This is a genomic window from Ruegeria sp. HKCCA5463 (genome assembly GCF_013034175.1).
Taxonomy (GTDB): domain Bacteria; phylum Pseudomonadota; class Alphaproteobacteria; order Rhodobacterales; family Rhodobacteraceae; genus Ruegeria.
In genome coordinates, this window is the sequence record NZ_WQFL01000006.1 from 230,687 (window position 1) to 288,357 (window position 57,671).

50 protein-coding genes and 1 pseudogene (2 of these 51 running past the window's edge) are annotated in these 57,671 nt (G+C 58.4%); 21 read left to right on the plus strand and 30 right to left on the minus strand.

The features are described 5' to 3' along the window. Together GOW09_RS14360 and GOW09_RS14365 are read left to right on the plus strand one after the other, a co-directional pair. Positions 1-271, plus strand: the 3' portion of a protein-coding gene (locus GOW09_RS14360) for a CaiB/BaiF CoA-transferase family protein (protein WP_171119403.1). 902 nt of this gene lie to the left of the window's left edge; 271 of the gene's 1,173 nt are visible here — the last part of the coding sequence; the start codon falls outside the window, past its left edge; its stop codon occupies positions 269-271. Further along, entirely contained in the window at positions 268-1,035 is a 768-nt protein-coding gene (locus tag GOW09_RS14365) for a citryl-CoA lyase (RefSeq protein WP_171119312.1), read from the plus strand. Before GOW09_RS14360 ends, GOW09_RS14365 begins: the two co-directional genes overlap by 4 nt. A 4-nt stretch (positions 1,036-1,039) precedes the next feature. On the opposite strand, the gene GOW09_RS14370 is transcribed toward GOW09_RS14365, so the two are convergent. The 7 genes from GOW09_RS14370 to GOW09_RS14400 all read right to left on the minus strand — a co-directional run bounded on the left by GOW09_RS14370 (position 1,040) and on the right by GOW09_RS14400 (position 11,465). Then, complete coding sequence (locus GOW09_RS14370; protein WP_171119313.1) at positions 1,040-2,236, minus strand: acetate/propionate family kinase; 1,197 nt, start codon at positions 2,234-2,236, stop codon at positions 1,040-1,042. Beyond that, positions 2,233-3,630 (minus strand): bifunctional enoyl-CoA hydratase/phosphate acetyltransferase, encoded by a 1,398-nt coding sequence (locus GOW09_RS14375; protein WP_171119404.1) that lies wholly within the window; start codon positions 3,628-3,630, stop codon positions 2,233-2,235. Before GOW09_RS14375 ends, GOW09_RS14370 begins: the two co-directional genes overlap by 4 nt. Positions 3,631-3,802: 172 nt before the next feature. After that, entirely contained in the window at positions 3,803-5,980 is a 2,178-nt protein-coding gene (locus GOW09_RS14380; RefSeq protein ID WP_171119314.1) for a Tex family protein, read from the minus strand. 163 nt (positions 5,981-6,143) lie between these two features. Further along, positions 6,144-6,884 (minus strand): aspartate/glutamate racemase family protein, encoded by a 741-nt coding sequence (locus GOW09_RS14385; RefSeq protein ID WP_171119315.1) that lies wholly within the window; start codon positions 6,882-6,884, stop codon positions 6,144-6,146. Between the two features lie 39 nt (positions 6,885-6,923). Further along, positions 6,924-8,162: an FAD-binding oxidoreductase gene (locus GOW09_RS14390; protein WP_171119316.1), complete on the minus strand. Its 1,239-nt coding sequence runs from the start codon at positions 8,160-8,162 to the stop codon at positions 6,924-6,926. 1 nt (position 8,163) lies between these two features. Next, positions 8,164-10,377: a TRAP transporter fused permease subunit gene (locus GOW09_RS14395; RefSeq protein ID WP_171119317.1), complete on the minus strand. Its 2,214-nt coding sequence runs from the start codon at positions 10,375-10,377 to the stop codon at positions 8,164-8,166. Positions 10,378-10,457: 80 nt separating this feature from the next. Beyond that, a complete protein-coding gene (locus GOW09_RS14400) occupies positions 10,458-11,465 on the minus strand; it encodes a TAXI family TRAP transporter solute-binding subunit (protein ID WP_171119318.1) in 1,008 nt (335 codons plus the stop codon). Between the two features lie 129 nt (positions 11,466-11,594). On the opposite strand from GOW09_RS14400, the gene GOW09_RS14405 reads away from it, so the two are divergent. Next, on the plus strand, positions 11,595-12,539 hold the full coding sequence (locus tag GOW09_RS14405; protein ID WP_171119319.1) for a LysR family transcriptional regulator: 945 nt from the start codon (positions 11,595-11,597) through the stop codon (positions 12,537-12,539). 44 nt (positions 12,540-12,583) lie between these two features. On the opposite strand, the gene GOW09_RS14410 is transcribed toward GOW09_RS14405, so the two are convergent. Genes GOW09_RS14410 through GOW09_RS14420 form a run of 3 tightly spaced genes read right to left on the minus strand, consistent with a single transcriptional unit; the run spans position 12,584 to position 16,700 of the window. Continuing rightward, positions 12,584-14,797 carry a PAS-domain containing protein gene (locus GOW09_RS14410; RefSeq protein WP_171119320.1) on the minus strand — a complete coding sequence of 738 codons (2,214 nt, stop codon included), beginning with the start codon at positions 14,795-14,797 and terminating at the stop codon, positions 12,584-12,586. Positions 14,798-14,800: 3 nt separating this feature from the next. Further along, a complete protein-coding gene (locus tag GOW09_RS14415; protein WP_171119321.1) occupies positions 14,801-15,970 on the minus strand; it encodes an FIST N-terminal domain-containing protein in 1,170 nt (389 codons plus the stop codon). Positions 15,971-16,016: 46 nt separating this feature from the next. Then, positions 16,017-16,700: a response regulator transcription factor gene (locus GOW09_RS14420; RefSeq protein WP_171119322.1), complete on the minus strand. Its 684-nt coding sequence runs from the start codon at positions 16,698-16,700 to the stop codon at positions 16,017-16,019. Between the two features lie 200 nt (positions 16,701-16,900). On the opposite strand from GOW09_RS14420, the gene GOW09_RS14425 reads away from it, so the two are divergent. The 5 genes from GOW09_RS14425 (at position 16,901) to GOW09_RS14445 (ending at position 21,610) form a co-directional block, all read left to right on the plus strand. Beyond that, positions 16,901-17,137, plus strand: coding sequence for a hypothetical protein (locus GOW09_RS14425; protein WP_171119323.1), 237 nt, complete (start codon positions 16,901-16,903; stop codon positions 17,135-17,137). Positions 17,138-17,209: 72 nt separating this feature from the next. Further along, positions 17,210-17,734, plus strand: coding sequence for a CoxG family protein (locus GOW09_RS14430; RefSeq protein ID WP_171119324.1), 525 nt, complete (start codon positions 17,210-17,212; stop codon positions 17,732-17,734). Positions 17,735-17,762: 28 nt separating this feature from the next. Then, positions 17,763-18,245 carry a (2Fe-2S)-binding protein gene (locus GOW09_RS14435; RefSeq protein ID WP_171119325.1) on the plus strand — a complete coding sequence of 161 codons (483 nt, stop codon included), beginning with the start codon at positions 17,763-17,765 and terminating at the stop codon, positions 18,243-18,245. An 80-nt stretch (positions 18,246-18,325) separates the two neighbouring features. Continuing rightward, positions 18,326-20,686 (plus strand): xanthine dehydrogenase family protein molybdopterin-binding subunit, encoded by a 2,361-nt coding sequence (locus GOW09_RS14440; protein ID WP_171119326.1) that lies wholly within the window; start codon positions 18,326-18,328, stop codon positions 20,684-20,686. A 132-nt stretch (positions 20,687-20,818) separates the two neighbouring features. Beyond that, the gene (locus GOW09_RS14445; protein WP_171119327.1) at positions 20,819-21,610 is read left to right on the plus strand and encodes a xanthine dehydrogenase family protein subunit M; all 792 of its coding nucleotides are present in this window, start codon (positions 20,819-20,821) and stop codon (positions 21,608-21,610) included. Between the two features lie 258 nt (positions 21,611-21,868). Here the strand turns inward: GOW09_RS14445 and GOW09_RS22870 are convergent. The 3 genes and pseudogenes from GOW09_RS22870 to GOW09_RS14460 all read right to left on the minus strand — a co-directional run. Beyond that, positions 21,869-22,006, minus strand: a pseudogene (locus tag GOW09_RS22870) (FAD:protein FMN transferase); the annotation flags it as partial. Between the two features lie 310 nt (positions 22,007-22,316). Continuing rightward, positions 22,317-24,143, minus strand: coding sequence for a BCCT family transporter (locus tag GOW09_RS14455; RefSeq protein WP_152460331.1), 1,827 nt, complete (start codon positions 24,141-24,143; stop codon positions 22,317-22,319). A 423-nt stretch (positions 24,144-24,566) separates the two neighbouring features. Next, a complete protein-coding gene (locus GOW09_RS14460; protein WP_171119328.1) occupies positions 24,567-25,511 on the minus strand; it encodes a PDR/VanB family oxidoreductase in 945 nt (314 codons plus the stop codon). Between the two features lie 140 nt (positions 25,512-25,651). On the opposite strand from GOW09_RS14460, the gene GOW09_RS14465 reads away from it, so the two are divergent. The 4 genes from GOW09_RS14465 to GOW09_RS14480 all read left to right on the plus strand — a co-directional run bounded on the left by GOW09_RS14465 (position 25,652) and on the right by GOW09_RS14480 (position 29,394). Continuing rightward, positions 25,652-26,557, plus strand: a complete 906-nt coding sequence (locus GOW09_RS14465) for a LysR substrate-binding domain-containing protein (RefSeq protein WP_171119329.1) — start codon at positions 25,652-25,654, stop codon at positions 26,555-26,557. A 103-nt stretch (positions 26,558-26,660) separates the two neighbouring features. Next, entirely contained in the window at positions 26,661-27,818 is a 1,158-nt protein-coding gene (locus GOW09_RS14470) for an aromatic ring-hydroxylating dioxygenase subunit alpha (RefSeq protein ID WP_171119330.1), read from the plus strand. A gap of 259 nt (positions 27,819-28,077) precedes the next feature. Further along, a complete protein-coding gene (locus tag GOW09_RS14475; protein WP_171119331.1) occupies positions 28,078-28,317 on the plus strand; it encodes a hypothetical protein in 240 nt (79 codons plus the stop codon). Positions 28,318-28,362: 45 nt separating this feature from the next. After that, on the plus strand, positions 28,363-29,394 hold the full coding sequence (locus GOW09_RS14480; protein ID WP_171119332.1) for a GlxA family transcriptional regulator: 1,032 nt from the start codon (positions 28,363-28,365) through the stop codon (positions 29,392-29,394). Here the strand turns inward: GOW09_RS14480 and GOW09_RS14485 are convergent. The 9 genes from GOW09_RS14485 to GOW09_RS14525 form a co-directional block, all read right to left on the minus strand. Then, positions 29,353-29,916, minus strand: a complete 564-nt coding sequence (locus GOW09_RS14485) for a sarcosine oxidase subunit gamma (RefSeq protein WP_171119333.1) — start codon at positions 29,914-29,916, stop codon at positions 29,353-29,355. The genes GOW09_RS14480 and GOW09_RS14485 overlap by 42 nt on opposite strands. After that, a complete protein-coding gene (locus tag GOW09_RS14490; protein ID WP_171119334.1) occupies positions 29,909-32,863 on the minus strand; it encodes a sarcosine oxidase subunit alpha family protein in 2,955 nt (984 codons plus the stop codon). The genes GOW09_RS14485 and GOW09_RS14490 overlap by 8 nt, the downstream gene beginning before the upstream one ends. Beyond that, positions 32,860-33,147 (minus strand): sarcosine oxidase subunit delta, encoded by a 288-nt coding sequence (locus GOW09_RS14495; protein ID WP_171119335.1) that lies wholly within the window; start codon positions 33,145-33,147, stop codon positions 32,860-32,862. The genes GOW09_RS14490 and GOW09_RS14495 overlap by 4 nt, the downstream gene beginning before the upstream one ends. Before the next feature lie 12 nt (positions 33,148-33,159). Next, a complete protein-coding gene (locus tag GOW09_RS14500; RefSeq protein ID WP_171119336.1) occupies positions 33,160-34,410 on the minus strand; it encodes a sarcosine oxidase subunit beta family protein in 1,251 nt (416 codons plus the stop codon). A 213-nt stretch (positions 34,411-34,623) separates the two neighbouring features. After that, positions 34,624-35,868 (minus strand): gephyrin-like molybdotransferase Glp, encoded by a 1,245-nt coding sequence (gene glp, locus GOW09_RS14505; RefSeq protein WP_171119337.1) that lies wholly within the window; start codon positions 35,866-35,868, stop codon positions 34,624-34,626. Next, positions 35,861-36,208, minus strand: coding sequence for a hypothetical protein (locus GOW09_RS14510; protein ID WP_171119338.1), 348 nt, complete (start codon positions 36,206-36,208; stop codon positions 35,861-35,863). The genes glp and GOW09_RS14510 overlap by 8 nt, the downstream gene beginning before the upstream one ends. Before the next feature lie 333 nt (positions 36,209-36,541). Further along, the gene (locus GOW09_RS14515; protein ID WP_171119339.1) at positions 36,542-37,972 is read right to left on the minus strand and encodes an NAD-dependent succinate-semialdehyde dehydrogenase; all 1,431 of its coding nucleotides are present in this window, start codon (positions 37,970-37,972) and stop codon (positions 36,542-36,544) included. A gap of 81 nt (positions 37,973-38,053) precedes the next feature. Next, positions 38,054-39,019, minus strand: a complete 966-nt coding sequence (locus GOW09_RS14520) for a LysR substrate-binding domain-containing protein (protein WP_171119340.1) — start codon at positions 39,017-39,019, stop codon at positions 38,054-38,056. 2 nt (positions 39,020-39,021) lie between these two features. Next, positions 39,022-39,795 (minus strand): aspartate dehydrogenase, encoded by a 774-nt coding sequence (locus GOW09_RS14525; RefSeq protein ID WP_171119341.1) that lies wholly within the window; start codon positions 39,793-39,795, stop codon positions 39,022-39,024. 146 nt (positions 39,796-39,941) lie between these two features. Here GOW09_RS14525 and GOW09_RS14530 point away from each other — a divergent pair, with 146 nt between their 5' ends. The 8 genes from GOW09_RS14530 to GOW09_RS14565 all read left to right on the plus strand — a co-directional run bounded on the left by GOW09_RS14530 (position 39,942) and on the right by GOW09_RS14565 (position 48,956). After that, positions 39,942-40,895 carry a dihydrodipicolinate synthase family protein gene (locus tag GOW09_RS14530; protein ID WP_171119342.1) on the plus strand — a complete coding sequence of 318 codons (954 nt, stop codon included), beginning with the start codon at positions 39,942-39,944 and terminating at the stop codon, positions 40,893-40,895. Between the two features lie 105 nt (positions 40,896-41,000). Next, positions 41,001-41,543: a 3-hydroxyanthranilate 3,4-dioxygenase gene (locus tag GOW09_RS14535; protein WP_152460347.1), complete on the plus strand. Its 543-nt coding sequence runs from the start codon at positions 41,001-41,003 to the stop codon at positions 41,541-41,543. A gap of 23 nt (positions 41,544-41,566) precedes the next feature. Next, positions 41,567-42,541, plus strand: a complete 975-nt coding sequence (locus GOW09_RS14540) for a TRAP transporter substrate-binding protein (RefSeq protein WP_171119343.1) — start codon at positions 41,567-41,569, stop codon at positions 42,539-42,541. Positions 42,542-42,604: 63 nt separating this feature from the next. Beyond that, a complete protein-coding gene (locus GOW09_RS14545; RefSeq protein ID WP_171119344.1) occupies positions 42,605-43,138 on the plus strand; it encodes a TRAP transporter small permease in 534 nt (177 codons plus the stop codon). Further along, positions 43,135-44,394: a TRAP transporter large permease gene (locus GOW09_RS14550; RefSeq protein WP_171119345.1), complete on the plus strand. Its 1,260-nt coding sequence runs from the start codon at positions 43,135-43,137 to the stop codon at positions 44,392-44,394. Before GOW09_RS14545 ends, GOW09_RS14550 begins: the two co-directional genes overlap by 4 nt. Before the next feature lie 120 nt (positions 44,395-44,514). Beyond that, the gene (locus tag GOW09_RS14555; protein WP_152460351.1) at positions 44,515-45,063 is read left to right on the plus strand and encodes a thioredoxin family protein; all 549 of its coding nucleotides are present in this window, start codon (positions 44,515-44,517) and stop codon (positions 45,061-45,063) included. Between the two features lie 3 nt (positions 45,064-45,066). After that, positions 45,067-45,444 (plus strand): VOC family protein, encoded by a 378-nt coding sequence (locus tag GOW09_RS14560; RefSeq protein WP_152460352.1) that lies wholly within the window; start codon positions 45,067-45,069, stop codon positions 45,442-45,444. Positions 45,445-45,587: 143 nt separating this feature from the next. Beyond that, a complete protein-coding gene (locus tag GOW09_RS14565) occupies positions 45,588-48,956 on the plus strand; it encodes an AAA family ATPase (protein WP_217360279.1) in 3,369 nt (1,122 codons plus the stop codon). An 85-nt stretch (positions 48,957-49,041) separates the two neighbouring features. On the opposite strand, the gene GOW09_RS14570 is transcribed toward GOW09_RS14565, so the two are convergent. Further along, on the minus strand, positions 49,042-50,049 hold the full coding sequence (locus GOW09_RS14570; RefSeq protein ID WP_171119347.1) for a D-cysteine desulfhydrase family protein: 1,008 nt from the start codon (positions 50,047-50,049) through the stop codon (positions 49,042-49,044). Between the two features lie 205 nt (positions 50,050-50,254). Beyond that, complete coding sequence (locus tag GOW09_RS14575; RefSeq protein ID WP_152460355.1) at positions 50,255-50,947, minus strand: Crp/Fnr family transcriptional regulator; 693 nt, start codon at positions 50,945-50,947, stop codon at positions 50,255-50,257. Between the two features lie 187 nt (positions 50,948-51,134). Here GOW09_RS14575 and hemA point away from each other — a divergent pair, with 187 nt between their 5' ends. Next, the gene (hemA, locus tag GOW09_RS14580) at positions 51,135-52,358 is read left to right on the plus strand and encodes a 5-aminolevulinate synthase (protein WP_171119348.1); all 1,224 of its coding nucleotides are present in this window, start codon (positions 51,135-51,137) and stop codon (positions 52,356-52,358) included. A gap of 54 nt (positions 52,359-52,412) precedes the next feature. Here the strand turns inward: hemA and GOW09_RS14585 are convergent, their stop codons facing one another. The 6 genes in view from GOW09_RS14585 to GOW09_RS14610 are tightly spaced (at most 16 nt apart) and all read right to left on the minus strand, a layout consistent with a single transcriptional unit that may run on beyond the window. After that, a complete protein-coding gene (locus GOW09_RS14585; protein WP_171119349.1) occupies positions 52,413-52,700 on the minus strand; it encodes a cytochrome C oxidase subunit IV family protein in 288 nt (95 codons plus the stop codon). Between the two features lie 4 nt (positions 52,701-52,704). Then, positions 52,705-53,253: a cytochrome c oxidase subunit 3 gene (locus GOW09_RS14590; RefSeq protein ID WP_171119350.1), complete on the minus strand. Its 549-nt coding sequence runs from the start codon at positions 53,251-53,253 to the stop codon at positions 52,705-52,707. Beyond that, positions 53,250-55,172: a nitric oxide reductase activation protein NorD gene (locus tag GOW09_RS14595; protein WP_171119351.1), complete on the minus strand. Its 1,923-nt coding sequence runs from the start codon at positions 55,170-55,172 to the stop codon at positions 53,250-53,252. The genes GOW09_RS14590 and GOW09_RS14595 overlap by 4 nt, the downstream gene beginning before the upstream one ends. 9 nt (positions 55,173-55,181) lie before the next feature. Beyond that, entirely contained in the window at positions 55,182-55,991 is an 810-nt protein-coding gene (locus GOW09_RS14600) for a CbbQ/NirQ/NorQ/GpvN family protein (protein ID WP_371419757.1), read from the minus strand. Between the two features lie 5 nt (positions 55,992-55,996). Then, positions 55,997-57,364, minus strand: coding sequence for a cbb3-type cytochrome c oxidase subunit I (locus GOW09_RS14605; protein WP_171119352.1), 1,368 nt, complete (start codon positions 57,362-57,364; stop codon positions 55,997-55,999). Between the two features lie 16 nt (positions 57,365-57,380). Next, a protein-coding gene (locus tag GOW09_RS14610) for a cytochrome c (RefSeq protein ID WP_152460362.1) crosses the window boundary here: on the minus strand, positions 57,381-57,671 show its 3' portion. Its footprint extends 159 nt past the window's final position; the window shows 291 of its 450 coding nt (coding positions 160-450); its start codon lies beyond the right edge, outside the window — the gene reads right to left on this strand; its stop codon occupies positions 57,381-57,383.

The following is a 57,671-nucleotide window of genomic DNA, read 5'->3' on the forward strand; positions in this document are numbered from 1 at the left end:
ACTCAACGCAATCGGAGTGCCGGCCGGGCAGGTATTGACCGTGGCCGAGGCGCTTGATGACGAACAGCTTGCCGGTCGCGGCCTGATCGGGTCTTTGCGGGTGCAGGGCGAAGACATGAAACTTGCAGGCAGCCCCATTGTCATGGACAGCGAACGGCAAATGCCCCATACCGCGCCGCCTGAACTTGGGGCAGACAATAACGCGATCTGGTCTGAAATTGGGTTGTCCGGTGCGGAAATTGACGCTTTGAGCAAGGAAGGCATCATATGAGCGATGTGTCCGATTGGTGGACGACTTCCATCATCGATATGGAACCGGGCCGGATCGACCTGCGCGGAGAGCCGATTCAGGATCTGATCGGAAGTCTCAGTTTCAGCGAGATGATCTGGTTCATGGTTCGTGGCGACCGACCATCTGGGGCGCAGGCCCGGTTGTTCGAGGCCGCGCTGGTCGCCGCCGTGGACCATGGGCCTCAGGCGCCTTCGATCGCAACGGCGCGGATGGCCGTAACCTGCGGACTGCCCCTGAACAACGCGATGGCGAGCGCAGTGAACATGTTGGGGGATATTCACGGCGGGGCTGGCGAGCAAGCGGTTATGCTGTACCATTTCGTGGCGCAACATCCTGGCCGGTTGGATCAAACGCTGGACGAGTGGATCGAGCGTGAAGGAAAGATATTGCCGGGTTTTGGCCATCGGTTCCACACGCCGACGGATCCGCGCGCACCACGTCTGATGGCGTTGGTCCGTGATGCTGTGAAGGACGGGGCTTGCGATGGTCAGTTCCTACAGATCGGACAGGCGATCGAGGCAGAGTTGGCCCGGCGCAAAGGGAAGCCCGTTCCAATGAACATAGATGGTGCCACCGCGGTGATCTATGCCGAGTTGGGTTTTGCGCCCCCACTGGCACGCGGTTTGTTTTGCCTATCCAGATCTGTTGGCATTCTGGCCCATGCGTGGGAACAGATGCAGCAAGGCGGCCGGAACAAGGGACCGACCCCGCCTGCCTATCGCTGGACCTATGTCGAGACGTAAATCGCTAGGCAGTTCTGAGCCGTGGGCGTTTTGCCAACAGGTCAGCCGCCGCACGGGCAATGACCAGTTCTTCATTGGTCGGGATTGCCATCACTACGACGCGGGACAGATCGGTTGAAATGATCCGGTCATTGTCCGCATTTGCATCAGGATTGAGCTCGATGCCCAGCCACCCCATCCCAGAGCATACCCGCTCACGCACCAGACGTGAGTTTTCTCCGATCCCACCGGTAAACACCAAGGCGTCGATACCGCCGAGAATGGCTGCCATCGCGCCAAGCTCGCGCCGGATACGGAAGGTGAAATAGCTGATCGCCTGTCGGCTTTCGCGTGTGTCCGCCTTTTCCAGGGTACGCATATCGTTGGACAGCCCGGACAGGCCCAACAGCCCAGATTTCCGGAACAACAGGTCTGAGATTTCGTCAGCGCTCAGCCCTTCCTGGTCCATCAGATAAAGGACCACGCCGGGATCAAGTTGACCACAGCGTGACCCCATCGGCAGCCCGTCAAGGGCCGAAAACCCCATGGTCGATCCGACGGAGCGCCCTCCGATCATCGCACACATCGATGCACCATTGCCCAGATGGGCCACGACCACGCGCCCTTCGTGCAAAAGCGGCGCTGTCTTTGCCATGTGATCCGAAATGAATTCATAGCTGAGCCCGTGAAAGCCATATCGCCGAACACCTTTGTCGTAATACTCGCGCGGCAAGGCAAAAACGTCATTCTCCCACGGATGATTGCGGTGAAAGGCCGTATCGAAACAGGCGATCTGAACCGCATTCGGAAAACGTTCCATCGCGGCCCGGGCTCCGGCCAAATTGTGCGGCTGATGCAAGGGTGCAAACGGGGACAGCTTATCCAGCTCTTGAATGGACGCCTTGGTCAATGGCACCGGAGCGTCGATGTCAGGTCCACCGTGGACAACACGATGCCCGACCGCAGTCACGTCGCTGTTTGGAAATGAGCGCGCAAGCAGGTTCAAAACCCAGTCCAACGCTGCGGCGTGATCGCGTATTTCTCCGGCGGTACCGCTAGCAAGGACACTTCCGTCGGAAGACTTCGCCTTGACAAACGGCTCTGGCTCTCCAATCCGCTCGACCGCGCCGGTGCACACCATGATCGGATCGTCATCGGTCAGCTCGAACAGACCAAATTTCATGGAAGACGATCCAGCGTTCAGTGTCACGACATGTGTCATGCGGGTGCTCCGGTGCGCGGTAAGGAAAAGGCTTCGTGCAGTGCCGCCACGGCACAGGACGCCAGCCGGGCTTTGTCGTCATCGGCGCGACTGGTCAAAATGATCGGAGCTTTGGCCCCCATGACCAGACCGGCCCCTTCTGCATTGGCGATATAGGTCAGCTGCTTGGCCATCATGTTCCCGGCATCCAGATTTGGCACCACCAGAATATCGGTTTTGCCCGCGACATCCGACACAATCCCTTTGGAACGTGCAGCCGCAAGGCTGACGGCATTGTCCATGGCAAGCGGGCCATCCACAAGCCCGCCCGTGATCTGACCGCGTTCCGCCATTTTCGACAGCAAAGCCGCATCAACCGAGGATCGGATCGCCGGATTGACGGTTTCGATGGCAGACAGAACACCCGCCCTGGGGTTTTCGATCCCCAGCGACAGGGCCAGGTCGATTGCGTTCTGGACAATATCAATCTTGGTTTCCAGGTCCGGCTCGATATTGATCGCCGCATCCGTCACCAACAAAGGTCTGGGTTGTCCGGGCACGTCCATGACAAAGACATGGGTAAAGCGGCGGCCGGTGCGCAGGCCGTTTTCACGCCTGAGCGCAGCCTTCAGCAATTCATCCGTATGCAGATGCCCTTTCATCAGCGCTTTCGCTCGACCTTCTGCAACCAGGTCGACCGCCGCATGGGCCGCACCGACGTGATCGCTCTGCGGTATGATTTCAATCCCATCCAACGACGCTCCGATTTCGGCGGCCGCGTTCGCTATCTTGTCCGGGTCACCGATCAGAATGGGTGTGATGATCGTCTCATGCGCGGCCAGCAGCGCCCCACCTAAGGCGTTGGGCTCTTCCGGGGCCACAACGGCAGTCGGCATGGGCGGCAGCGGGCGCACCTTTTCCAGCATGGCATCAAAGTGACGATGACGTTTCACCACCAGCCCGGGCAAATCCAACTCGGCGAACACCATCTCTTTCTCCGGCGCGATCACGACGGCCTGCCCGCTGACGATCACGGCACCGTCCGATGGGCGCGTAACGACCGTGTCAAAGACAACTTCCCGGTTTGGTCGCTTTTCCAGAACGGTGACTTTGGATACCAGCTCATCACCGGCATGCGCCCTTTCCACAAAATCAAATCGTTGCGATTTATAGAGTGTCCCTGCCCCCGGCAGAACGTTTCCCAAAACGGCCGAGATCAGGGCCCCCACGAACATAGCAGGGGCAACCGCTTCGTTGATGTGGTCGCCGTCGCCGTCTTCGCTGGCCAGATGAAGCGGATTGTGGTTGCCGGAATTGTTGGCGAACACATAGAAATCATCGACCGAGCACGTGCGGGCCAGCTCGGCAGTATCACCGACCTGAAGCTTGTCGTAAGGCGTGTTGTAGTACTGCATGAACTGTCGTTTCCATTTCGATCCGATTGGCGACACTGCGAACTCTCTTGCTGATACCCAGTTCAGCGCGCAATGAAAACAACGCATGCCGGCTGCCCGTATCGGTCTGCACGCTATTTCCGGCGGGTAACGTCTTCATGTCGTTCCGCCCGGATAATGTGCAGATTGCAGATCAGGCGCGCCGCTTTGCGCCGCCGCCCTGTTTGCGCATCGAAAGCCCGATCCGTTTTCTGGGTACATCCACCTCGACAACGCGCACTTTCACGACTTGCCCGGCCTTGACGACCTCGTGCGGGTCCTTGACGAAGCGGTCGGCCAACTGGCTGACGTGAACCAGACCGTCCTGATGAACGCCCACATCCACAAAGGCCCCAAAGGCCGCCACGTTTGTCACGGTGCCCTCAAGAACCATTCCGGGTTTCAGATCGGTTATCTCTTCAATGCCATCCGCGAAAGTGGCCGTGACAAAGCTGGGCCGGGGGTCTCGTCCGGGTTTCTCAAGCTCGGCAAAGATATCCAGAACCGTGGGCAGGCCGAAATCTTCGGTTACGAATTGTTGTGCCCGCAACCCTTTCAAGGCCCCCTCATGGCCCATGATGTGCCTGATATCCCGCCCGCAGGCCGACACGACGCGGCGGGCGACTTCATAGGCTTCGGGGTGCACCGACGACGCATCAAGCGGTTCGGCGCCGTCCCTTACGCGAAGAAACCCGGCGCATTGTTCAAAGGCACGCGGCCCCAGCCCGGCAACGGACAACAGGTCCTTGCGCGATTGGAACGGCCCGTTCAGATCACGATGAGCGACGATGGCTTCGGCTTGCGCGGGGCCCAGCCCCGAAACACGCGCAAGCAAAGGTGCAGAGGCCGTGTTCAGGTCAACCCCGACCGCGTTCACGACATCCTCGATCGCGGAATCCAGGGATTGCGACAGGCGGTGCTGGTCAACGTCATGCTGATATTGCCCGACGCCGATGGATTTCGGTTCGATTTTGACCAGTTCTGCTAAAGGGTCCTGCAATCGCCGGGCGATGGACACCGCCCCACGCAGCGAAACGTCAAGATCGGGAAACTCTCGTGCTGCCAGTTCCGACGCGGAATAGACCGAAGCCCCCGCTTCGGACACTACCACCTTGGTCGGTGCTTTTACCGCCTTGGGGAGCAGAGCCAGCGTATCTGAAACCAACCGTTCGGTTTCGCGGCTCGCTGTTCCGTTTCCGATGGCGATCAGTTCGATCTGATGGGCCGAGATCAGGTTCAGGATGGCAGCCTGCGCTCCGCGCAAATCGTTTTTGGGTTGAAAGGGATATAACGTGTCAGTGGCCACGACCTTGCCCGTTGCGTCAACCACCGCCGCTTTCACGCCGGTGCGGATGCCGGGATCAAGGCCCAAAGTGGCCTTGGCACCCGCCGGAGCAGCAAACAGCAAGTCCTTGAGGTTGCGTGAAAAGACCTGAATTGCCTCGTCCTGTGCCCGACTGCGCAGTTCAGCCATCAGTTCGACCATCATCGACAGCGAAAGCTTGACCCGCCATGTCCACCCGGCAACCTTGCGCAACCAGGCATCACCCGGTCCTTGGCCACGGGTCTGCAAATGCGCGGCCACGATGGATTCGGCCCGGGCTGCCCCGAACTCTGGTTCCGGCGCGATATCAAGTGAAACAATGCCCTCTTTTGACGCCCGCAGCATCGCCAATGCCCTATGCGATGGAACATCCGCCCATCGTTCGGAATGGTCAAAATAATCACTGAACTTGGCGCCTTCCTTTTCTTTCCCGTCGAAAACCCTTGCACTGAGCAGCGCCTCGCGCTGCATGAAGGCCCGCAACTCACCCAGCAGAGTCGCATTTTCCGTCAATCGTTCAGTCAGAATGTCCCGCGCGCCGTTCAGCGCGTCACGAGGGGTGGCAACGGCCTCGCTCAGGTATGCCCCGGCCAGTGTTTCCGGGTCCGCATCGCGATCGGCCAGAATGGCTTCGACCAGGGGTTCCAGCCCGTTTTCACGCGCGATCATCGCCTTGGTGCGCCGCTTGGGCTTGTAAGGCAGATAGATGTCTTCCAGCTGTGCCTTGGTTTCTGCCCGAGCTATCGATTTACTCAGATCTTCGGTCAGCTTCCCCTGTTCTTTTATCGACTTCAGGATGGTTTCCCGCCGTGCCTCAAGCTCACGCAGATAGGTCAAACGCTCGGACAGAAGGCGCAATTGGGTGTCGTCCAACCCACCGGTTGCTTCTTTCCGATAGCGGGCGACAAAGGGAACCGTCGCTCCGTCGTCCAATAGATTGATCGCAGCACCGACCTGATCGGGACGTGCATTGATCTCGGTGGCTATGGTGCGGGCGATACGGTCCAAGGGGGCCTCCTGAAACGGCAGTGGAAGGGCTTCTTAACCAGCCGTTTCAGCAAGGGAAAGTCCCTTGTATCGGTCCGTCGAAAGGCATCGGCAAGCAGCGTCTGTTTTCGCGGCTATTCGACATGTCTGAGCCATTGGATGAAAACACCAACCTGCAAAGGCATCAGCCCCACGGCATCAGCCCGCAATACCCGGTGCGCGCGCTTGCATTGTGCGCCATTTGCGCCAGCGTCGTCAGGTCAAAGACCGGCAGTTTCAGGTCTTCCTGAATGCGTTTTGCATAAGGGGGAAGATCCGTGCATTCCAACACCACAGAGCGTATTTCGGGCGTTTCGCGCTTGAGCCTGCGCGCAGCGTCCAGCACTTCGGCCTCGATCAGATCTGTGTCCATACGGGTGCGCGCGTTGCGCAGGATGACTTCGGCAAACTCACTGGTGTGTTCCAGACCCTGTACGGCCACCGGAACGCCCCCCGCTCCAACGCCTTCGAAATGGCGTTGCGTCAGCGCTGACGAATCTGCTGTAATCACCCCGACCGGTGCGGTGGCCCCGGTCATGTGAAAGGCCAACGGCACCTGTATCAGGCTCGAAGCGAAGACAGGCACCGATACGGCCGCAGCCAACTCTTTTTGGAACAGGGCGAGAAACCCGCAACTTCCGGTAATGGCGCGCACGCCTTCAGCCTCAAGCCGTTGCGCGCCTTTTATGAAGGGGTTCAGAAGATCAGGCGTCGGATTGTTCAGCAGCGTAGGCACCGTGACGCCATCTATCATCTCGTACAGCACCGGGAATGGCAGGCTGGAAGGGTTCTTGATATGACCGGGCGGTTTGGGGAAATAGCTTTCCAAACACAAAACCCCGATAGAGGCTCCGCAGATATTCTGTCCACCCTGGTAGATTGGCATGACGGGGTAATCCTTCTTCGAAACGGTGGTTGTTGCGCGTCAAAATCGCGACAAGGCGAATGAATCCAATGGGATGTTGAGGCGTTGCCCTGACACCAAGTCAGCCACCAACTCACCTGTTTTGGGGGCCATCATCAAACCGTAATGGGAATGACCAAAGGCGGTGAACAGGCCCTTGTGTCCTTCAACCGGACCAATCGCAGGCAAACTGTCGGGAAAAGACGGGCGTCGGCCCATCCAGAACTGTGTATCCGTGGTGTTCAGATCCGGCATCATTGCGCGGGCCTGTGCGGTCAGAAGCGACTGTTTGCGTGGGTCTGGCGGCGCGTCGATGCTGCCGAATTCGGCCGTGCCCGCCACACGCAGACCGTCCTGCATCGAACTGGCCACCACCTTGGCGTCCACGTCCATCACCGAGTTTTCCAGGCTGGCAGAGGGGGTCGGGAATTGGACATGGTATCCACGCTCGGCCACCAGTGGCACGGGCAAACCCAAAGGTTTCAGCAACCCGGCAGACCAAACCCCGGCGGCCAGCACGACAGTATCGGCGTGAAGCGCTCCGGCCGGTGACGTTAAGTGCCATTGTCCGTCTTCCATGCGCTTTAGTTCTTTGACTTCTGTCCGCACGAACTCGGCGCCTTGTTGACGGGCCTTGTCGGCCAAAACCGCACCGACCCGGCCAGGAGACGTGACCCGCGCCTGTCCCTTGATCAGGATCGCAGCCTTGAAATCTCGGGACAACGCAGGTTCGATCCGGCGCAATTCCGGTCCGTCGATCCGCTCTAGATGTCCGCCTTTTTCCTGCCGGATCAGATATCCCAGTTCTTTCAGGTCAGCCTGATCCGGGTTGCGAAACGCGTGGATATAGTTGGAATCAACAATAAGGTCTTCGTGCCCGGTATTTTGCAGATGTCTTCGGTACAGATCTATCGAAGGGCGGCACAGCACCTCCATTGCGTCAGAGATATTGCGTACGGATTTCACGCTTGAATTCTTCAGGAACCTCAGGCCCCAGGGTATCATCCTGGGCCAGTACGAAGGTCTGACGGTCAACGCGCTTTTCGGGTCCAACAGCATCCCGGGGATCGTTTTCCAGATACCCGGCGTGGCCTGTGGAATGACCGACCAGGGCGAGACGACACCGGCATTGCCGAACGATGTCTCCTGCCCCGGTTCTCCACGGTCGATCAGACGCACGGCAATACCGCGCTCCTGCAACGAGAGCGCACAGCACAGACCGACGATCCCGGCGCCGATGATGGTCACTTGTTCAGGCATGTCAGACCGTTGCTTGAAATCGGCTGCGGGCGATCACCTGTGTGACGATGACAGGAGACGCCACCGCCAATGCGATCAGGTCAGCCGTCAGCGTGGGCGCCACGAAGATAATCCCGGCAATGGCCATCAGGATGCGCGACACGAGGTTGAGTGGCTGCAACCAATACCCCACGACCGCTGCCGAAAGGGCGATGACGCCGGCAATACAGCTGGCGGCGGTATAGGTGAATTCCCAAAGATCGAACCCGGTGGAAGACACGAACAGCAAAACCGGCGCATAGACGAACGCCATTGGCGCGATGACCTTGCCCAGTCCCAGCGTAAAGGCGGACAGCCCGGTGCGGAACGGGTTGGAATTCGCAATCGCCGCCGCCGCATAGGCCGACGTACAGACCGGAGGTGTGATCTCGGAGACCACGCCGTAATACAACACGAACAGATGGCTGGCGATGGGTGGAACCCCCAACTGCGCCAGCGCCGGCTGCGCCACCGAGACGAGCATGATGTACAGCGCCGTGGTCGGGATGCCGGCACCCATCAGGATGCAAACGATGGCAATGAAAACCAGCGAGATAAACAATTGCAGGTCTTCCATCGCAAACAATTGCCAGCTGCCGAACGAAATCATGTTGTAAAGGTCCGCGGCGAGGTTTCCTGCGCCCTGAGTAACCATGAACCCGATGCGGAAACCGATACCGGTTGTGTTGATCACACCAACGACGATACCTACCGCAGCGGCTGCAGCGCCCACGGCCAGAGAGTATTTCACACCCAACTCAACCGCTTGCAGCATCTCGGGCACTTCGATCCGCTTCTGCGGGTTCAGCGTGGCGATTACCGACAATCCGCACAGAATCGCGGTCATTGACAGGTCGAACCCACCGTCGGAGAACTTCCAAAGCACGAAGGCCAAGAACGCCGCTGCGTAGATCAGTGTTGGCGGTTGCTTGATCCGCGACATGCCCGCGATCACCGCCAGAGATATGCCGCAGAAGGCCGACATGAAGGGCGTGTATCCAGTGAACAGAACCACCAGCAGACCGATCAGCGGCACGATATTGGCCCAACCCTCGGCCCAGACGGCCTTGAGCTGCGGCAATTGCTCTTTCGCCAGACCTTGCAGGTTCAGCTTGCGTGCCATCAGATGCACCACGGCAAAGACGCCGACATAGTGCAGGATCGCCGGAAAGATCGCTGCGATCACGATTGTGGTATAGGGCACCTCCAGGAACTCGGCCATGATGAAGGCCGCAGCGCCCATGATGGGCGGAGTGATCTGACCACCGGCCGAAGACGCGGCCTCGACCCCGCCTGCAAAGTGACCGGGATATCCAAGGCGCTTCATGTTGGGAATTGTCAGCGCGCCGGTCGAAACGGTGTTGGCCACCGAAGAGCCCGAGATCGTGCCGAAAAAGGCCGAGGATACCACCGACACTTTGGCCGGACCGCCTGTATAGCGACCCGCCAAAATGGTTGCGTTGTCAATGAACAGTTGTCCAAGCCCCGTTCGCTGAGCGATCACGCCGAACAGGACAAAGTGGAACACGATGGTCGAAACGACCCAAAGCGTCACGCCATAGATTCCTTCCTGCGGGAAGTACATTGACGATACGAAGGTTTTGAAGTTCACGCCCGGATGTTGCAGCAATCCGGGAAAATAGGGGCCCATCAGCGCGTATGAGATGAATACGCAGATGATCAGCGGCAATACCCAACCCAGCGTGCGGCGCGCAATGTCCAATACCAGAAGGATGATGATGACGCCGAGGATCACATCATAGATGTTTGGGTTGCCCATGCGGAAGGTTTGTTCCTCGATCCCCAGGAACGGGATGCCGCGCCAGGCGAAACCAACGTAAAGTGCGGCGATGATGCCAAGCGCCATGAACACCAGATCATAAAGAGGGACGTTGCCGATGCGGAAGCGACTGACTTTGAGAGCATAGAGGCTTTTGGCCCCGACAATCGGGATCGTGGCGTAGACCAGAATGAACAGCAGAGCCAGATAGATGCCCATATGCCAGTGGTCGGCAGGCAGACCGAACCCAGCCGTGAAGAATTCGTAGAATGCAAAGATCAGGGCGACGACACGCAACACCTTGCCTGCCGTGGGCGTGACCTGCCGGACAGCGGCGCCTTCGTCGAACTGTTCTTCGATGGCCGCCAGTTCCTCGGCCGTCAGTTCGTGGTCATCAAATTTCTGGGTCTCGGACATGATGGCCCCCCGATTTCGCATAATTCCAGAGTGCGGTGCCCCAAGAAGGGGCACCGACGACAGGTTTCAGTCAGGTGTGGTTATTGAAGAAGACCGGCTTCTTTATAAAATTTTTCGGCACCCGGATGCAGCGGAACACCCAGCGCTTCGACGCCGTCGAGCGCAGTATCAGGCGTGATCTGCTTGCCTTTTGCGTGGCCGTTGTCCAGCAGCTTGCGCGTGTTGTCGTTCCACAGGGCCTTGGTCAGCTGATAGACCAGATCTTCGGACAGATCCGATGAAACAACCAGCATCGCGCTTACCGCGGGGGTCTTGGTTTCGGAATCGATGCCCTCATATACACCGCCCGGGATAGCGGACGGGATATAGGCAGGAATGATCTCGTTGATCTTTGCCAAATCTTCATCGCTGAAGGAATGCAGGTTCATGCCCTTGGTCGAAGACAACTGCACCATTGCGGCAACTGGCCATCCTGCTGCGTAGAAATAGGCGTCCAGTTGGCCATCGGCCAGACGTTCGGCACTCTGACTGTTGTTCAACTCGGCCTCATCCATGTTGTCACGGTTGACGCCCCATGCTTCCAGCATTTGCAACACAGCGACCTGCGTTCCCGAACCAGCTTGCGCGATACCAACCCGCTTGCCTTTGAGATCACTCAGATCGTTGATGGTCTGACCCGCGGGAAGAACCAGGTGCAGGTCTTCGGGGAACAGGTTTGCGACGATGCGCAGTTTCGGGTGGGGTTTGCCTTCAAATTTGCCCTCACCCAGATACATCGAACGGGTTACATCTGCCGCAGCCAGACCAGCCTCAAGCTCGCCGTTTTGCACGGCGGCATTGTTGAAGACCGACGCAGTTGTCGACTGCGCGATCGCGATCAGCCCAGGCACACCGCATTGGCCGCCCTCTTCGCAGGGGCGCGAGCCCGGAGGGGCCGAAATTCCGTTGGCGATGGTCCCGCCGATCGGGAAATAAGTGCCGCCCGCACCGCCGGTGCCGATGCGGAAAAAGGTTGGGTCCTGTGCAAGCGCCGGTGCAGCCAATGCACCAGCCAAAGCCAAACCCGTCAGGCATTTCATCAATCTCATCGTAAGCTCCCAGTTGTGGATCATTGGATTCGGTTTGTCCGAATTCTGATCCGTTCAGCCTATGGAGTTTTATCATAAATACAAATTTGTTATATTTAACAAAACGAAAGTTTTGCTTATATATTAAACATGAACCTTGCTCAATTGACCGTTTTTCGTGAGGTGATGGAAACCGGGTCCATCTCTCAAACCGCAAAGAAGCTGAACAGGACACAACCTGCTATCAGCCTGGCAATCAAGAACCTGGAAAGAAGTCTTGGACTGACCCTGTTCGAACGAAAAGGCCGGCGTCTGATCCCAGTGCCAGAGGCGCATTACCTGCTGGCCGAGACCACCGGAATACTGGACAGATTATCTACGGTTTCCAGCACGATGCACGGGCTTCTTAAAGGAAGTTCGGGCAACTTGAACATTGCGGCAATGCCGGGGCCGTCCATTTTTGCCTTCCCAAATTTCATCAGCCGTTCAGTTGGCGGGAACCCGGACATCCGGGTTACGCTGTCAACCCGCAGTTCGCCACAGATAATGGAACTTGCAGGCACTCAGAACATTGATTTCGGGTTTGCTGATTTCGAACACCCGGTCGGAAAGAAGCCGCAATTCACGGCAGAGATCATCAGCGGAGATTGCTTTTGCGCAATGGATCGGGACAACCCGTTGGCGAAAGAAAAGGCTGTGACGATTTCGGATCTCGATGATGTGCCAATGGGTGGACTATACGACACCCACCCTTTTCAGAAGAAAGTGCAACGCGCTTTTCAGATGGTTGCCGCCACTTACAAACCAAGTGTGACGTGCCAGTATTTTCTTCCGCTCATTCCGTTTGTTGGATCGGGGCAGTGCTGCTCGATTGTCGATCCGTTGACCGTTGCAACCGAACGGAAGCTGAACATCTCGCATGGCCGTGTGGTATTCCTGCCTTTCAAGGCCCCCCTCAGATATGAATACGCCATCCTGTCGCCGGATCACCGTCCCCCGTCGCAATTGGCGCTGAAAATAAAAGCGGGATGGAAGGCGGAAGTTGTGTCGATGCTGGATCAGACCAACGCCAACCCGCGGACGGAAGACTTCTGAAAGACACCCGACCGCACTGCGAAATGGGCGACAACCGGAAGAACTCAGATGCCGCGCGCAACAGAGGCCTCCAGCGTCGATTTGAGCAGTTGCGGATCTATCGGTTTGTAAAACAGCGGCAGCTTTGCTTGTTTGCATTGCTGGACAAGCTCTTGTGATCGATTGGCTGAGATAATACAGCCGGGCAAATGCCCGAATTCATCCGTCAGGGCGCGCATGGCGTCTGTGCCTGTTTTTCCGTTGTTCAATTGATAGTCGGCAACGACAAAGTCTGGCAGGATGCCTATTTCGCGCAGAAGGCCAATCGCTTCGCTTTCGCTTTCGCATTCCAGAACCTCGACGCCCCAGGATTCGATGGTCATGGTCAACGCGCCGCGCAGGTTTTCATCGTTTTCGATCAACAGGGCGACGGTGTTGCCCAGCACATTCGAGTTTGGTTTTTGTACCACTGAAGAGCAGAGAGAAACCTCTGGTTTCGCCCGGGATAAAGGTATTTCGACCGAAAACCCCGTGCCCTTTCCAACTTCGGAAAACAGGTGGATGGGGTGTTGTAGCAACCCGCAGGCCCGCTCGACAATCGCAAGACCCAATCCCATGCCTTCGGCGGCGCTGGCATCTGAATGCAAACGCTGAAATTCCTGAAACACGATATCTCTTTGATCTGATGCTATGCCGATGCCCGTGTCCCAGACTTCCAAAGCAATTGCGTTCTTGCGATGCCTGACACCAACAAGAACTTTCCCGGTCTCGGTATACCGGATCGCGTTTGAAAGCAGGTTCTGCAATATCCGCCGAAGGTAACTGGCATCGCTTGTGACCCGAGCCTTTGTGTCAACAAAACGCAAACTCAAACCCTTGGCCTGGGCGACGGGCTTGAATGCGTCTTCCATCTGCAAGAAAAGCTCGCCCACTGACACCGTGGACAGATGCGCCTTGGCCCGCCCGGAATCCAGCTTTGAGATGTCCAGCAGGGCTTCGAGAATGTGTTCGACACTGTTCAGGGCGCTTTCTGCTTTTGCTGCGACAGTTCGGGCGGTGTCAGTGTCCAAACCGCTGCCCAGTGACGCAACATAGAGCTTTGCAGCAGACAGAGGTTGCAACAGGTCATGGCTGGCGGCGGCCACAAAACGCGATTTTGACGCGTTCGCCCGTTCAGCCTCGTTCAGCGCGTCCGCAAGTTCCATTGTGCGTGACGCCACACGTTGTTCCAGGAGCTCCTTGGCTTCATACAAGGCCTGCGCAGACCTCCGTTCCGCAGTTACATCGGTAAAGGAAATCACAAAGCCCCGATCGGGCATTTCCTGGGCAAAGACCGACAGGATTTTCGATCGCCCCCGATGCATCTGGAACTGAAGAGGGCGGCGATAGGTTGGTCGGCTGACCCAATCCAGCAGATCCGCCTCGGTTATGCCTTTCTGAAAGCTGATGTTGTCGCCCAGGCGATTGGACAGGGTTTCAAACCGCGTGCCCATCTGAAACTGCGTGATCGGAATGGCCAAAAGTTCGCTTGCGCGGGTGTTCCACCCGATCATGCGGTGCTTGTTGTCAAAGATGCAGACGCCCTGATCGATATGTTCAAGCGTGGCGCGGATCAACCGCGCCTTGTCGTCAAGAATGCGATCCCTTTCTTGCCGTTCGATCCGCATGATGTCTGTCACGTCGGTTTGCAGAATCACGGTGCCCCCGTCTGGGGTGCGGTGTTCTGACACTTGCGTCCACCGATTGCCCGAAAGACGAACATTGAACACCACGTGATCATCTGCGTGACGATCCAGGCGGCTTCTGGCCCAATCCTCTGGGGTCATTGTCTCCGGCAAGGACAGGAACCCGGATTGGCTGACCAGTTCCACGTAGTCGGCAAAGCGCAAGCCGGGGTTCAGCTGTTCCTGAATGTCGGGCATATGCATCCCGAACCGGCTGTTGCACAGCACCAGTTCTTCGTCACGATTGAACAGGGCAAAGCCCTCCTGCACAGTTTCGATCGCATTCGCCAAATCTGCGCGCGCCGCTTCGGTTTCCTTGTTGGCCTGCGCCAACCTGGCGTTGGAGTCATTCAGAAGCTCAAGCGCGCGCTCAAGGTCATCCGTTCGGGCGCGGACCTCTTGTTCAAGCACCGCCGCCCGTTGGAACTGAGCATAAGCCGCGCCAGAGGCATTGGTGGATTCTTCGACCCGCCGCATCAGGGCTTCGGCGATTTTCCTAAGCTTCTCGTTCTGACGATCAAGTGAGTCCGAGGGGTCTGTGAGATGCTCGATCATACCTTACTCTTTCTCGGGCGGGTATATCGCCACACCGGTCAGGGTCTGATTCACATGGATCGAATTGAATTGCTCTCCATAGGTCGAGAAACCGACCACGTGATTGCGAGACAGGATGTCCGAGATCGCGTGCGTCTTCTGCTTTTGCTGGGCCTCCAGCCGACGAAGGATGCAGTCACAACCCAAAATGGTGTCGGGTTGCTGCTTCTCGGTCAATTGGCTGATTTCTTCCTGTAGATGTTCAACCATGTCCCGAGGTTCTGCCAGCGTCAGGACCAAGCCTTCGTCAATCGCCGAAAAAAAGACGAGATCGCCATTTCCCGCCACCTGCTGGATCGCGCGGACATGGTGTTGCCCGCCTATTTGCACAACGACTGGATGGGCCGCGAATGTGAATGTGGTGAGCTGTTCCGGGTCTTTGCCGAGAATACGGGCGTATTCGCGGGCAGCGGGTTCGGCATTGATTTCCTGAACGATGCGTTTTGCCGGGTCTGCCTTGGTCACGACCATGCGATGGGCGGTGGGCAGAAGGTGATCGGTTTTGAACACCTTGATCGGACACGGCGTGCGAACCTGCGTGAGTACGGCTGCGTTGCTTCTTGCCTGCCCCTGATACAGAACATATGTGCGCCCGAATTTGGTTCCATCCCCCGCCGAACCGCCGAACAATGGCACCGGTCCCAGCCCCACAGCCAATTCCGACGTCAGTTCATCTTCTTTTGTCGACAGCCCGTCAATCATCAGGAACGTGAATTCATGGCTCCAGTCGGGCGCGTTTACCATCATCGCATTTCTGTTGTGGATCATCTCTTTGATGATGCTGTCGGAATCGAATTCGTTCAGATCCGGAACAAGAACCGTGCGTATGTCAAAATGGGATTGCGGCAGGCCGATCGCGACGATCTGATCTTCGCAATACCCATTATCCGCCAGCTCTCCGGCGGTGGTGCAACCAACAATCGGGGTCGGCGCAAAGGCGCGTTCGGCATCCGCGATCACCACGGATGCATCGGCGTTCGGGCTGACAAAAAGAATGACAAGCGCAAGTGCGTCATCACCCAACTGGCGTTTGAGTGTCTCGATCGACTGCCCGGTGTCGTGGCGTGCAAAAGCCGTTTTGACGATGCCTGGCGTACGGGCCCGGGCTGTTGCCCACCCGACTGCTTGGTCCATCGTGCCTCCTCCCTAAAAGCGCGACGATGACGTGAGAGTATGACGCTTAGCCTTGGTCTTGCAAGACACTGGCAAAGGACGCTTTCTTGACGATCAGAACCGCCTGCGTGCGGCTTTGAACACCCAGTTTTCGCATTATTGCTGTCACGTGCGCTTTGACCGTCGTTTCCGCAATCGACAAGTCATAGGCGATTTGCTTGTTCAGTTTGCCTTCGCAGATCAGTTGCAGGATGCGCGCCTGCTGATTTGTCAGTGTCGCCAGTCGTTTTACGGCTTCGCCGTGTTCGTCCTCTTCCTCTGTGTCAATCAAAATACAGCCCTCCGGCACGAAAACGTCACCGGCGTGCACTGTCTCGAATGCAGTGCGGAACACGTCGCGCTGACTGTGCTTGGGGACATAGCCTGATGCGCCGGCCTGTATCACCTGGCTGACAACGCGGTTATCCGTCAGCGACGACACCACGATCACCGGTGCGTCCGTGGAAGCCTTCAAGCGGATCAGACCTTCCAGACCGTCCACATCCGGCAAATTGAGATCCAGCATGACCGCATCGGGTTTCAGCCCACTTGCCAGCAGATCCAAGGCGCCCTCCAGCCGGTCTGCCGTATGGACTTCCCGGATCTGAGCCACACTTTGCAAGGTCATCGACAAGGCGTCGCAAAACAATGGATGGTCATCAACGATCAGCACTTTTTCGAAATCATTGCGCGCGGCGGATTCAGCAAGCATCTGGTATAGCCTTTTGCATTCAAATGGTCTCCAGCCTAACCAATCCTAGCAACGAATGAAAACCACGCATACTGGCGGAAGGTCGTATAACAACGCGCACCCCGGATCAGGATCAGAAGCGTGTCACATGTTCTGTAACTGAACTGGATCAGCTCGCCGTTCTCTTGTCCGGGTTGCAGGCTGCCCGGCGATGCCCGAGCATGTCAGGAACGACCAAGTTTTCTACTCCGTCTTGGTCGCCCACCGCAGTGAATGCACTATCCGACGTCCAGGATATCAGAACTGCTGGCGACCTGAGCCAATATCAGTCGCGTTTCAATTTTCGGTTACACAGCTATGATGCTGGTGTTTCCAAATCAGCGATGTCGCAGGAAGGGCGCATCGCCGAAATCTTCAAACGTCACGGCCAAACACATTCGCCGCCCGCGCTGCGGTGACTACACCCAAGGTCTTATAGGCAAGGCTGCGAACAGCGCGTAGCGTAACAAAAATATACTTGGAGAAGTGAAATGGAACTCAATGACAGCCGCGTCATCGCCGCGCCGCGATCCAAAGTCTGGGCCTCGCTCTTGTCGGCAGAAGTTCTTAAGGAATGCGTGCCGGGATGTCAGGAGATGACAGGCTCGATCGAAGACGGGTTCGAGGCCACCGTCGTGCAAAAAGTAGGCCCGGTCAAAGCGACGTTCAAAGGCTCTGTAACCCTTTCTGATCTCGTGGAGCTTGAAAGCGTGAAGTTATCGGGTGAAGGTAAGGGAGGAGCCGCCGGATTTGCCAAAGGCGCGGCCGACGTCACCTTGTCGGATGCCCCCGAAGGCACACTGCTGACCTACGCGGTCGATGCACGCGTCGGTGGCAAACTGGCACAGTTGGGGGGGCGCGTGATCGATGGGGTTGCCAGAAAAATGGCCGACCAGTTCTTTGAGAACTTTCAGAATGCGGTCGAACCTCAGGATGCGCCCGAGCCCGAAACCTCGGAAGAAGGCGAGTCCGGGGAAGAAAAGAAAGGTTGGATCAAGCGCGTGTTAGGCGGTTAATCCTTTGGAATTCAGGGAGGAGAAAGTCATGAAAATTTCCATGACCGTGAACGGCAAAGCCGTAAGCGGAGACGTCGAGGGCCGGACATTGCTGTCCGGTTTTCTGCGCGATCATCTGTCTTTGACGGGCACGCATGTGGGGTGTGACACTGCGCAATGCGGCGCTTGCGTGGTGCATGTGAATGGCGAAGCGGTGAAATCGTGCAACATGCTGGCTGCGGAAGCAGATGGGGCTGATGTCGGCACGATCGAAGGTCAGGCCAATTCGGATGGGTCGTTGAACGTGATCCAGCAGGCGTTTCGGGATCACCACGGTCTGCAATGCGGATTCTGCACTCCGGGCATGGTGATGAGCGCCGCCGCGCTGCTGAAAGAGAACCCGCGCCCGACCGAGGCCGAAATCCGGAAGTATCTGGAGGGCAACCTGTGCCGCTGTACCGGGTATCACAACATCGTCAAGGCGATCATGGCCGCATCCGGCCAGGACGTGGGCAGCATCGCTGCGGAATGATGCCGCTGCGGGCGTCAGAAGCACGCCCGTGGGATGAGTGAAGGATGCAGCAGCATCCGTTTATGGGAGGAGAACAAGCAATGCCCAAAGACAGTGGCATCGGAGCCAGTTCCAAGCGGCGCGAGGACGTGCGCTTTCTGATCGGAGCAGGCAATTATACCGACGACATCAACGTACATGGCCAGGCCTATGTGCATTTTCTGCGGTCCGACATCGCGCATGGTCGGATCAAATCCGTGGACACTTCGGCGGCCGAAGGCATGCCGGGTGTGGTCAAGGTGTTTACCGGCAAGGATTTCGAAGGCGTGGGCGGCATGCCGTGCGGCTGGGAAGTCACCGACAAGCACGGCGCGCCGATGCAAGAGCCGCCGCACCCCATTCTGGCGCAAGGCAAAGTGCGTCATGTGGGCGACCCGATCGCGGCCGTTGTGGCCGACAGTCTTGAGCAGGCCCGCGACGCGGCTGAGGCCATCGAAGTGGATATCGAGGAACTGCCCGCGGTGATCGAAATGAAGGCAGCCGCGCAGGATGGCGCGACGCTGGTCCATGACGATCTGAAGAACAACATCTGCTATGACTGGCAGCTGGGTGAGGCGGACGATGCCAAGGTGAACGAGGTGTTTGCCAACGCCGCGCATGTCACCACGCTGGAGCTTGTGAACAACCGTCTGGTCGCCAACCCGATGGAACCGCGCGTGGCCGTGGCGGAATACAGCCGGGGCACGGATGAGTATACGCTTTATACCACTTCGCAGAACCCGCATGTGATCCGGCTGCTGATGTGCGCCTTCGTGCTCGGCCTGCCCGAGCACAAGGTCCGCGTCGTGGCGCCGGATGTGGGCGGCGGTTTCGGCACCAAGATTTTCCACTATGCGGAAGAGGCATTCTGCACCTTCGCCGCCAAGGCCTGCAACCGCCCGGTCAAGTGGACGGCCAGCCGGTCCGAGGCGTTCATGTCGGATGCACAGGGCCGCGACCATGTCAGCAAGATCGAGCTGGCGCTGGATGCCGACAACAATTTCGTCGGCCTGCGTACCAACACTTACGCCAATCTGGGCGCGTATCTATCCACCTTCTCCAGCTCGGTCCCGACCTGGCTGCACGGCACGCTGATGGCGGGCAACTACAAGACGCCGGTCATTCAGGTGAACGTGAAGGCAATGTTCACCAATACGGTGCCGGTGGACGCCTATCGCGGCGCAGGCCGCCCCGAGGCGACGTACCAGCTGGAACGTGTGATCGACAAAGCCGCGCGCGAACTGGGTGCCGATCCGATCGCCCTGCGTCGACAGAACTTCATCACGCAGTTCCCCTACGACACGCCGGTGGCGCTGACCTATGACACCGGGGACTACAACGGAACGATGGACAAGCTTGAGGCCGCCGCCGATCTGGCAGGTTTTGCAGCGCGGCGCGCGCAAAGTGAAGCCAACGGCAAGCTTCGGGGTTTGGGCATTAACTGCTATATCGAGGCCTGCGGCATCGCGCCTTCCAACATTGTCGGCATGCTCGGGGCCCGAGCGGGCCTCTATGATGCAGCAACTGTTCGGGTTAATGCGACAGGCTCCATCAGCGTCATGGTCGGCGCGCACAGCCATGGACAGGGACACGAGACGGCCTTTCCGCAGGTGGTGGCCGACATGATCGGTATCGACGAGTCGATGGTCGAGATCGTACATGGCGATACCTCGAAAATCCCGTTCGGTATGGGCACATACGGTTCGCGTTCGCTGGCGGTCTGTGGCTCGGCCATGGTCAAGGCGACCGAAAAGGTGATCGACAAGGCCAAGAAGATCGCCGCCCACCTGCTGGAGGCATCCGAGGCCGATATCGAGCTCAAGGACGGTCAGTTCAGCGTTGCGGGTACTGATAAGTCAGTGGCCTGGGGCGATGTGACCCTGACGGCCTATGTCCCGCACAACTATCCGCTGGAAGTGGAGCCCGGATTGGAGGAAACCGCTTTCTATGATCCGGCCAACTTTACCTTCCCGGCAGGCGCCTATGCCTGCGAGGTCGAGGTCGATCCGGAAACCGGTCAGGTCAGCATCGAGAAATTCACTGCGGCGGATGATTTCGGCAACATCATCAATCCAATGATCGTGGATGGTCAGGTCCATGGCGGTATCGGTCAGGGCATCGGGCAGGCGCTGCTTGAGAACTGTGCCTATGACGAAAACGGCCAGCTGCTGAGTGCGTCCTTCATGGACTATGCGATGCCGCGTGCGGATGACGTGCCATTCTACGGCGTAGATCATTCCAGCCAGACACCATGTACGCACAATCCCTTGGGCGTAAAGGGCTGTGGCGAAGCCGGTGCGATCGGGTCGCCACCTGCGGTCGTCAACGCGGTTCTTGACGCGCTGAATTCGGGCGGCAAGGCGGTGGACCATATCGACATGCCGGTCAGCCCCTCGCGCGTTTGGGCGGCGATGAACGGTTGAGTGGAGAGAGCGGACCGGGGGCCGGCCCGTCGCCATTGGTTTCTCGGACCAATGACGCAACCAATAACGACCCCCGGGATATTTACAGCCAGATGAAGGGCGGATCCGCGCCTTTCGGAAAGGAAAGACGAAATGTACAGTTTCGAGTTTGAGAAACCCTCGACCATTGCTGATGCGGTTGCTGCACTGGCCGCCGAGGATGCGCAGGCGTTGGGGGGCGGACAGACGCTGATCCCAACATTGAAGCAACGGTTGGCGGCCCCGTCCAAGTTGGTGTCGGTCAGCGGAATTCCCGAGATGCAAGGCGTTTGCATCGAGGATGACGGATCGGTGTCGATCGGTGGCGCGACGCCCCACGCTGTCGTCGCCCGCGAGGCCGCAGGGTCGTATCCAGCGCTTGCAGCGCTGGCCGGTCAGATTGGCGATCCGGCAGTCCGCAACCGCGGGACGATTGGCGGCTCGGTTGCCAACAATGACCCTGCGGCCTGCTATCCGGCAGGCGTATTGGGATCAGGGGCGACTATCGTGACCAATACGCGCCAGATTGCCGCCGATGACTTTTTCCAGGGAATGTTCACGACAGCTCTGGATGAGGGTGAAATCATCACATCAATCCGTTTCCCGGTACCGCAAGCCGCGAGCTACCGGAAATTCCTTCAGCCAGCGTCGCGTTTTGCGCTTGTTGGGGTCTACCTGGCTCGCTTTGCGGACGGCGTACGCGTCGCGGTTACCGGCGCGAGCGAGGACGGCGTTTTCCGGTGGTCCGAGGCTGAACAGGCGCTGAACAAGGAATTTCGCCCTGATGCCCTTATGGACCTGCGTGTAAATCCGGCGAACATGATTGCGGATCTGCATGGGAGCAAGGCGTATCGAGCCCATCTTGTTTCCGTCATGACCAAACGCGCAGTTGAAGACTGCTTGTAAAGAATTGGTCGGTAAAATCGAAAAGTCCCGGTGTGATCCGGGGCTTTTTATCCTTGCAGTGTCACCACTTTTCCATTGGGGCGGACACAGATCGCGATGCACTCGCCGGCTGCCCGCGCAAGGGTCGCGGCTATTTCTGCCTCGGAAGCATGACAGAATGCCGTTGAAAGCGCGTCTGGCGTCGTAGCGTCCGGTGCCGGGACTGGACGTAGCAATGGCGCTGTCTTTCAAATGCGTGACTTCGACAAGTCCGTGCACTGGATCCGAGACGCCCAGCAGCCTCTGATGGCCGCTTGCATAACACTTTCCGATATTGACCAGAACCTTGTCCCACCCGGCTTTGCGCAAGGCGCAAACAACCAGATCGGTGGCGAAACCTTGAGCGATGCCGTTCAGGGTAAGCGCTAGTCCCTGCCCATACCACTAAGGCGGCCCTGCAACCAAAGTTGCAACCGCAAGGACATCGACCTTGGCGGGTGATGCGGCCCTCGCCGGTCCGGTGTGCAAACTGTCACCACGTCAGCCAAGGGCGGCGGACGTACGGGGTATTCGGCCGGTCGACAAGGGGCAGGTTGGTTCGCCGATCAGTGCGGCTTTGGCCTCGGGGTGATATTGGGGTTTTTCACGTCAAAGGCGACACTTTGCCCAATAAGAACAGGCCGCCCAGATGGGGGCGGCCTGACCAGGTTTTTCTTGTGCCTACGCCTTACTCGGCTGCCTGCGTGCTGCTGGCAGAGTGCTTGTCACGCTGACTGTCGCGGAACAGCGCCTTGGCCAGCGATACGCACATCAAGCCCATCACCATGGTGAACGGAAGCGCGCCGATGATCATGGCATTGCGCAGCGCGTCCATAGGGTTGTTTTCACCCGCCGCCAGGATCAGCGCACCGATCACTGCCGTCAGGATCACACCCCAGATGATGCGGTGCTTGATACCGGTTTCCTGGCTACCACCTGACATGATGGTGTTCATCACGAGAATGCCCGAGTCCGCCGAGGTCACCAGGAAGGTCATGATCAGGATCACGCACATGACGTTCAGCATGGACAATAGCCCACCGTCGATCATGTAGGACAGTGTGGTGAACAGCTTGTTGGTGTTCGATGCACCGATGATCGCGCCTTCTGCCGCGCCTGCCAGTTCCAGATCGATCGCTGTGCCGCCGAGAACGGTCATCCAGGCAAAACACACCAGTGCAGGTGCGAACACGCAGCCCAAGATGAACTCGCGGACGGTGCGACCTTTGGAGATGCGCGCCAGGAACAGACCCACGAAGGGCGAGAACGCGATCCACCATGCCCAGTAGAAGGTGGTCCAGCCTGCCTGCCAGCCGAATTGACGACCTTGCTCACCCGCAGCATAAGCCGCGGCCAAGGTTGCTTCGTCCAACTCGGCTGCTGCACCTTCCAGACCGCTTTTGAAGCCGTCGAAGCTGCCCCAGGCGTTGGTCGCCCCACCCATCAGGTCTGCGGCATGTGCTTGCGCCTCGGCCGGCAGGGCCGCTGCGAATGCTTCGGCCGACAGCGGACCATAGGCGTTAAAGCTGAGTGACAGGAAGTGCAGGATGTAATCGACCATGGCAGTACCATAAGTGGTCATGGCAAAGACAAACGAGCCGAAGACCACGAAAGTGCCCAGCAAGATGATCGACAGCACCAGATTCAGGTTGGACAGGTACTTAACACCCCGGCCAACACCGGATACCGCCGAAATGATCGACAGGCCCATGATGACGACCAAGCCTGAAATCAGACCAACCTTGCTGGGGGTCGGCACCTCGCCGCCCAAATCCATGATCCACTGCATGCCGGTGATCGCATAAAGTCCGTCGATGAACTGGCTGACGCCATAACCGATGGTTACGGACACACCGAGGATCGTCGCGACAACGCCCAGAACGTCGACCACGTGGCCGAAAAAGCCGTTGACGAAACGGCCAAACAGCGGAGTCAGCGCCGAGCGGATCGTCAAAGGCATGTCGCGTGTGTAAGCGTAGTAAGCCAACGACAGGCCGGTCACCACGTAGATCGCCCAGGCGTGGAAGCCATAGTGTAGAAAAGTGAAGCGGTACGCCGATTGCAATGCCTCAGGTGTGTTACCTTCGACCGCGCCGGAAACGACAACCGGGTTAGATCCCCAAAGGCCCAGCGGTTCTGCTGTGGCGAAAACCATGAGCCCCACACCAAGACCGGCACCGAACATCATGGAAAACCATGAGAAGTTCGAAAACTCGGGCTTTTCCCCCGGCGTTCCCATGATCCGACGACCCGTGGACGGAATGATCGCAACAACGGCCAGGAAGAAGAAGAAAAAACCGACAATGACGATGTAGAAGCTGTTGAAGACCTCCAGCAACTGGCTGTTCAGGCTGCCCAATGTGCTGTTTGCATTCGCTGGGAAAACCAGGGCCCACAGGACCAGCCCGACCATGATGGCCTTGCTGATCAGGGCAATTGGGACGCTGTAGTTTTCATAGAATCCGGAATCAGCCGTTTCTATTTCAACGTCCGTGAAAGGTTCGGGTATCGACATATCGCGCGTTCCTCCTCGAGTGTGTCGTTTTTGTTCTTCTGAAAAAGTGCTGGAAAACATCGCGTTGCACGACGTGGACAATCATGCACGTTGCACAAACCGATGCTGAGTTGTGTTCAGCCCAAACTTGGGCTTGCAGTAATAACGCGTGCTCCCATTACGTCTCTTACTGCAAATTTCCTCCGATTACTTGCTGCCTGCTGTCATCACCGGTCCTGGTGGTAAGTCAGCCTGAGGTTGAAGATCGTCGCAGCATCCAAAGTGGTTGTTGGGTTTCCAGTTTCGAAAAACCTATAGCAAGGGTGAGATGTTCTAACTTGAGAATCCGACACTTCGATCACATGAAGCGACCACCGAATTCACTCGATTGCGATGTTAGCGAGAACACTACGGCGACATGATTTGTTGTGACCACTGCGTCCTTCACAGCTTCAGGACCAGTTTATCGGACTTGGCCCGCGAAACGCAGGTGCACAGGAATTCGTGGCTTTCCTGCTCTTGCGGTGTGAGTATTCCGTCGCGGTGATCGACCTGCCCTGACACTACGTCAACAATGCATGACCCGCACAACCCTTCAGAGCAGCCGAAATCGACATGCACGCCGTTGCTTTGCAATACTTCGAGAATGGTTTCCTCCTTTCCAACCGGGTAGACCGCGCCGGTTGACTGGATTTCGATCTGAAATTCCGCGTTTGGGTCGTGGTCGATGTCAGAGGCGGGTGCAAATCGTTCAAAATGGATTGCCCCGCCACGCAAGGATGCACCTGCTTCCAGAACAGCATTCAGCATCGGTTCAGGTCCGCAGGTATACACATCCGCACCGACGGGCATCGATTGCATGACCGATGCCAGATCAAACCTGCCGTCTGTGTCATCGCAATGCAAATGATACCATTCATCAAGCCCAAGGGCCCTGAACTGCGCGTCCATCGCTGCAAATTCTTTCGATCTTACAAGGTAGTAGACCCGAAAATCCTGCCCGCGGTTCATCAGTTCCCGCGCCATTGCAACCAGCGGAGTCGCCCCGATGCCGCCTGCGATCAACGTGACATGCCGATCGTGGTTTTCGAGTTTGAAGTGATTCCGCGGCCCGCCGATTTCGACCATCGCCCCTTCTTGAAGCGCGTGCATGGCCACCGAGCCGCCACGCCCTTCATCTTCGCGTTTGACGGCGACATTGATTACACGGCCGTCCTGACTCCAACTCCACAGTGAATACTGCCGCACCAGATCGTCGGCCAGATGGATATCGACATGTGCGCCGGGTTGAAGGCTTGTGAAGCGGCCGTTTTCGATTTCAAAGCAAAAATCGGACGTGTCCGGGCTCAGCCGTGTTTTGCGCACGAGGCGGGCAACTTGTGTATCCATCACACATCCTGTTCGTTCTCGGTCGACTTTGGTTCTGTACCCGATCGCAAACAACAGGAAAAAACATAGATTTCAATTGCAAAATTTCTCACATTCGGATGAATGTAACTCACCTCTACCTTTTGAGCAACGCAGCACCCATGTCACGACGCCACTATAATCTTCCACCACTCACGACTTTGTCGGCCTTCGAGGCCGCCGCGCGGCATCTCAGCTTCAAAGAAGCGGCCGGCGAACTGTCGGTTACGCCAGGCGCTGTCAGCCACCAGATAAAAGCGCTGGAAAGTGAACTGGGTTCGGCACTGTTCGTCAGAAAGCACAGGGGCGTAGAGCTGACCGAGGATGGCCAGGACCTGTTTGAAGTGCTCGGTACGTCGTTCCGGCAGATATCGAAGGTGCTTGAAAAGATTCGAAGCGGCGATTCAGAAAATCCGGTGACGGTCGGGTCCACTACCGCTGTGGCGGCGTTGTGGCTTTCTCCGTCGGTCATCCGGTTCTGGCAGGACTACCCGCACGTAAAAGTGAACCAGATGGCGCAAGACAAGCCATTCTCGGACAGACCGGATATCGACTTTTTCATCCGTTACGGTCGTGACGTGAACTCGCAGCTGAACCATACTAAACTGTACCGTGATACTCTGACGCCGGTCTGTAGCCCCGAGATGGCCATGGAACTGAAGGGGGCAAGCCTTGAAGACCTGGTCGAACGTCGCCTGATCCACCTTGAAACGCAGGACAACACCTGGACCACTTGGCCGTCTTGGTTTCACGACCTCGGATATACCGGAGTTGTACCGGTGCAGTCGCGCGTAAACAGCTATGCGTTGGCGTTGCAGTTGGCCCGGAAAGGGGCCGGGCTTGCATTGGGGTGGAAACGCTTGATCCAGCCCATGCTGACATCAGGAAAACTTGTTGCGCTGGAAGAATTCAGCCTCCCTGCCCCGAACAATTTTTACCTCGTCGGTCGCCCGGACGACCAACTGACAGAAGGTGCCCTGGCGCTGAAAAACTGGTTGCTGGATGAATTGTCCGGGGGTTCGGTTTAGTCTGCCTCAATCGGCCATGAGGTTTTTTGATATTGAATGAAGCCGGCTCGACCGGCCAATGGGAGTAACGTTCAACACATTCCGAATTACTCAGGAGCAACCGATGAACAAGCATTCAGCGCTTTCGTCTGTTCTGACCCCGGTAAACACCGCCAAGGGCCTGCCGAACGAGCATTATATCGATCCCGATGTCTTCGCCGAGGAACGGGAGGCGGTCCTGTTCGCGAACTGGTCGGGCATCGGTTTTGGCAAGGACATTCCCGAAGCGGGAGATGCCTTTCCGATCGACTTCCTCGGTGTGCCGCTTCTGATGGTGCGCGACCGTGACGGGCAGATCGGCGTTTTCCAGAACACCTGCCGCCATCGCGGAATGATTTTGGTCGACAAGCCGCAGAAAATCCGCGGCGCGATCCGATGCCCCTATCACAGCTGGTGTTACGGCCTGAATGGCGAACTGCGCACTGCGCCGCATGTCGGTGGCCCCGGACAGAACACACATGAAGATCTGGACTTTGCTGAACTGGGCCTGATCCGCATTCGTTCCTATGTCTGGCGCGACGTTGTCTTCGTAAATGTGGATGGCAACGCCCCGGAGTTCCAAGAGGTCCATCGCGAATTGATGGAACGCTGGAAAGATTTTGAACAGCCCATGTATCATGGCGGTGCCGGCGCGTCTGTCCGGCTCGAGCTGGAGTCGAACTGGAAACTGGCGGTCGAAAATTTCTGCGAAAGCTATCACCTGCCCTGGGTTCACCCGGGTCTCAACAGCTATTCGCGTCTGGAAGACCACTACGACATCAATGAACTGGGCAAGTATTCGGGTCAGGGCACCTACGTCTATCGCCAGTTTGAAGGTCAGAACGGCGAAAAACTGGATGACTTCCAGAATCTGAGCGAAAAGTGGAACGAAGGGGCGGAATACATCGTCGTGTACCCGAACACCTTGCTGGGTGTTCAACGCGACCATGGATTTGCCTTCATCATCGATCCGATCACGCATGAGCGGTCGAACGAAAGGATCGAGCTGTACTACGCCAAAAAACCGGAAGACGCACCCGAGCACGAAGCGTTACGCGCAAAGAACGCGCAGCTTTGGAAAACCGTTTTCGAAGAGGATGTGTTCGTGGTCGAGGGCATGCAGAAAGGCCGTCATGGCGTCAAATTCGACGGCGGCCGTTTCTCGCCCGCGATGGATGGCCCAACGCATTGTTTCCACCACTGGGTGGCCACTCAGATCGAAAAAGCCCGTGCCGAGGCATAGGCGGCTTTCCGGCCGGATCATGGGCCGAGGGCGCCACGGATGTATCCTGCTCGGTCATTTGCAATCAGGAACATCGCAGATGCAGGCGATGTTCCGCGATCGCGCAAAGACGCATGCGGATGCGTCTGATGGGTTCATCAAGGGCCGGTCCGCATCGTTAACGGCGCTGAGAAATCAGAACTCAGGCGCAAAAAGGTAGAAAGCGTATGATGATTACGTACAGACCAACACACGTCGCGTTTCCGGTAAGAGGCTGACCTTGGATCTGCAAGAACTCGACAAGCACCTGTTGCAGGCTCATGCGGATAATGATGTGCCTGCGCTGATCCGGCTGTACCACGAGGCAGCCGACCGGGCCGAGCAAAACCAGGATCTCGACGCTGCTTGTTTTTACCTTACACATGCGTTTGTGTTCGCGCTGGAATACGGCGCGCCCGAAGCGGATGAGTTGAACCGAAAACTATACGAGCGCGGCCGCGCCCATCGTTTGGTGTTCTGACGAAATCGGTTTAGTTGGGGTATCGTGCTGGCAAAGAGACAAAGCATGACCCATTTTACCTTTCTGTGCCTCGAAGATTTCCCGCTTGCTGCCTTGTCCATGGCCATCGACCCACTGCGCGTGGCCAATGAGATCAGCCGCAGCGATGGTCTTGGCTGGACTGTCGTTTCGGAAGATGGGCAACAGATCATGTCCAGCTCACGCCTCAGCATCAACCCTGACAAGGCATTGTCCGAGGTGGAGGAAACCGACGTCGTGCTGGTCTTTGCCGGGGCCTCAGCCCGGTTGAAGGATCGCAAGGCTTCGGGCGGAGCGCTGCGGCGGCTTTTGTCCCGTGGCGCGCGGATCGGTTCGGTCAGCGGCTCACTTTTTGCGCTGGCGGAAGAAAAGTTCTTCGATGGTTACAGCTGTAGCGCGCATTTCTGCTATACTGCTGCTTTGAAGGAACAATTCGACAGGGTGAACCTGTGCGACACGCTCTATACGATAGATCGCAACCGAATGTCCTTTGCCGGGACTTCAGCGGTTTTTGAATTCATGCTGGGCGTGATTTCGGATGAGGTGTCCGATGCGGTTGCCGTCGAAACGGCCTGCTGGTTCCAATACGCGACTTTGCGTGATGCCGATACATTGCAGGTTTTGCCAGGCTACAGCAAAAATCAGACCCGCAATGCCCTGCCGCGCCCGGTTCGGCGGGCCATCGAGTTGTTTGCAAACAACATCGAAAACAAGATCTCGATCGAGCAGGTTTCGAAACGCGTTGGCATGTCCATCCGGCAATTGGAGCGGCATTTCAAGAAGGAAACCGGGATCAGCCCCGGAGGCTACTATCGCAGGCTGCGACTGGATGCGGCGCGGCAGAAACTGCTTTACACCGACCAGCCTTTGCAGGAAATCGCGCTTTCGGTCGGGTATGACAGCGCCAGCTCGTTTTCAAGCAACTATCGGCGCGAATTCGGTCTGCCGCCGACTCAGGAGCGCAAGGACCGAAGCCGCGGCGCCAGACACGCGGCTTTGTCCTTCGGGCACCGTCCTTCACAGGGCCCTGGCCACCTCGATCAGCATGTGGTGAACTGAAATCGCATAGCTGCGTGGCGCGTAGATCGAAAAATCCGTTCCCGCTTCATTGCAGCGCAGCAGGCATCCCACATGATGGATTGCGGTGCGGTTGAAGGCTCCGGCCTGCATCTGTTCGACATCCAGAACGGTCAGTCGTTGCAGCAAGCCTGTTGCACCCTGCCCGGTCATGTCGATGCGTGTAAACGCGTCCGACTGATCGGTCACCGACGCTATGCCGGCTAGCTCGGCTTCCATACACCTGGCCAGGTCCAACGGGCCTGCAAAAGCTTCTTCGCACAGGTACTGATCCGGGCCCAGCCAGTGCAGGCTGCTGGTTTCGCCCTTTTCCCACCGCCCCGCCTCAGGCGCCGGGATTCCGCAAACGGTTTGAAGTTTGGCTTTGACGGTTTCCTCCTGTCCCAACCGGGCCGAGACGGATGCCAGCGCCACATCCTCCCGTTCCTGAAAGGTCAGAGTTCCGACCACGTCCCGTTTGGGTTCACTGCCGCCAATGGCGGTCTTGGTAACAAAATCACGCACGGAGCCGTTCTCCTTCGGGGTCAACGAAATGCGCGCTGACAAGCGTCGCTTTGATGTTGGTGTCATCCACCGGGCTGACAATCTGCACGGTGTCGCCCAATCGCTGCGCCCCGCGTTTTACAAAGGCCAGGCCGATGCTGCTGGACAGGTGCGGCGAATAGGCAGCCGATGTGACATAGCCCAGATCGTTTTCCGGCAGGTGTGGCGCATCCTCGTCGAACACATGGCCGCCTGCCAGCACGGTATCGGCGTTGTTGACCGGCTGAATGCCGACCAAAGCCAGGCCATCCGGATCGGTCAGTGCTTCGCGTGCGCTGAGCGTCGCACCGATACTGTCTTTCTTGGCTGAGACCATGCGCCCCATGGCCAGATTGTGGGCGCTGGTGGTTCCGTTCAGTTCGTTTCCGGTGGCATGGCCCTTTTCAATCCGCAGAACGCCAAGCGCTTCGGTGCCATACGGCGTTACGCCAAAGGGCTCTCCAAGCGCCATCAGATGTCGGATCAGCGCGTCACCGTACCGGGTAGGCACAGCCAGCTCATAGGCCAACTCGCCCGAGAACGAGATGCGGAAAAGCCGCGCCGGGATCCCCCCGGCAATGGTCACCTCGCCACACGCCATAAAGGGAAAACCTTCGTTGCTGATGTCATGGCCGTCATCAACGACCTTTTGCAGCAACTCGCGGGATTTCGGGCCCGCTATGGCATATTGTGCCCAGGCGTCGGTGGTCGAAATCATCTGCACATCCATGTCCGGAAACAGGCATTGGCGCACGAACTCCATGTGGCGATAGACACCAACCGCGTTTGCGGTTGTGGTGGTGACCACAAAGTGATCCTCGGCCAGGCGGGCGGCGGTGCCGTCATCCATGGCAATACCGTCTTCGCGCAGCATCAGACCATAACGGGTCTTGCCCACCGGCAGTTTGGCAAAGCCGTTGCAATAGATCTTGTTGAGGAACTCTGCCGCATCCGCGCCCTGCACGTCGATTTTGCCCAGCGTGGTCACGTCGCAGACGCCGACACCGCTGCGTACGGCCAGAACCTCGCGATCCACGGACTCGCGCCAATGGGTCTCACCAGCCTTGGGGAACCATTGCGCACGCAGCCAGGGGCCCACCTCGACGAATACCGCGCCCTGTTCTTGGGCCCATTGGTGGCTGGGCGTCAGTCGCGTAGGTTTGAATTCTTTTCCGACCGAGCGCCCGGCCCAGGCCCCCATCGCCACGGGCGTGTACGGTGGCCGGAAGATGGTCGTGCCGGTTTCGGGAATGCTCTTGCCGGTGATCTCGGCCATCACGGCCAGCGCGCCGACATTCGCGGTTTTGCCCTGATCCGTCGCCATACCAAGGGTGGTATAGCGTTTCAGATGCTCGACACTGCGGAAGCCTTCCTGTTCGGCCAGTTTGACATCCTTGACGGTCACGTCATTCTGGAAATCCAGCCAGGCGCGGCCTTTGCCGGGCACATGCCACAACGGGGTGATACGGATCTCATCATCCTCGGCTTTCGGCAGGTTGACCGGACAGGCCCTGATCCCCAGGCCGTCAAGCGCCGCAAGTGCCGCATTGGTGCCCGAGGCGACCGCCCCGTGGCTGGTCAGGTTGCCAGCGGCGGCACCGGCGACAACCATACCCTTCGGCAGTTCGGCCGGCGGGATGAAGGTTGCAAGCGGTTCGAACCATTGCGGGCGACCGCGTTGGTGGCATGTCAGTTGCACATTCGGATTCCACCCACCCGAAACGCCCAGACCGCTTACTTCGATGGGGCGGGTCTGACCATCGGCCATCTGCACGGTGATCGATTTCAGCCCCAGACGGCCCTGCGTGTTCGTGACCTGCGCCCCGGCCAGCAACTCACATTCGGCGATGCGCGGTGCATCGTGGCGCGGGTCGATCACGGCAACAACCTTGATCCCGGCTTTGATCAAATCCTGTGCGGCGCGGTGTCCTTCATCGTTGTTGGTGAAGATCGCCACGCGCTGGCCCGGCGTCACAGCCCAGCGGTTTGCATAGGCCCGCATCGCGCCCGCCAGCATTATACCCGGACGGTCGTTGTTTTCGAAAGCAATCGGACGTTCGGTAGAGCCGGCACAAAGCACCGAGTGTTTCGCGTAAATGCGCCACAGAATCTGGCGTGGTTTCCCCGCTTCGGGCACTGCAAGGTGATCCGAGACCCGCTCAAGCGCGCCGTGAATGCCGTGATCATAGGCACCGAACACGGTGGTGCGCGTCAGAAGGCGCACATTGTCCATCGACGCCAGCTCTCCCAGTGTCTGCGCGACCCAATCCGCATTCGAAATGCCCTCGAACCGGTCACAGTCAGACAACAGACGCCCACCCATCCGGCTGTCTTCGTCGGCCAGAATGACCCGCGCGCCAGACCGCGCCGCCGTCAATGCTGCGATCAGGCCGGAAGGACCGGCACCGATAACCAGGACATCGCAATGCAAATAGCCCTTGTCGTAGATATCCGGGTCAGCCTCCTGCGTCAGGCTGCCCAGACCGGCCGCCTTGCGGATCATAGGTTCATAGAGCTTTTCCCAGAACGCCTTGGGCCACATGAAGGTCTTGTAATAGAAACCCGCCGTCAAAAACGGTGAGAGCCGATCATTGATCGACAGAGCATCGAAGGCGAGCGAGGGCCAGCGGTTCTGCGATGCCGCCTCGAGCCCGTCGAACAACTCGACCGTGGTCGCGCGTGTGTTGGGTTCCTGCCGGTTGCCCGTGCGCAGCTCGACCAGCGCGTTGGGCTCTTCCGAGCCCGAGGCCAGCACACCGCGTGGGCGGTGGTACTTGAACGAGCGGCCAACCAACCGCACGTCATTGGCCAGCAGAGCCGAGGCCAGCGTATCACCCTGATAGCCTTCGTAGGATTTGCCATCGAAGGTAAAGCGCAGCTTTTTGGACCGATCGATCAGACCGCCCTGCAAACGATTGTTCTGGGTCATTTTCCCCGCCCCGTCTTGCGGGCTACATCCCGCGCCAGTTCTGTTGCCAGAATTTCATGGGTCAGCGTGTCGCGTGTCACAACAAGCCACGAGCGGTCGCCCTGCTCGTGAAACCACAGCTCTCGGTGGGTTCCTGCCGGGTTGTCGCGCAGGTAGAGATAGTCGTGAAACTCAGCGGCGGCCGTGTCGGATTGCCAGTCGGGCCGATTGATCAGGCTCGCGTCGCCCAGATAGGTGAATTCGGACGCGTCACGCGGGCCGAGCAGTGGATGATTGATGATCATGTGCGGGCCTCCTCAGTGCAGGTTGGGCTGTGCGCCCACGCCTTTTTCGTCAATCATCCGCCCGGTTCTGAACCGGTCCAGACGATAGGCAGTTGCAACGTCATGCGGTCGGTCGGTGGCCATCAGATGCGCGAAACAAAAACCAGATGCTGGGGTTGCCTTGAACCCGCCGTAGCACCAGCCACCATTGAAATAGAGCCCTTCAATTCCGGTGTGATCTATGAACGGCGAACCATCCATCGACATATCCATCACGCCGCCCCACATCCGCAGCAGGCGCGCGCGGCCGATCATCGGCATCAGGGACATGCCGCCTTCGGCCACGTCCTCGACCACGGGCAGGTTGCCGCGTTGTGCATAGGTATTGTAGCCATCGATATCGCCGCCAAAGACCAGACCGCCCTTGTCCGATTGGCTGACATAGAAATGTCCGGCGCCATAAGTGATCACCCCGTCAAGCACCGGTTTCAGCCCTTCGGTCACAAAGGCCTGTAGCACGTGGCTTTCGATCGGCAGGCGCATCCCCGCCTGTGCCATCACGCGCCCGGAAGATCCGGCAACCGCCACGCCCACCTTCTTGGCGCCGATGTAACCCCGTGTGGTTTCAACGCCCAGCAGTTTTCCGTTTTCGATGCGGAACCCGGTGACTTCGCAATTCTGGATGATGTCGACCCCCCGTTGATCCGCGGCACGGGCATAGCCCCAAGCAACACCGTCATGACGCGCCGTACCACCGCGACGATGCAACAGACCGCCCTTGATCGGAAAGCGCGCATCGTCAAAGCTCAGGAACGGATACATCGCACGAACGCCCTCTGCATCCAGCAGTTCCGCCCCAGAGCCGGTGAACATCATCGCGTTGCCACGACGACGATACGCGTCACGCTGCGCGTCTGTATGACAGAGGTTCAGAATACCGCGCTGACTGACCATCGCATTGTAGTTCAGGTCCTGTTCAAGATTTTCCCACAGTTTCAGCGACAGCTCATAGAATGGCTGGTTGCCATCCAACAGGTAATTGGCGCGAATGATCGTTGTATTGCGCCCGACGTTGCCGCCACCGATCCAGCCTTTTTCCAGAACCGCCACCCTGGCGGCGTTGTGTTCCTTGGCCAGATAGTATGCCGTCGCAAGGCCGTGACCGCCGCCGCCGATCACGATGAAATCATAGCTTGATTGAGGCTCGGGATCGCGCCAAGCCGGTGTCCAGCCCCGGTGCCCTTTCAAAACCTGCCGCATGATCGCGAGTGCCGAATACCGCATGAATATGTGTCCTTAACCCTCAGTGCGCCGAAGCATCATGTGCCGCCGGGAAAGCCCCAGTCACGACGTAATCCGTCACGGAGTTTATCGGTTGCGACAATTTTCAGGCCGGTATTCGGATTGATTGGCGCGCGATCGGGCAGTTTTCCGGGTGCCCACCATGACCGCGGCGTTGCAGTTGCAAGATAAATCGCATCGCACCTGTTGCAGGGATCAGAACCTCAACAATTCAATCGAATGCCCGGCGGGCAGGTCTTCGATCTCGGCCGGTATGATCGCCAACCCGTCTGCCTGCGCCAGCAAGGCAACACGTCCACTGTAGGAGGGCGCCATCAGACGTACATTGGGAAGGCCACGCGGCGAAGTGCCGTCAATCTGGACCGGACGATACTCCTGCCGACCCGCGCGACGCTGCACGGGTTCAGCCAGCACGGCCTGAACAGGTATCTGAGGTCTGTGGCACAAGCCTGCGCGCCGCGCCATCATCTGCGACCCGATTATCTGCCATGTCACATAAGCTGACACCGGGTTGCCGGGCAGACCAACGTAAAGAGCGCGCCCGCGCCGCCCGAACATGACCGGTTTACCGGGCTTCATCGCCACTTTCATGACATCGGTTTCACCGCCAATCGCGCTGAACAGCCGGGGCATGTGATCTTCATCCCCGACTGACACGCCCCCAGTCGTGACGATGAGGTCCGAGGCATCGCATGCCTCGCGCAGAACCTGTTCCAGACGGGCCGGGTCATCCTCGACCGGTCCCCGGTCGGTCAGTTCGATCCAGGGTTTTTGCAACAGCGCCAGCAGCATATAACGGTTCGAGTTGTAGATTTGGCCGGGGCCGAGGGGTTCGCCCGGTTGACGCAGTTCGCTGCCTGTCGAAAAGATCGTGACCTTCAGTTTTCGAAACACCAGGACCTCACCATACCCTGCGGATGCCAGGGCGGCCATCTCGCGCGGTCCAATTTGACAGCCCCGTCGCAGGACCGGACTCCCGGCACAAAGATCTTCCCCCGCACGCCGGATATGCTGGCCGGGTTTCGGGCGGCGGCTGAATCGAATCCTGTCGATCAGAAGATCGCAATCTTCCTGCATCAGCACGGCATCGAATTCAGGCGGCACCGGAGCGCCCGTGAAAATGCGCAAAGCGCTGCCTTCGGGGGCATCATGGTCGCCGCAGTCACCCGCAGCCACGCGCCCGGCGATGGGCAGCTCGAACACCGGCCCGTCACCCAGATCACCGGTGCGGATGGCATAGCCATCCATGGCCGAGTTGTCGAAGGCAGGCATATCGACCTTGCTAGCGCAATCCTCGGCCAGAACCCGGCCTATAGCCTGTTCCAGCGGCAAAATCTCGGTTTCGGTAACAGGATCGGCGATGGAAAGACCGCGCTCAAGGGCGTCCTCGACAGTCAGATACATGTGGGCGTGGCGGTCACAGGCACATCCATCAGCCATTTTGAGTCTCCGAAAATATTAAGCGTCCCGCGAATCCCGACTGTTCGTCCGGATCGAGTTTGGGCAGGTCGGCCTTGAATTTTTCCAAATCCGAGCTGGGATCAGCAACGACCGGCAGCGTACCCATGCCATACCGACCATGCGCGGCGCGACCTATGCCGTCATCGCCTTCTTGCTCGGACGACAAATCTGATTCGGGTTGGCCGCAAAGCTCAAACACGCGCGCGCAGTCAGAGTTCAAGCAAAAGGTGGACGTTACGGTGGGCAGCCCCGCCAACCTCTCGAAGCCCACGGTATCCCCGGCAGGGATTGGTGCAGATAGCGTCAGCCAAGTGTTCATCCGTCCCTCCGGAGTTCAGGCCACCCGGCGGGACCCCCCCCCGCAGGTCAGCCGAAACGCTGATCATCACCGGCAAAAGGACGCGATGGTTTTTGTCGCACGGTCCGGCCAGAAATTCCCGGCCAATGGACAGCAAGGCGGGTTTACTGTCATTGACATAGGTCATGATCCGCGTTCGGGCGCCCCATCAGGAAGGGCACATTGCCGCCTCTGTCGATTCCGCAGGTATTGAAATCACAACCGCAGCGCTGCGCTGGCCCTTTGGTCGGTTTCGAAAGGAAAAAGGCCGGCTTGGTCGCGAAAAGTCGACAAGTGCAGGTGTCGGGGTCTTTTTCAGCAGATCTCGGCCGAATGCCAGACGTTCTTGACCGTCATGTAATTCTCAAGGCCTTCGGTTCCGCCTTCCCGACCATAGCCACTGGATTTCACGCCCCCAAAGGGCGTTTCCGGCATCGATGCTTCAAGCGTGTTGATCGACAAATTACCGACCTCGACCTCGTCAATCAGACGGTCGATGTAATCCGCCCGATTGGTGAAAGCGTACCCCGCCAGCCCGTAGGGAACTGAATTCGCCAGAGCGATCGCCTCATCCAGCGAAGCCACCGGGTTGATCACCGCAACCGGTCCAAACGGCTCTTCGCGCATGATCCGCGCCGCTTCAGGAACGTTCAATAACACCGTGGGTTCAAAGAAATATCCCCTCTCACCAACCCGCGATCCGCCTGTGGCAAGCGTTGCCCCCTGTGCCACTGCGTCTTCAACCAGCTCTGACAAGGCTGGAACGCGCCGGTCGTTGGCCGTTGGGCCCATTTCAACGGTTGCGTCAAGCCCATTGCCGACGACCGTGGCTTTGGCCCTTGCGACGAACCCGGCCGCATATGCGTCAAAAACACTCTCATGCGCGAAGAAACGGGTTGGCGAAGTGCAGACCTGACCGGCATTGCGCATTTTGCGGACCGCGCCTGAAACGGCCGCCGATTGCACATCCGTATCTTCGCAAACGATGACCGGCGCGTGGCCGCCCAGCTCCATGAGCACTCGGGTGTCGTGTTGGGCCGCCAAAGTGGTCAAATGACGCCCGATGGTTGTCGATCCGGTGAAGGCCACCAGGCGAACGGGGTCTTGCGGGATCAGATGGCCGGATATCTCGGATGGTTCACCGAACACCAAATTCAGAACCCCCGCTGGCAGACCGGCATCTTCGAACGCTTTTGCTATGTGCAAAGCGCCGGCAGGCGTTTCTTCTGCCGCTTTCAGGATCACCGAACAGCCCGAGGCCAAAGCACCGGCGATTTTCCGGGCAGGTTGGCTCATGGGGAAGTTCCACGGCGAAAATGCCGCGACAACGCCGACAGGCTGGTGATGAACTGCAAATTTGTGACCCTGCGCCGCCGGAATGATCCGCCCATAGGTCCGCATCGCCTCGCCCGCATCCCATTCAAAGAACTCGGCGCCGCGAATGACCTCCAGCCGGGCCTGCTTCAGAGGCTTGCCATGTTCCAGAGTAATGGAATGCGCGATTTCTTCCTGCCGCTGACGCATGAGGGCTGCCGCCCGCAGGATCGTATCCGCGCGTTCCCGCGGCGATGTGCGGCGCCACAGTCTAAAGCCTTCGACGGCCGCTTGCAGCGCGTCGTCCAGGTCTTTCACCGATGCGCAAGGCAACCGACCGAGTTCTTCCTCGGTTGCCGGGTTGACAACCGGGATATCGCGCCCGGTTTTTCGCCACGTGCCGCCAATGAACAGCCTGAGCTCTGGATACATGAAACCGGCGCCTCCATTTGCCTTGATTTTTGATCGCGCGATGCCTCGCATGAGTTCAAGCGCATTGCGCGTATACGGATATCAAATTGGCGAATATCTGGTCTGTCTGCTCTGCGCCGCCCGATGCAGAGCCGTTTTGAAAGCGCGCCCCGCAGGCGACAGATCGTCGTCGGCACGGAAGGACACTCCAATCGGCCCCTGCCCGAAAGGAACCTCCCAGGCGAGCTGGGCAAGATGGCTGTTTTCTATATCCTGGACGACGACCTCGGCAGGCATAAGGCCGATCAGGTCGCGGGATTGCAGCAGCGCCCGGTTCGTCAGGTAGGACACGGATTCTATGGCGACCGGTGGCATATATTGCTGCTGGCCGACGAAAAAATGATCCGCCTGACGTCGCAACGTGGTCTCTTGCGGGGGAAGAATCCAGCCAAACGGCTTGGTTTGCGCAAAGGTCACGGCGTCCCGCCCTGCCAGCGGGTGTTGAGGGCCGACAATGGCCAATATCCGATCCTCGAACAGTTTTTCCTGTCGAATCTTGTCGCGATGCCGGTGCGACGGCAGGCGTCCTACAACCATGTCGATCTCACCCGACAGCAGCCGGGGCATGAGCACCTCGTTGGTCCCTTCGCTGATCTTGACTGCAACGTTCGGGCGGTCTTTCAGCAGCAGTTCGATGGCGGCGGGTAGCAGGCTGGTTGACGCCGCAAGCAACGTGCCCACCACGACACGGCCGGAATTTCCTTCGTTCAGATCGTCCAGTTCCTGCGCGGCGTTGGAAACCTGAGCAAATATCAGCTTCCCGTGACGTATGAGAGTTTCGCCAAAAACCGTTGGCACAACGCCTCGGTTGGTTCGCGTGAACAGCTTGACTTCGAAATCCAGTTCAAGATCCTGAATCATCTTGGTGGCCGCTGGCTGAGATATTCCCAGCTCACGCGCGGCATTCTGAATGTTCCCATGCGCGCCAACTGCAACCAGCAGACGCAGCTGTCGCAGCTTCAGGCGGGTCAAGGCGCGGTCAACGATGCGAGAGTGACGCCCAACCATGGCTACAGAACAATCGGCTTGCAAAGCTGATCCAGCTTGGACAGCACGCTCATGGCCGCAAGCGCCGAGCTTCGCGGGTTGTCGGGCAGCGCGGTGCCGCTGATCCGGAACTGAAACGTGCCGAAATCGCCTTCGGCCTCGACCTCGTGAATGTTCTTGTGGATCGTCGGATCGGCGACCAGACGAACCTGTGTGCTATCGAACCCCACACCCGCCAAGGCGACGGCGGCGGCGACATTTGCGTTCTTGGGGTAAGCCAGCGCCGCCTCTCGTGCGGAACCCTGAAAATGTGTTTCAGCCGCGGTGATATTGCCGAGGTCAAGACTGTGTTCGGCACGTGATCCCTTCCAACCCGCCGGCGGCTTGCGCCCCACATATGTGACGGACTTGAGCGGCCCGACCGCTGCGGCGCTGAGACAGTCCAGCCCGCCTATGGCACCGCTTGCCAGATGCAGCCGCGCCCCGCCCTTTCGCGCGGCCCTGTCCAGCCGGTCACTGACTTGCTGATCCGCAAGTGCGCCGGCAGAGACACTGATGATATCCAGCCCTCGTGCCAGAATGTCCGGACCCAATCCGGCCAATGCCTCGTGCCCCGCGCAATCCAGAACCAATTCGATTCCGTCCGGCAGGTCATCAACCGAACCAACTGACTTGGGCGATTTAGGATCAACGCGCTGTGGTCTGACCAGAATGGCTGCCAACTCATGCCCATATTCTGGCAACATGCGCTGCACATATTGCGCGATTGCGCCGGTTCCGATGACTGCGATCTTCATGTCTGGACCCTAGACTAGCATTGAAAAAATCTGAATTGGTAAGTTGGTGGTATATGTTTTTCAGATAACCATTTCCCTGAAATGGCACTGGACCGACCCGCCTGGTGTGTTTTGTTCATGATGAAGCCACGGGGACCACTTTGGAAATGAAATACTCAAAACAGGACGCGAAGGCCTATGCCCGCGAACATATGACTGGGATATGGGCAGCGGCACTGAACCCGTTCAATGATGACCTGTCTCTGGATGAATCGGGACTGCGTGCAAACATCCGCCATTGGATCGATGATCTGGACATCCAGGGCCTTTTCGTCGCCGGCAAACAGGGCGAGTTCTTTTCGATGAGCATCGAAGAGCGCAAGCGCAACTTCGAAATTGCCGTTGACGAATGCGCAGGCAAAGCCGGTGTAATCGTCTCGGTCTCGGACCAGAACATGAATACGGCCTTGGACCTGGCGCATCACGCCCAGAACTGCGGTGCGGATTACATCGTACTGCACGCGCCGGTTCTGAGCTTTGTGCACGATCGCGGAGAGGTTTTGTACCAGTACTACAAGCGTTTTTGTGACGAACTGGATATCGGCATCGCCATGTGGAGCCATCCAGACAGCGGCTATTTGATGCAACCCGAAGAATGCGCTCGCATTGCGGACTTACCCAATATCGTTGCGATAAAATACTCGGTCCCGCGCGAGATGTACGTGAAGCTGACCCATATGGTGGGCGACAGGATCCATGTCTCGACCTCGGCTGAACATGAGTGGCTGGACAACATATTGGAACTGGACTGGAAGCTCTATCTCTGCTCGTCTCCGCCCTATCAGCTGCAAAGCAAGGTCGATCAGCGGATGAACGAATACACGCGTCTGGCCTTTGTGGGAAAGGCCGATGAAGCGCGACGTGTCTTTGACAGTCTGAACCCTGTCCGCGACGCGATGAAACGCGCGCGTCCTGCGGGCAAACCCACTGCATTCGGAAAGTACTGGCAAGAGTTGCTGGGTCAGGTCGGTGGCCGTGTACGTCCGCCGATGCTGGAACTGACCGACGCCGAAAAAGCGATCATTCGCAAAGCATTTGATGAAAGCGGGCTGCGCGTCTGAGCTGGGTGAGGCCGGGCAGTATAAGGAAATCGGATAGCGAGATGCTGATAATTTCTTTGCGGTCATGAAAAAACGCGCCAAACTTTCCGGGATAGGGAGTGGGACATGTCAAAACTGAAAGCGTTCAACTTTAAGGCCTGGATCGACGAACACCGCCATCTGCTCAAACCGCCCGTAGGGAATCGTCAGGTTTGGGAAGACGCCGATCTGATGGTCACTGTTGTGGGTGGTCCGAACAAGCGAACCGATTACCACGATGACCCGGTGGAAGAATTCTTCTACCAGCTTGAAGGCGACATGGTGCTGAAAATCTATGACGGAGAGGAGTTCTATGATGTTCCGATCCGAGAAGGCGAGGTTTTTCTGCTGCCTCCGCATGTACGCCATTCGCCACAGCGCCCTCAGGAAGGTTCGATCGGGCTTGTGATTGAACCCAAGCGCCAGACCGGAGAGCTGGACGCCATCGAATGGTATTGCTTTGAATGCGGATCACTGGTGCATCGAGCGGAAATGCAGCTAAAGTCCATCGTTGATGACCTGCCTCCGGTTTATCAGAAGTTCTATGCTTCGGAACAAGACCGCACCTGCCCCAATTGTCAGGCTGTGCACCCGGGAAAGGAACCGCCCGAGGGCTGGGTCACGTTGTAAAACAAGATCAAACAGGGGAAGTAATGAGACATTTTGCAAAAATCGCCGCCTCTGCGGCTGCGTTGGCACTGGCGTCCGTGGCCGCTCACGCCGAAGAGTTTCGGTTGGGTCTGATCACGCCGCCACCGCATATCTGGACCAAAGCCGCCGAAGCGTTTGGGGCCGAGTTGAATGAGGCCAGTGGTGGCGCGCATTCGGTATCGGTCTTCCCGGCCCGCCAGTTGGGGAACGAGGCCGAAATGCTGCAACAATTGCAGACCGGCGCGTTGGACATGGCTTTCATGACCGTGGCTGAAGTTTCGAACCGCGCGCCCGAGTTGGGGGCATTCTATGCGCCCTATCTGGCAGATGACATTGGGCACGCGGGGCGCATCCTGCGATCCGATACGGCCAAATCCATGCTGGAACCCTTGCCGGGGCAGGTTGGTGTCGTTGGACTGGGATATGGGATGGCAGGATTGCGCCAGATCGTCAGCCGGGGCGAGGTTTCCTCCGCCGAAGATCTATCAGGCCTGAAACTGCGGATCACGCCCTTCACACCGATTCTGGATTTCTACAACGCGGTGGGGGCGGCACCCACGCCCATGCCCTTGCCTGCCGTCTATGATGCGCTGGCCAATGGTCAGGTCGACGCCATCGACATGGACGCCGAGCTGATCTGGGTTCTGAAATATTATGAACACGCCGACACGATCGTGCAGTCGGATCACATGATGTTCCCGATGGTCGGGCTGGTATCGGCCAAGGTCTGGGCTGGTTTGTCCGACGAAGACCGCGCGATGATCGCGGAACTCATGGCCAAGCATGTCGACAGCACCATTGATGCCTACGTTGAAAACGATGCCAAATGGCTGGAGCAAATCGAGGGCACTGGCAAAGCCTACAAAAAGGTTGATGCCTTGTTCTTTGGCGACGCGATCGAAGAGTGGAACGGGATCTGGTCCCAGAAGACCTCTTCCCTTGACGCTTTGCGGCAGACTGCGGCAGAAACAAAATAACGAAAACGGCATGACGAAAGGGGCGCAGCTCGATCCTGCGCCCTTTTTCACGGGAGAGCAGCGATGTTGTATCGGCTGTCGGCAGGCTTGGCGCGGGTCGAGTTGTGGTGCGCTGCCTTTCTGGCAGTCTGCATAACGGCTCTGATTTTGTTGAATGTCGTGACGCGAACGGCGGGCAACGCCCTGTTCTGGGTTGATGAGCTGGCGATCTACGCGATGGTCTGGATGACTTTTCTGGGCGCGTCTTCCGCATTGCACCATCGCAGCTCGGTGTCGATCTCCATCGTTTCCGACAACGTGCCCGAACGCGCGAAACCATTGATCCGCAAGGGTGTGGACGTGGTCGTGTTTGCTTTTTCCCTTGCGATGCTGTGGTTCTGCTGGCGCTGGTTCCTTCCGCTGGACATCGCCAGCAGCGGATTTGACGTGGCGGCGTTTCAAGGTCAGACATTCAATTTCATCTACGCCGAGCCAACGCTGACCCTGGGCCTGCCAAAGTATCTGTTCTGGTTGGTGATGTGGCTTTTCGCACTGGGCGCGACGCTGCATTCCACCATGCATCTGCTGAGCGCCCCGGGCAAAGGGGCACAGCCATGAGCCCCATCGTCTTTCTGGCCACTCTACTTCTGTCCGTGCCCGTGGCGATCGTGCTGGCGATCACGGCCATCTGGTACATCTGGGAAAGCGGCAACACGGTTCTTTATGACAGCTTCGCGCAGAAAATGTTCGGCGGTCTTGAGAATTACGGCCTGCTGGCAATTCCTCTGTTCATGTTGACCGGAGAATTGATGAACGAAGGCGGCATGACCCGGCGCCTTGTCGCGCTGGCCCGGGTATTTGTAGGCGGGTTTCGTGGCGGGCTGGCCTATATCAACTTGCTGGCAAACATGTTCATGGCGGCCATCATCGGGTCTGCGACGGCGCAGATCGCGGTGATGTCGCGCGCCATGGTCCCCGCGATGGAGGAGGAGGGCTATGACAAGGGTTTCGCCGCTGCCACGACGGCCGCGGGCGGGCTGCTGGCTCCGGTCATCCCGCCGTCGATGATGTTTGTCATCTTCGGTGTTCTGGCTCAGATCCCGATTGGTGACATGTTCATTGCAGGAATCCTGCCCGGTTTGATCCTTGCCGGGGCTTTTGCATCGGTCATCACACTGATCGGGTGGTGGCAAAACTTTCCGAAGGGGCATTGGATGACGCGTGCCGAAGCCGTCCAGGCCTTGATCAGCGCGGCCCCTGCCCTGCTGATCCCGATGTCGATCATAGGCGGCATTCTGTTCGGGATCGCCACACCGACCGAATCCGCCGCAATCGCGTCCCTGATCGCGTTTCTGGTGGGCTGGTTGGTTTACGGGGACCTGAAGCCGAGCAACCTGGCACAGATGTTCAAACGCACGGCAGCCAATGCGTCGATGATCCTGTTCATGATCGCGGCCGCCAGCGTGTTCGGCTGGGTCATCATCTATGAGGAAATACCACAGCAACTGGCTGGGTTGATCACCTCGATCACTTCGGACCCGTTCGTGTTCCTGCTGGTCGTGAACCTTGCGCTTTTGCTGGTTGGAATGATGATCGATGGCATCGCCGCGATCATCCTGATCACTCCGATCCTGCTGCCGATTGCAACCGGTTCATATGATATCAGCCCTTATCAGTTCGGCATTGTTGCTTGCCTGAACCTTGTGCTTGGGCTGCTGACGCCCCCGGTCGGGATCGGATTGTACATCGCCTCATCCATGAGCGGCACATCGCCCGGTTCAATCCTGAAATCGCTTTGGCCTTTCCTGATCGCGGTAACTTTGGTGTTGCTTCTGCTCAGCTATTACCCAAGCCTGTCAACGCTGCTGATCTGAACCAGATACGTTTGCAGGCGCATTCCGTCGCAGACATGACGCCGGAAATCTCGCTCTACTTAACGGCGCCCGTCAGCTAAGCTGGTCTGAACATGCCAATTGGTCACAAAAAGGACAATCATGCTGCTCGACACTCCGATCTGCGATTTCGGTTGGAACGCCCCGGACTTCACGCTCAAAGACCCGAACGGTCGGGCCTTCAAGATGTCCGATCACCTGCAAAACGGGTTGCTGATCGCCTTCATCTGTAATCATTGCCCCTATGTCAAAACGATCACGGACCGGCTTGCCCAGGACACGGACCTGCTGATGTCCAAGGGGATCGGCGTGTTGGCGGTCATGTCGAACGACTATCGCGATTACGCCGAAGATTCGCCGCAGAACATGTTGGAATTTGCACGGCAGAACGGCTTCAACTTTCCATACCTCGTGGACGAGGATCAATCCGTAGGAAAGGCTTATGGTGCTGTCTGCACTCCGGATTTCTTCGGTTTGAATGCGGATGGAAAGTTGCAGTACCGGGGCCGTCTGGACAATCTGGGCCGCGGCCAGACTGGCAAGCGCGAACCAGAATTGGTCAATGCGATGCTGCAAATTGCCGAGACCGGGCAAGGCCCCCAAGATCAGACACCCTCAATGGGATGTTCGATCAAATGGACCCGAGGCTAGGCCATGGGGATCACGTCACTGGATCATGTCAATCTGCGCACCACGCGTTTGGACGAGATGATCGAATGGTACTGCAACGTGCTGGGGATGCGGGTCGGGCCACGCCCACCCTTCCCCTTTCCCGGAGCCTGGCTTTATGTCGAAGAAAACGCCTTCGTGCATCTGGTCGGTGTCGAGGCCGAGGCCACGGGTTCAGACGCAGACCTGAAGCTTGAGCATTTCGCTTTTTCGGCGACAGGGTTGGATCGGTTCGAAGCGCATCTCAAAACAAATGGCGTCTCCTATCGCCGTGTGGAACTGACGGCAATCGACACCGTTCAGTTGAACGTCTGGGATCCGGACGGCAATCACATTCACATCGATTTTCGGACCGGCGAATAGAGATGGCAGGATCCAATACCGTTTCGTGCATGGAAATTTCCTGACCCTCAAATTGAACACTTGACCGGAATTCGCGGGTCGTCCTTGATAGAGGGGTGTTTTCCCGGACTGTGCCCGGGGCTGGTCCTTTCAACCAGAGGGAAATGGGGAATGCTTGGATCGGCCTGGTCGCGGCCATGCATGGTGGTCAAATGGCTGACATAGATGAATGGCTGATCCGAAACGGCTTGTCCAAATATGTCAACGCCTTCTCCCGGCACGAGGTCGAACTGGGTGATCTGCCGGAACTGAGCGACGATGACCTTGTCACGATCGGCCTGCCCATTGGACCCAGGCGCCGCTTTCTGAAAGCAATACGGGATGAAACCGGGCAGCCTGCGGGATCACATCGCAAGCATCAGGAACCCAACATCATTGCAGAGCGCAGACAGCTGACGGTCATGTTCATCGATCTTGTTGGATCGACGGCGATATCGCAAAAGCTGGATCCTGAAGATCTGGCCGAGGTTCTGAGGCTGTTCAAAGAGACCTGCGCCGCTGCGGTCGCCGCTTTTGACGGGCATATCGCCAGTTACTACGGCGACGGCATCATGGTGTTTTTTGGCTTCCCGCATGCGCATGAAGACGACCCGGAACGCGCCATTCATGCAGGTCTCCGGATCGTTCGCGAAATTCCGGAAATCCGCACACATGCACATCTTGAAGTCCGCATAGGGATCGCGACCGGCCTGGTTGTCGTCGGTGACCTGCGGGGAGAGAAGATGTTCGAGGATGGAACCGCCATGGGCGAGACCCCGAACCTTGCCGCACGGCTTCAATCGATGGCTGATCCGGGGACAATGATCGTCGCGCCGACGACACGGGAATTGGCGGGTGATGCGTTCGAATATGTGCGCCGTGGCACGTTTCAATTGAAAGGCTTTGCCAAAGAGGTCGAAGCCTGGCAGGTCACCGGCACGCGCCAGACTCTCAGCCGTTTTCTTGCGGCAGACGACGCCCGGATGAGTTCATTGGTCGGGCGCGCGCAGGAGCATGAAACCCTTCAAAGCAAGTGGAAGCTGGCCCGTCAGGGTCAAGGTCAGGTGGTGCTGGTCTCGGGCGAGGCGGGCATAGGAAAGTCCAGGCTGATCGAAGAGCTTCGCCGAACGATCCCGGACGCAAAACACCGACAGCTTCGATTTCAGTGTTCGCCCTTTCATGACGCAAGCGCGTTGTACCCGATCATTCGCCAGCTTGAAAACGCGGCCGAACTGCGGGTCGGTGACAGTGCGGACGAAAAAATGAACAAGATCCACGGCGTTCTGGGCGATCCTTCTGAAGGGTCACTGAAACTGGCTGCGGCACTGTTGTCGGTCCCGTTTGAAGACAGGCTTGGCCCGCTGGATCTGACCCCTGAGCAGATCATGAAGCAGACGCTGGACATGCTGGTCAATCATGTGATCGGCTTGGCGCAGGAAACCCCGACCCTGTTGCTGTTTGAAGATGCACATTGGATCGATCCAACGACAAAGACTCTGCTTGATCAGCTTGTAACCCGGATAGAGAACGCGCGCCTGCTGATGGTCATGAGCTATCGGACAGGCTTTGATCCGGACTGGCCACAATCGCACAACCTGATGCACGTCGCGCTTCAACAACTGGATTTCGCGCAGGTCAAAGAGATCGTGAACGATGTTGCCAAAGGCAAGACCGTCCCGGACGAAGTTCACCGTCTGATTGCCGCCAGATCCAACGGTGTCCCGCTGTTCGTAGAAGAGGTGACGAAGGATCTGCTGGAATCCGATCTTCTGACCGAACGCGCCGACGCCTATACGATCGACCGGTCCACGCCATCACCCACTGTGCCGAAAACACTGCATGACGCGTTGATGGCTCGTCTTGATCGACTGAGCTCGGCCAAGGAAGTGGCACAGATCGGCGCTGTCATTGGCTCGCAATTCTCTTATCCGATGATTGCAAGCGTGTCCCGCTTTGATGAACGGGCGTTACGTTCCGGTCTGGATTTGCTGGTGGATGCCGGGATCGTGATCGTTTCAGACTCAGAGCCCGAGGAAACGTTCAGTTATCGTCACGCTCTCATTCGCGACACCGCTTACAACAGCCTGCTGAAACGCGAGAGGCGAACGCTGCATGCGCGTGTGGTCCAAGCACTGAACTCTGCCTCGTTGCGCGAAAACTCTGCCGGTCCGGAAATTCTGGCTCATCACTACACGATGGCAGATATGCCGGACGAAGCGATAGAACACTGGTATCTGGCCGGGCAACGTGCCGTTGAACGCTCGGCCGGGATTGAAGCAGCCACTCAGTTGGGGCGTGCGTTGGCGTTGCTTGAACAGCAGGAAGACTCGGTTGACCGCGACCGCATGGAAACCAAGATCCAGACATTGCGGGCCGGCGTTCTGCGCTCGACCGCTGGCATCGCGGCCGATGAAACGGGGGCGGTGTATGCCCGGATCCGCGACCTGTGCAATCGGCTGGGCGAAACCGAACAATTGTTCCCTGTGCTCAATGGTCTCTATGCGTATCATTTGGTCCGCGGTGAATACGACCTTGCCAAGGACGTCGCGGCGCAGTTGCTGGACCTGTCCAAGTTGACCGACGAAACGCATCACATAATGATTGCCCATCGGGCCATGGGTGCCGTCTTGTTGCATATCGGGCAGCAGGACGCCGCCTATGCACATCTGCGACAAGCGTTGCGCTTGTATGATCCTCAGCAGCACAGCCGTCTTGCCTATGTCTACGGCACGGATCATGCCGCCATTACATCCTGCTTCCTGAGCATGACGGTTTGGTTGCGCGGAGAACCGGACCGCGCGCTCGAGATCCAGCATCAGGCGATCTCGGCAGCGCAGAAACTCAATCACGCTCATAGCCTGGCACAGACCCTGACATATCTGTGTATGCTACACCTGTTGCGGCGTGAACCTGAACATGTTTACGACGTTGCCGCGCGCCTTGAGGAACTGGCGACCAAACACACCTTCCCCTTCATGACACTGACGGCGAATGTCTGGCGGTGTTGGGCGGACGCGCAGATCAAGCCAGGCCCGGAAACGATCCGAGCAATGCGCGACGCGTCCGAAGCCTGGTGGGCCAGCGGGGCCGGAAACTACAAGCCGGTGTTCCTGACGGCCCTTGCCGAAGCGTCATTGAAGGCGAACGACCCGAAGGCGGCTCAGCGCCTGCTGGATGAAGCCCGTGAACAGCAGGTTCTGACCAATGAAGCCTGGGCTCAGCCCGAGACGGATCGGATACAGGCGTTGGTGCGGTCCATGGACACTGCCGCAGATGATCTGTTCACGGAGGCTCTGGAAACCGCGCGCAAACAGCAGGCAAGAATGTTCGAACTGCGCACAGCGGTGGATTACGTGCAAACTTGCGACCGCTTTGGCTGCTCACCGGCCTCGCCGCTTGATCTTGGAAAGATTTTGGCCACGATCGTTGGCGGCGCGCAGACCCGCGATGTCGCGCGGGCCATGTCTTTGCTCAATCAATCGAAAGTGTCGTAGGGTACTTACCCGGCCAGTTCGGCGGGCAGCACCCTTCCATCCATCCTGTCGCCCCGCAGGACCACAGGCGCAAAGCTTCGCTGCGTCAACTTGGTTGCAACTCGTCCTGATATCCGAACAACGCAGGTTGACCGCCCGTGTGCAGCAGAACAACTTTCTGGCCTTTTTCGATGACACCTTGTTCAAGCAGCCCAAGAAGCCCTGCAAAGGTTTTGGCGGAATAAACAGGGTCAAGAAAGATGCCCTCGGAGCGCGCCATCAGGGTCAACGCCTCGCGGGTTGCGCGACCGATCCGCCCATATCCGGGCGCCAAGGCGCCGTCCCAGGTACAGATGTCTTCCATGACCAAAGCAGGGTCGAAACCCATCATGGTTGCCAATCGCCCCAGGACCTTTTGCAGACGTGCGTGCTGCTGGTTTTGATCGCGACGCACGCATATGCCGTAGACAGGCGCAGTCTGTCCGACCAAACGCAATCCGGCCAGGAACCCGCCATGGGTTGCCCCGCTTCCCGACGGCACCACTGCGGCGTCGAAATCGCTGATCTGAGTATGCAACTCGGCCGCCCCCGCCACATAGCCCAATGCCCCCAGCGGAGGGTGATCTATGCCCAGATGGATCACGTATGGTTTTCGACCCATGGCAACCAGTTCCTCGGCACGTTCGTGAAGAGCGCCGTCAGCGCCCGCCTCGTCCTCACCCTTGGGATAGCCAATATGTTCCGCCCCCAGAAGCTGTGCCAGAAGAACATTTCCGGATCGATGGTAGTATTCGCCCATATTCGTCACGCGGTCTTCCATTTGAAGAACGGATGACATTCCCAGCTTTGCCGCCGCAGCTGCCGCGGTGCGCACGAAATTGGATTGCACGGCACCTGTGATCAGGATGGTGTCCGCCCGCTGCCTCAGCGCCTCGCCCATATAAAATTCCAGCTGGCGGGTCTTGTTTCCGCCGAAGCTGAGCCCGGTCAGGTCGTCGCGCTTGATCCACAGATCCAGCCCCAATTGGTCGGAAAGACGCTCAAGCCGTTCGACCGGGGTGACCGATGTCATCAACCTTGCGCGGGGATAGTTTGAAAGCGCTGCGTCTATCATGGACCAGGTGCCCCTTCATTTTCATGCAAAAGACTCGTGCCGATGGATGGCACTGCTGATCAGGATAATGAGGTTTTGGAAAGCGTGGAAGACAGCCGGTCACGCGCAAAAGCGCCCGACTGAAGCCCCCATTGGAGCTGCCAGTTTCGGATAACGGGTTTTCCGTGAAATTGCAGCGCCGAAGGGTCCGGCCGCCGGTGATCAATCACCTCTCGCTGGTGTCGCTTTCGGCGTAGTTGCGCAAATCGTCCATGTCAGCGATATCCGCGTGGTTCCTGTTGATCTTGACGCCAACGGGTTTCAACCGCGAAAACGCGCGGCTCAGGCTTTCGGGCTTCATCCCAAGACGTCCGGCGATCAGCATCTTGTCGTAAGGCAGTTCCACCTCGCAGCGACCGGAATCGCGATCGCACAGGTTCAACAGAAACTCTGCAACGCGTTGCGCCCCGGTTTGCGCCTTCAGTTGCTCCAGCTGCGCCACCAGAGCATGCAGATGCGTGAACGTCGCAGCCAGAATTGAAACGCCGATTTCCGGGTCTTCCTTCATCAGGGACAGTAGCACCGGGCTGGGAATATGCATCACTTCACAGGCTGAGACGGCTTCGGCGGACACTGGATACGGCACGTTGCGCAGCGCAACGGCCTCACCAAAGCTTTCTCCGCGGGTGAAAACGCTCACCACCGCTTCCGCCCCGGTCGGAGAGATACGGAACAGCTTGACCCAACCCGCCAGCACGACGTGCACGGCCTTGGCTTCTTCCTCTTGCAGAAAGATCGTCTCGCCACGGTCATATTGCCGCCAAATCGCTTGCCGCAGCAAAGTATCCACATGCTGATCCGGCAGGCTGCGCAGAAGCAGAGACTGCCGCGCAATCGCCTTTTGTGCCTCGTGTGACATGAAGGCACTCCCTTCTTCATCCAGTCCGGGCGATGGCCCGGGATATCATCCCCAATGCCCTGCTATGCCAAAGCCGGCGTGGCAGTGCCAGTCTTTTTCTTGACGATCAACTTGACAATTGTCATGTCACGGGGCCCGTCGCTGCCCTAGGGTCGGTTCGCAGCCAGTTATCCAGGGAGCATGTCAGATGGATTTCGAGCGATTTTTCAGCCAGAGCCTCGACGCTTTGAAAGATGAAGGAAACTATCGGGTTTTCATCGACTTGCAGCGACGTTGCGGAGCCTTCCCGAACGCTCGCCAGACCGATGGTTCGATCCAGCGGGATGTGCGTATCTGGTGCTCGAATGACTACCTTGGAATGGGGCAACACCCTGCGGTCATCAACGCCATGCACGATGCGCTGGAGCGTTTTGGCGCCGGTGCAGGCGGGACGCGCAACATTTCGGGCACGACGCATGACCACGTTCTGCTCGAGGCAGAGTTGGCAGATCTCCATTGCAAGGAGGCCGCTTTGCTGTTCACCTCGGGCTATGTGTCAAACTGGGCCGCTCTGGGAACGCTGGCTGCGAAGATCCCCGGTCTGATCGTTTTCTCTGATGCGCTGAACCATGCCTCGATGATCGAAGGCATCCGCCACTCACGGGCGCAGAAGGTGATATGGAAACATAACGATCTTGCGGATCTGGAGACCAAACTGGCCGACGCCGACCCCGACGCGCCCAAGATGATCGCCTTTGAGTCCGTTTATTCCATGGATGGTGATATCGCGCCGATCAAGGAAATCTGCGACTTGGCCGACAAATACGGCGCGATGACCTATCTGGATGAGGTTCACGCCGTCGGCCTCTATGGCCCGCGCGGTGGTGGCATTGCCGAGCGTGAGGGCCTGATGGATCGCTTGACCGTGATCGAAGGCACGCTGGGCAAGGCCTTCGGCGTGGTTGGTGGGTACATCGCAGCCTCGGCGGCGCTGTGCGATTTCGTTCGCAGCTTTGCCAGCGGCTTCATCTTCACCACGGCCCTGCCACCTTCGATCGCGGCCGGTGCTGCCGCATCTATCCGGCATCTGAAGCAGTCAAGCGCCGAGCGTGATCTGCAAAAGGCCCGTGTGGATCAGGTGCGCGCCCGTCTGGATGCGGAAGGGATACCGCATCTGCCGAACCCCAGCCATATCATCCCGGTGATGGTGGGCGACCCAATGAAGTGCAAGTTCATCTCGGATACGCTTCTTGAAGAATTCGGCATCTACATTCAGCCGATCAACTATCCCACTGTCCCCAAGGGCACCGAACGTTTGCGGATCACGCCGTCCCCGGTCCACACAGATGAGGATATCGATCATCTGGTTGGTGCCTTGTCGGCGCTCTGGCAGCGTTGTCAGATCGCGCGGATCCCACAGGCCGCTCAGTAACCAGCCCCCCCTTTGCTTGACTTATGCCGCCTCTCGGGGCGGCATTTTTTTGCCTCAGATCAGGTAGAGCGCAAAAATCACAACGGAAAATCCGGTCAACACCATGGTGAACCCACGCAGCCAGCTTTGGCTGTTCTCCAAATCCAGGTAGTGTTTCAGGATCACGCGGGCCTTGATCAGCGCCAGCAACAGGATACCGCCAGCAATGATCGCGGTTGGTGCCCCAATCAAGGTCAGCAGCGCGGATCCCACGCTGAGGGCCAAGAGCGCAAGCCAGGTCTGGGTCAGAGGGTTCGGCGGCCCTTGGCGAGGTTCTTTGGTCAAAGATGAAGGTTGGGCCATCTGACTATCCCAACAGATAGATCACTGGAAACAGCATGATCCAGACCAGGTCCACCATGTGCCAAAACTGTGCGCCCGCTTCGACGCTAGTGGGGTCGTCGCGCCAGGCTACCAGCAACAGAATTCCAACCCCGGCGAGGACATGCGCGGCATGAAAGCCGGTCAACATATAGTAGAACAGAAAGAATGGATGCGTTTCGTATCCTATCCCCTGAGACGCCTTGTCGGCATATTCCGCACCCTTGATGATCAGGAACACGACACCCAGAAGCGCCGCAAGGATCAACGCCAATCGGGCCCGCAAACGTTGCATGTTCCGCCGCCAATGCAGCGCCTGTGCGGCCAGATAGCCTGACGTCACCAAAACCGCCGTGTTCAAGGCTGCACCGGTGCGATGCAGATGCGACTGCGCCTCGGCAAAACCTGCCGGATCGGTCAGACGCACCCCCATGAAGGCGATCATCCCCGCGCCAAAAACCAGCAGTTCCGAAATGATCAGAACCCACATCAGGAACTCGCCCGGCAATTCGTCGATCAGAGAGGCATCACTCATGCGCCGACCAACTGGCGATAGATCTGCGGCAGGGCCATGGTCAGGCGATGCGGATCTGGGATGACGGCGAAACCGCCCTGCCCGAACATGCGCGGAAACCAGCTTTTGCCGGTTTTATCGATGGTAACGCCGAACACCGACTGTCCGGCCCGGCGCGCCTCGCGTATGGCCATGCAGGTATCTTCGATGCCGTGACGCCCCTCGTAATGGTCCAGGTCGTTTGGCTTGCCGTCGGTGATAACCAGCAGCAATCGGCGCTTGCGGGACTGGCTGGCCAGATCTGAGGAACAGTGCCGGATTGCCGCGCCCAACCTTGTATAATGTCCGGGGCGCAGCGACGCGATGCGCTGTTCAACTTTGGTTCCCATCGGTTCGTCAAACCGTTTGCAACGCTGCACATAGACGCGCTGACGCTTGAGGGAGCTGAACGCATGAATGGCGAAATCGTCACCGCAAGCGTTGAGGCCCCACGCCAAGGCCGCCAGCGCCTCGCGTTCGATATCGATCACGGCACGCCCCGTGACCGCGCTTTCGGTGGATCGGCTGACATCCAGCAGGATCGACACCGCCAGATCGCGGGCCTCGGGGCGGGATTGCATCCAGACGCGTTCCGTCCCTTCACCATTTGCGCAGCGGTCAACCTGCGCCCGAACGGCGGCTTCCATATCCAGCTGGTCACCGTCCAGATGGCCCCGGGTCATCACGCGCCCCGGGCGCAGCGCCTCGAATTGGCGCTTGACGGCGCGAATGCGGCGCGCAGTGGCCGGATCCTTGCCGAACTCGGCGGCATCGTCGCGGATATCGGCTTCCGAAAGCAGAACGTTCACATGATCCGGCAGGTATTGACCCGTCCGCACGTCCCATTCGGGATATAGAATACGGCCTGACAGGCGTTCGCGGTTGACGTCTTCGGGCGCCAGATCAAGGTGAAGCTTCAACTTGGTAGGCGGCGCCTTGGAAATCTGGCCAAGACCGATCTCTTCCTGATCGTCAGCCGCCTTCTTGGCGTTGTCGGGATCGTCGTCATCGATGCGACGGTTGATATTCAGAAACTCGGCCCAACTGAGGATGGCTTCGAACTTGTGCAGAATGAAACTGTCGCTGCGCTCGGCCTGATCCGATTTGCGGCGCCGGGCACGGTGTGTCTTTTCGCCGGATTCCTCTGGCGGGCCTTCGGTATCGGGGTTTTCAACCTCGTTGTGTTCCGAGAACCCAACTGCCCGCAACTCCGGCCACAGGGGAACCGGACGCATCGGCTGATAGCCGCGCGGGGCGATCAGGTCGTCGTCAAGTGCCAGAAGGTGCTCGGCCTGATCCGACAGGGGCTTGGGATCGCCCAGCATATGACGGATCAGTTCTTCAACCGCAGCCTCGGCAGGCGGCAGGCTGGGGATGTCGCGATGAAACAGCACGCCCTTGCACAGCTCGGTATACAGCGGACGCAAGCCAGGCGCATCGTCCAGAGTCGCCTCGACCATATGCCGGGCGGCGATCAAGGCACGCAGGTCGGCACGCAGTGGATCATCTTCGTCAATTCGGGTTCCGGCATGGGCGGCGGCGGCGGCCAACCAGACATAGAGCGCGCCGTTTGCCTCGCGTGCCGGGAATACGGCCAGACGGTCGGGCAGACGCAAAACCTCTCCGTCGAACGAGGCGCGCGGCATCAATTCCGCTTCGGTTGCAAGTTTGCGGCGCCAACTCAGGCGGTGACGCGAAACCTCGGGTGAGACCGGGCGCAATTCAACGCCCGGACTACCCCCAAGCCCCCGAAAGAGGACTGCCAGCCGCCCCGCGACCTCTGAGAGGTCGACCGCGGCTCCAACATGCACCTGGGGTGCATCGAGGCGGCTGGCAAGGGTGTGCCACAGTTTCCCGATCGTTTCTTCGGGTTCCCATGGCTCAAAGTCGATCTTGACCATCGGCCGGCCTCACCCAAAGACAGCCGTGACAAGATCGAGGAGCCCGCGTTTGATGTCCTCGTCATCGGTCAGAGGTTCGATCATTGCGGCAAGGATGGCGCGGTCGGTGGACATGCCCTGCGCGATCAGCGTGGCGGCATAGACGACCAGACGGGTGGACACGCCTTCCTCGAGGTCCTGACCCTTGAGCCCGCGCAGCTTGCCCGCCAGCCGCACCAGCGGCTTGCAGCGTTCCAGCGGCAGGCCGCTTTCCTGCGCGACCACTTCGGCTTCCATCTGAGGCGAGGGAAAGTCGAACTCCAGCGAGATGAACCGTTGGCGGGTCGAGGGTTTGAGGGTTTTCAGGATGTTCTGATAGCCGGGGTTGTAGGACGCCACCAGCATGAAACCGGGCGCGGCCTCAAGCTCTTCGCCGGTGCGGTCGATCGGCAGGATGCGCCGGTCGTCGGTCAGTGGGTGCAGCACCACGGTCACGTCCTTGCGCGCCTCGACCACCTCGTCGAGATAGCAGATCGCACCTTCGCGCACCGCGCGGGTCAGAGGGCCATCGACCCAGACGGTTTCGCCGCCCTTCAGCAAGTAGCGCCCGATCAGGTCGGCGGCGGCCAGATCGTCGTGGCAGGCCACTGTATAAAGCGGGCGGCCAAGTTTCGCAGCCATATGGGCCACAAACCGGGTCTTGCCGCAGCCCGTCGGGCCTTTCAGCAGAACCGGCAGGTCGTTTTTGTAAGCGGCGGTGAAGACATCGCATTCATCGCCCTGGGGCAGGTAGAAGGGGGCGTTTGCCGCCCCCTCTTTCAGGTTCATGGAGCCATCCATATCCATCACTCCGCAGGGGTTTCAGCTGCGCCGGGTTCAATGACCTCTTTGCGGGGAACCCAGATCGAATAGATGAACAGCAGCGCCCCAAGGACAACGACCAGACCAGAGCCAAGACGCATCCAGTAGAAGATCGCGATCTGGTCCTGTACGTCCATGAAGTAGTCTCCGACCACGCGCTGCATGTGTGTCTGCACGGTGCCTCCGAAGGTCAACACGAAGGTCATAAAGACCATGCCGCTGGTCATCAGCCAGAACGAGCCCATGTTCAGAACCTGATTATAGGGATCACGGTTCTTCAGGATCGGCATCGCATAGCTGAAGATCGCCAGATTGAGGCAGACATAGGCGCCGTAGAAGGCCAGGTGGCCGTGGGCTGCGGTGATCTGCGTGCCGTGGGTGTAATAGTTCACCCCGTGCAGCGTGTGCAGGAAGCCCCAGACACCGGCACCGAAGAAAGCCAGCGTGGCACAGCCCAGCGACCACAGCAGCGCGGCCTTGTTGGGGTGGTCACGACGGCCCTTCCAGACCATGACGAAGGCAAAGGCCATCATCGCAAAGAACGGGATCACCTCGAGGCTCGAGAAGATCGAACCGATCCACTGCCAGTATGCAGGCGTGCCGATCCAGTAATAGTGGTGACCTGTGCCAAGGATGCCCGAGAACAGTGCGGCGGCGACGATGACATAGAGCCATTTTTCGACCACCTCACGGTCCACACCGGTCAGCTTGAGCATCAGATAGGCCAGGATCGAGGCCATGATCAGTTCCCACACACCTTCGACCCACAGGTGGACGACATACCACCAGTATTGCTTGTCCAGCGACAGGTTGCCCGGGTTGTAGAAGGCGAACAGGAACAGCAGCGCCAGACCCCAAAGGCCCAGAAGCAGGATGTTGGTAATGGCTGTCTTCTTGCCTTTCAGAACGGTCATCGACACGTTGTAAAGGAAGATCAATGCAGCCACGACGATACCGGCCTTGACCCATTTGGGCTGTTCCAGGAACTCGCGCCCCTCTTTGCCCAGCAGCCAGTTGCCTTCGAACAGGTTGAAGACATAGGTGACGACCACGCCCAACGTGCCGACAACAAGGATGATCAGTTGCAGATAGGCAAGCTTGGGCGAGTGGATCTCGCGCTCGGCTTCTTCCGGAATCAGGAAGTAGGCCGCACCAAAGAAACCCAGGATCAGCCAGACGATCAGAGAGTTGGTGTGCAGCATCCGCACGATGTTGAACGGCAGAAGGTCACTCAGGAAATTGGGGAATACATAGATGAAACCGGCCAGAAGGCCGCCGATCACCTGTATCGCGAACAACGCCATGGCTACCGCAAAGTAGGCATAGGCGATTTTTTGGGATTCGTATTTCATTGTTTCGTTCCCTTTCTCAGCCTGCCTCGTTGGGCGGCCAGCCCTGCGCGTCGATGTTGTCCGTCCAGATCAGGAAGTTGGTCAGGTCACGGAGTTCTTCGTCGCTGAGGTTGAAATTGGGCATTTGCCGACGACCGGGAATGCCGGTCGGTTGTGCTTCCATCCAGCCCTTGAGGGATTCAAAGGCTGATTCCGGGTCGTCCAGCACGCCCCAGCGGGTCATCACGTTGCCGACTTCCGGAGCAAAGTAGGCCCCTTCACCCAGAATCGAATGACAGTTCACACAGGCGTGTTTTTCCCAGACATG

Coding starts and splice junctions, on each gene's coding strand:
- GOW09_RS14365 (WP_171119312.1), top strand. CDS start 268: ATGAGCGATGTGTCCGATTGGTGGACGACTTCCATCATCGATATGGAA.
- GOW09_RS14370 (WP_171119313.1), bottom strand. CDS start 2,236: ATGACACATGTCGTGACACTGAACGCTGGATCGTCTTCCATGAAATTT.
- GOW09_RS14375 (WP_171119404.1), bottom strand. CDS start 3,630: ATGCAGTACTACAACACGCCTTACGACAAGCTTCAGGTCGGTGATACT.
- GOW09_RS14385 (WP_171119315.1), bottom strand. CDS start 6,884: ATGCCAATCTACCAGGGTGGACAGAATATCTGCGGAGCCTCTATCGGG.
- GOW09_RS14390 (WP_171119316.1), bottom strand. CDS start 8,162: ATGCCTGAACAAGTGACCATCATCGGCGCCGGGATCGTCGGTCTGTGC.
- GOW09_RS14395 (WP_171119317.1), bottom strand. CDS start 10,377: ATGTCCGAGACCCAGAAATTTGATGACCACGAACTGACGGCCGAGGAA.
- GOW09_RS14400 (WP_171119318.1), bottom strand. CDS start 11,465: ATGAGATTGATGAAATGCCTGACGGGTTTGGCTTTGGCTGGTGCATTG.
- GOW09_RS14405 (WP_171119319.1), top strand. CDS start 11,595: ATGAACCTTGCTCAATTGACCGTTTTTCGTGAGGTGATGGAAACCGGG.
- GOW09_RS14410 (WP_171119320.1), bottom strand. CDS start 14,797: ATGATCGAGCATCTCACAGACCCCTCGGACTCACTTGATCGTCAGAAC.
- GOW09_RS14415 (WP_171119321.1), bottom strand. CDS start 15,970: ATGGACCAAGCAGTCGGGTGGGCAACAGCCCGGGCCCGTACGCCAGGC.
- GOW09_RS14420 (WP_171119322.1), bottom strand. CDS start 16,700: ATGCTTGCTGAATCCGCCGCGCGCAATGATTTCGAAAAAGTGCTGATC.
- GOW09_RS14425 (WP_171119323.1), top strand. CDS start 16,901: ATGTCAGGAACGACCAAGTTTTCTACTCCGTCTTGGTCGCCCACCGCA.
- GOW09_RS14430 (WP_171119324.1), top strand. CDS start 17,210: ATGGAACTCAATGACAGCCGCGTCATCGCCGCGCCGCGATCCAAAGTC.
- GOW09_RS14435 (WP_171119325.1), top strand. CDS start 17,763: ATGAAAATTTCCATGACCGTGAACGGCAAAGCCGTAAGCGGAGACGTC.
- GOW09_RS14440 (WP_171119326.1), top strand. CDS start 18,326: ATGCCCAAAGACAGTGGCATCGGAGCCAGTTCCAAGCGGCGCGAGGAC.
- GOW09_RS14445 (WP_171119327.1), top strand. CDS start 20,819: ATGTACAGTTTCGAGTTTGAGAAACCCTCGACCATTGCTGATGCGGTT.
- GOW09_RS14455 (WP_152460331.1), bottom strand. CDS start 24,143: ATGTCGATACCCGAACCTTTCACGGACGTTGAAATAGAAACGGCTGAT.
- GOW09_RS14460 (WP_171119328.1), bottom strand. CDS start 25,511: ATGGATACACAAGTTGCCCGCCTCGTGCGCAAAACACGGCTGAGCCCG.
- GOW09_RS14465 (WP_171119329.1), top strand. CDS start 25,652: ATGTCACGACGCCACTATAATCTTCCACCACTCACGACTTTGTCGGCC.
- GOW09_RS14470 (WP_171119330.1), top strand. CDS start 26,661: ATGAACAAGCATTCAGCGCTTTCGTCTGTTCTGACCCCGGTAAACACC.
- GOW09_RS14480 (WP_171119332.1), top strand. CDS start 28,363: ATGACCCATTTTACCTTTCTGTGCCTCGAAGATTTCCCGCTTGCTGCC.
- GOW09_RS14490 (WP_171119334.1), bottom strand. CDS start 32,863: ATGACCCAGAACAATCGTTTGCAGGGCGGTCTGATCGATCGGTCCAAA.
- GOW09_RS14495 (WP_171119335.1), bottom strand. CDS start 33,147: ATGATCATCAATCATCCACTGCTCGGCCCGCGTGACGCGTCCGAATTC.
- GOW09_RS14500 (WP_171119336.1), bottom strand. CDS start 34,410: ATGCGGTATTCGGCACTCGCGATCATGCGGCAGGTTTTGAAAGGGCAC.
- glp (WP_171119337.1), bottom strand. CDS start 35,868: ATGGCTGATGGATGTGCCTGTGACCGCCACGCCCACATGTATCTGACT.
- GOW09_RS14510 (WP_171119338.1), bottom strand. CDS start 36,208: ATGAACACTTGGCTGACGCTATCTGCACCAATCCCTGCCGGGGATACC.
- GOW09_RS14515 (WP_171119339.1), bottom strand. CDS start 37,972: ATGTATCCAGAGCTCAGGCTGTTCATTGGCGGCACGTGGCGAAAAACC.
- GOW09_RS14520 (WP_171119340.1), bottom strand. CDS start 39,019: ATGGTTGGGCGTCACTCTCGCATCGTTGACCGCGCCTTGACCCGCCTG.
- GOW09_RS14525 (WP_171119341.1), bottom strand. CDS start 39,795: ATGAAGATCGCAGTCATCGGAACCGGCGCAATCGCGCAATATGTGCAG.
- GOW09_RS14530 (WP_171119342.1), top strand. CDS start 39,942: ATGAAATACTCAAAACAGGACGCGAAGGCCTATGCCCGCGAACATATG.
- GOW09_RS14535 (WP_152460347.1), top strand. CDS start 41,001: ATGTCAAAACTGAAAGCGTTCAACTTTAAGGCCTGGATCGACGAACAC.
- GOW09_RS14540 (WP_171119343.1), top strand. CDS start 41,567: ATGAGACATTTTGCAAAAATCGCCGCCTCTGCGGCTGCGTTGGCACTG.
- GOW09_RS14545 (WP_171119344.1), top strand. CDS start 42,605: ATGTTGTATCGGCTGTCGGCAGGCTTGGCGCGGGTCGAGTTGTGGTGC.
- GOW09_RS14550 (WP_171119345.1), top strand. CDS start 43,135: ATGAGCCCCATCGTCTTTCTGGCCACTCTACTTCTGTCCGTGCCCGTG.
- GOW09_RS14555 (WP_152460351.1), top strand. CDS start 44,515: ATGCTGCTCGACACTCCGATCTGCGATTTCGGTTGGAACGCCCCGGAC.
- GOW09_RS14560 (WP_152460352.1), top strand. CDS start 45,067: ATGGGGATCACGTCACTGGATCATGTCAATCTGCGCACCACGCGTTTG.
- GOW09_RS14565 (WP_217360279.1), top strand. CDS start 45,588: ATGGGGAATGCTTGGATCGGCCTGGTCGCGGCCATGCATGGTGGTCAA.
- GOW09_RS14570 (WP_171119347.1), bottom strand. CDS start 50,049: ATGATAGACGCAGCGCTTTCAAACTATCCCCGCGCAAGGTTGATGACA.
- GOW09_RS14575 (WP_152460355.1), bottom strand. CDS start 50,947: ATGTCACACGAGGCACAAAAGGCGATTGCGCGGCAGTCTCTGCTTCTG.
- hemA (WP_171119348.1), top strand. CDS start 51,135: ATGGATTTCGAGCGATTTTTCAGCCAGAGCCTCGACGCTTTGAAAGAT.
- GOW09_RS14585 (WP_171119349.1), bottom strand. CDS start 52,700: ATGGCCCAACCTTCATCTTTGACCAAAGAACCTCGCCAAGGGCCGCCG.
- GOW09_RS14590 (WP_171119350.1), bottom strand. CDS start 53,253: ATGAGTGATGCCTCTCTGATCGACGAATTGCCGGGCGAGTTCCTGATG.
- GOW09_RS14595 (WP_171119351.1), bottom strand. CDS start 55,172: ATGGTCAAGATCGACTTTGAGCCATGGGAACCCGAAGAAACGATCGGG.
- GOW09_RS14600 (WP_371419757.1), bottom strand. CDS start 55,991: ATGGATGGCTCCATGAACCTGAAAGAGGGGGCGGCAAACGCCCCCTTC.
- GOW09_RS14605 (WP_171119352.1), bottom strand. CDS start 57,364: ATGAAATACGAATCCCAAAAAATCGCCTATGCCTACTTTGCGGTAGCC.